Below are 57,420 nucleotides of genomic sequence, written 5' to 3' on the forward strand. Positions count from 1 at the left end.
GCTACATCGAGGCACAGCTGACCCGCGCTTTGCGCGAGGGCAGGGACCGCAAGGTCCTGGTCTCGCTCGCCAACGGCCAGTGCCTGGAGTTCTCGGCCCGCGAAGGCAGCCAGGAGCTTGGCGTCATCACCTTCGAGGACGTGACAGCTCGTGTCGCCGCCGAAGAGAAGATCCGTTTCATGGCCCGCTACGATGGCCTGACCGGGCTGCCCAACCGCGCCTATTTCCATGAAGTGGCGGCTGAATGCGTACTCTCCGGCGACCGCGAACGGCTGTGCGCGCTCGCCGTGCTCGACCTTGACGACTTCAAGAGCGTCAATGACACGCTTGGTCATCCTGTCGGCGACGGGCTGATCTACGCCGTCGCCGAGCGGCTGGCAGCGTTTGCCTCCGATGCCGTCAAGGTCAGCCGCTTCGGCGGCGACGAGTTCATGATCTATTTCGACAAGGTCGATGACGAGAGCCATCTCAAGCTGATGCTCGACCGCATGTTCGCCGAATTGCAGGGCGAGGTCGATGTCGCCGGCCATGTGCTGCGCATCCAGGCCAGCGGCGGCGCCGTGCTCGGCAAGGTGCGTGAATCCGATGTCGATGCGATGATCGTCAAGGCCGACCTCGCGCTCTACAAGGCCAAGGAATCCGGCAAGAACAGCTGGCAGCTGTTCGAGGCGGTGATGGACGCCGCCTTCCGCAATCGCCAGCTGATGAAGGCCGATCTGCGCAATGCGGTTGAAGCGCGCGCGCTCCGCGTGGTCTACCAGCCGATCGTTTCGATGAGCACGATGCGTATCGCCAGCTGCGAGGCGTTGTGCCGTTGGGACCATCCAGAGCTTGGCCCGGTCTCGCCGGCAACCTTCATTCCGCTCGCCGAGGAGATGGGCATCATCTCCGACATCAGCACCTTCGTGCTGCAGGCAGCCTGCGCCGAATGCGCCAAGTGGCCGGCGCCGATCGGCGTGTCGGTCAACCTGTCCGCCAAGGACTTCCGCGACCGCGATGTCGTCGAGAAGGTCCGCGGCGCGCTTGTGGCTTCAGGCCTCGCGCCGCATCGTCTCGAAATCGAAGTCACCGAGACGGCGCTGCTCGACGACAAGTCGTCGACGCGCAGCTACATCGAGGAACTCAAGGCACTGGGCGTGCGCATTGCGCTCGACGACTTCGGTACCGGCTATTCCAGCTTGAGCTATCTGCACAAGCTGCCGCTCGACAAGGTCAAGATCGACCGCAGCTTCCTTGCCGATGTCGCGCAGAACCCGCGCTCGCTGAAGCTGCTGAAAGGCATCGTCGACCTGTCACGGCCGCTCGGCCTGTCGGTCACCGTCGAGGGCGTCGAGACCTTCGAACAGCTCAAGATCCTCGCTGTCGAGGTCCACCCCGACCTCGTCCAGGGCTTCCTGTTCGGTTCGGCGCTGTCGTCGTCCGGCATTGAAACCATGTCCAACACCGTCTGGCCCTTTGCCAAGGACATCGGTCTCGCACGCATTTCAGCCCGTCGATAAAGTAAGCGAAAGGGCAGGTCGCGCAACTGGCAAAAACGCTTGTTTTTCCATTAATTGTTAACCTTAATGGAAGGTAAATAGGAACATTTTGAATTTTATCTTTACATCAAACCGGCCTCCGCTACCCTTCGATTGGGCGGAAGTACGGGGAATACCATGACGATCCATCAAGCGACGTCCGGCGGCGACGCCGACGTCAAGAGTGGCAGTGTGTCCGGTGAAGGCTCGAGTTTCGCGAGCCATGTTTCAAGTCTGCTCGAGCGGGCCGAATACCGGCGCTGCGACAAGGGCGAAGACCTCGAAGACATCTATCGCCTCCGCTACAAGTCGTACCGTCTGAGCGACATGGTGTCGGAAAATCCCGACCACACCATCCATGATGATCTCGACGATGCCGAGAACTGCTACAAATTCGGCATCTACATCGATGGTCAACTGGTCAGCACGCTGCGCATCCATCATGCCTGTCGCGACACGCCGGCGTCGCCGTCGACGACCGTCTATGGCGATATCCTGCGCCCCCAGCTGGCGGCCGGCGCCAACTTCGTCGATCCCAGCCGCTTCGCTGCAGATCCGGACTGGTCGCGTGTCTATCCTCAGATACCTTATCTCACGCTGCGCCTGGCCGGCATGGCCTGCTTCTATTTCGACGCGCCTTACTGCCTGTCGACCATTCGTCCCGAGCATGCCGGCTTCTACCGCCGCATCTACAAGTCGGAGCAGATCGGCGAGTTGCGCGATTATCCCGGCCTCAACTACCAGGTCGTGCTCTATCGCGCCGACGTCAACAGCATCCGCGAGCGCTCGTTCCAGCGTTTCCCATTCTTCAAGTCGACGCCGATGGAACAAAGGTTGATGTTCAGCAGGCAGCCGATGGGCGAGCTCGCGCCGCTGACCATCCTGCCGACGGCAAAATATTTTCGCGAAGCCGCCTGAGCTTCGCGTAAGGTCGGCGGCAATGTGATCCGGAATCCGCGGGAACAATGACGACGCCGACCACAAAACACCTGTTGCGGGCCGCATTGCTGCTCGGGATGATCCTGCCCGCTCCGGTGCTGGCTGCTGGAGACACGCTCACCGTCGCCAATATGACCTTTCGCACCGGCCCTTTCGCCGATGCCGGTACTCCGCTGATGGACGGCCAGCGCGACTACATGCTGATGCTCAACGAGCGCGACGGCGGTATCAACGGCATCAGGCTGAACTACGACGAGTGCGAGACCGGCTTCAGCGTCGACAAGGCTCTGGAGTGCTACGACAAGGCCAAGGCGTCGAGCCTTGTCACCCAGCCCTGGTCGCCCGCGATCACTCTTGAGTTGCTGCCCAAGGCCAGCGTCGACAAGGCACCTGTGCTCGCGCCGGGATACGGCTTTTCGGCCATGGCAGACGGCAAGCGTTTTCCCTGGGCCTTCAATCCTCCGGTCAGCTACTGGGACGGCGCCTCGATGATGCTCAAGGGCATATCGGGCGACGACCTCGACAATCTGCGTGGCAAGAAGATCGCGCTTTTGCATCTCGACGGTCCTTATGGCGAGGAGCCGATCCCGCTGTTGCAGGCATATGCCGACAGTTTTGACTTCACGCTGCTGCCCGTGCCTGTGGCGGCCAAGGAGATGCAGAGCCAGTCGGCGCAATGGGCGAAGATCAAGGCCGAGCGCCCGGATTTTGTGCTCTTGTGGGGCTGGGGCGCGATGAATGCGGGTGCCTTGGCCGAGGCGGTTAGATCGGGCTTTGCGATGGACAGGCTCGTCGGCATCTGGTGGTCGGCGCATGACGACGACCTGAAGGCTGTGGGCGAGGCGGCCAAGGGCTATCGCGCCCTGTCGTGGAACCTGCCCGCGCCGGATGCCGAGGTGATCAAGGACATCCGCAAATATGTCATCGATGCCGGCAAGTCGCAGACGCCTGCCGAGGCGCCCGACAAGCTGTTCTACCAGCGCGGCGTCATGATCTCGATGCTGTCGGCCGAGGCGATAAAGGCGGCCCAGGAGCACTTCGACAAAAGGCTGATCAGCGGCGAACAGATGCGCTGGGGGCTGGAGAACCTCAAGATCGACGATGCCAGGCTGGCAGCCCTCGGCATGTCAGGCATGATCGGCCCGTTCGCGACGACTTGCGCCAACCATGCCGGCAATGGCAGCGCCTGGTTTTTGCAGTGGGACGGCAACCGCTTCGTCAAGGCATCGCACCCGCTGACCGCCGATGCCAAGATGATCGCCCCGCTGGTCGATCAGGAAGCCAACAAGTTCGCCACGTCGCATGCGCCATGGTCGCTCAACGAGGCTTGCAAGAACTAGCATCATTGTCCCCCTTGGCCAGTAATCGGCGCGGCTCTCGCTGTGGCGGCGTGCCCTTGCCTGATCATGCTGAACTCATTCTCGCCCTCATCCACCGCCAGTGCGGAGCCCGGCGCACCCAGGTAGTCGGAAGGCTTCCGGTCTGAACCGCCGCAACCTGAACCCGCCCCAGCCTGACCAGTCGCGAACCAGGTCCGCTAGGCTTTCATTCGCATCTGGACGGCACCTCCGCACTGCCAGCCACCCTGCTTTTCAAAACCCGCCACCATTCCGGCATCGCAATATCAGTCATCGCTTTCGCAACAAACGCTTGCGTTTGATCAAATGAGCATTTATTTCCCCGTTGGGGATTGATAATCTTGTCGCAGCCAAAGGGGCAATCTTTCCATTGCCCTGCAGCGCGCATTTAGGTATGTGCCCTTGAACTCGTTTTCCGGAGGGGACTCTCATGGCTGATACCACGCCGACCGGCCCGATCGAACTTGGCGCGCAGATGGATTACGCCGAGCACGAGAAAACCTATTCGATGTTCATTATGCTGTCCAAATACGGCACGCTGTTCTGCGTGGCGCTGATGATCGCCATGGCCTTCGGCTTCTTTACGCCGGCCGGCTTCTTCTCCAGCCTCGTGCTGTTTCTGATCATCTGCGGCGTCGGCGGCTATCTGCTGCGCGACGTGCCGACCCATATCCGCTGATTGATTTCCGGCAGCCGCCGGGTTCCCGCGCCGGTTCCTGTCACGGCCAATTTCCGGTCGAAGCTGAACCGACGATCTTCCTGCGAAGGGCGTGGACCAAAAGCGGCTGCACGCAATAACCTTGCCGGCGAAGCGCCCGGCAGGGCATGGTCCTGATAAGTTTTTGGTGCGGGTGCGTCGGCGGTCTTTTCGTCACTAGCCCAGTCGATTTCGTTGGTAAGGCGCCGACGCGTCTGTGTGCGTCCGGCACTTTACGTTTGGTAAGGTTCCAGCCGAAAGGACGTCACGGTGGGCCAGACGATATTCATACCCAGAGAGTTGGATGCGATTGAGAGCCGTGTGGGGGCTTCACCGGATACGGTGAAACGCCTGGTGGGTCTTGGCTTCGAGGTTGTTGTCGAGACGGGTGCAGGCACCTTGTCGCGCATTCCCGATGCCGATTATGCGGCGGTCGGGGCTGTCATCGGCAAGGCCGGTGATGCCGCCAAGGCCGATGTGGTGCTCAAGGTGCGCCGTCCCTCGGAGGCCGAGGTCAAGGGCTACAAGCCGGGCGCTGCCGTGCTTGCCACCATGGATCCTTATGGCAACGAGGCCGGTGTGGCGGCGATGGCCAAGGCGGGGGTGACGGCGTTTGCCATGGAGTTCATGCCGCGCATCACCCGAGCCCAGGTGATGGACGTGTTGTCGTCGCAGGCAAATCTCGCCGGCTATCAGGCGGTCATCGACGGTGCTGCCGAATATGACCGGGCGCTGCCGATGATGATGACGGCAGCCGGCACGGTTCCTGCTGCCAAGGTGTTCATCATGGGCGTCGGCGTTGCCGGCCTGCAGGCGATCGCCACCGCACGCCGCATGGGCGCGATCGTGACGGCCACCGACGTGCGTCCGGCTGTCAAGGAGCAGGTCGCCTCGCTCGGCGCCAAGTTCCTCGCCGTCGAGGACGAGGAGTTCAAGGCAGCGGAGACCGCCGGCGGCTACGCCAAGGAGATGTCCAAGGAGTATCAGGCCAAGCAGGCGGCCTTGACCGCCGAGCACATCGCCAAGCAGGACATCGTCATCACCACCGCCCTGATCCCGGGCCGTCCGGCGCCGAAGCTGGTGTCGGCCCAGATGGTCGCCTCGATGAAGCCGGGTTCGGTGCTTGTCGACCTCGCCGTCGAGCGCGGCGGCAATGTCGAGGGTGCGGTGCCGGGCAAGGTCGTCACGTCAGCCAATGGGGCAAAGATCGTCGGCCATCTCAACGTGCCGGGCCGGGTCGCTGCCTCCGCCTCGCTGCTTTACGCCAAGAACCTGTTCGCCTTCCTCGAGACCATGGTCGACAAGACCACCAAGCAGATCGCCATCAACCGCGACGACGAGCTGGTCAAGGCAACCATGCTGACCGATGGCGGCAAGGTGGTGCATCCGAACTTCGCCAATGCGGCAGCGGCTGCGGCTGCGGACAAGCCCAAGCCGATCGTGGCCGGCCAGAACCGCGGTGACGACCCGGCGAGCGACGGTGCAGCACCTGCCAAGGCAACGGCGAAGAAGCCGGCCGCCGCCAAAGCAGACAAACCGGCGGCTGCGAAAAAGCCCGCTGCCCAAAAAGCCACTGCCAAGAAGTCGGCGCCAAGCGCCGGCACGAAGACATCATCTGAGGGAGACGCGTGATGGAAGGTCTTCAGAAAGCCCTCGACCAGCTCGACCAGGCGGTTGCCGCCGTCCGGCTCGGCGTCCAGGATCTCGCCACATCTGAAGGTGCGGCCGAAGCTGCCGGCAATGCGGCACATGCCGTCACCGGCGGGGCGGTCGACCCGTTCGTGTTCCGCTTCGCCATCTTCGTTTTGGCGATCTTCGTCGGCTACTACGTCGTCTGGTCGGTGACGCCGGCGCTGCACACGCCGCTGATGGCCGTCACCAACGCCATCTCCTCGGTCATCGTCGTCGGTGCGCTGCTGGCCGTCGGCATCGCCGCTTCCGGCCTTGCCACCGGCTTCGGCTTCGTCGCCCTGGTGCTGGCCTCGGTCAACATCTTCGGCGGCTTCCTCGTCACCCAGCGCATGCTGGCGATGTACAAGAAGAAGGACAAGTGACGTGACCCTGAACCTTGCTTCCTTCCTCTATCTCGTCTCCGGCATCCTGTTCATCCTGGCGCTGCGCGGCCTGTCGCATCCGACCACCAGCCGCAAGGGCAACACCTACGGCATGATCGGCATGGGCATCGCCATCGTGACCACGCTGGCGCTGGCCAAGCCCTCTGCCGGCGGCCTCGGGCTGATCGTGCTCGGCCTCGTCATCGGCGGCGGTGTCGGTGCGGTCACCGCCCGGCGCATCGCCATGACCTCGATGCCGCAGCTGGTCGCTGCCTTCCACAGCCTCGTCGGTCTGGCCGCCGTGATGGTCGCCGCTGCCGCGATCTATGCGCCGGAAAGCTTCGGCATCGGTGCCGTCGGCGCCATCCACGGCCAGGCGCTTGTCGAGATGAGCCTTGGCGTTGCCATCGGCGCCATCACGTTTACCGGCTCGGTCATCGCCTTCCTCAAGCTCGACGGCCGCATGTCGGGCAAACCGATCATGCTGCCGGCCCGCCACCTGATCAACGCTGCCCTCGGCATCGGCCTGGTCGTGCTGATCGTGCTGTTGGTCACCACCCAGTCGACGACCATCTTCTGGCTGATCGTGGCACTGTCGCTTGTGCTCGGCGTGCTCCTGATCATCCCGATCGGCGGCGCCGACATGCCTGTCGTGGTGTCGATGCTGAACTCCTATTCGGGCTGGGCAGCAGCGGCACTCGGCTTCACGCTGGGCAATCTCGCGCTGATCATCACCGGTGCGCTGGTCGGCTCGTCCGGTGCGATCCTGTCCTACATCATGTGCAAGGGCATGAACCGCTCGTTCATCTCGGTCATTCTTGGCGGCTTCGGCGGCGAGACGGCGGCAGCTGTCGACGACGGCATCCAGCGCACGGTCAAGACAGGTGCCGCTGACGACGCCGCCTATCTGATGATGAACGCCCAGAAGGTCATCATCGTGCCGGGCTACGGCATGGCCGTGGCCCAGGCCCAGCATGCGCTGCGCGAGATGGCCGACAAGCTCAAGGCCAATGGCGTGGAAGTCAAATACGCCATCCACCCGGTCGCCGGCCGCATGCCCGGTCACATGAACGTGCTGCTTGCCGAGGCCAACGTGCCCTATGACGAGGTCTTCGAGCTCGAAGACATCAACTCGGAGTTCTCGCAGGCCGACGTCGCTTATGTCATCGGCGCCAACGACGTCACCAACCCGTCGGCACGTGACGACAAGAGCTCGCCGATCTATGGCATGCCGATCCTCGACGTCGACAAGGCCCGCACCTGCCTGTTCGTCAAGCGCAGCCTCGGCTCCGGCTATGCCGGCATCGACAACACGCTGTTCTACAAGGACGGCACCATGATGCTGCTCGGCGACGCCAAGAAGATGACCGAAGAAATCGTCAAGGCCATGGATCACTGAGACAACACATCAGCCCATCCACACCCTGACAAACAAAAGCCCGGCAACGCCCGGGCTTCTTTGTTGCCTTGAACTGGCATAGGCTGCCCCTGTTTCTGAACAGTCTGCTTGCTGAATAGTCTTCGCTCTTGTCAGGGGGGATTTGCGATGAATGTCAGCCCCGCACCAATACGGCCTGCGGCCAAGGACAATGCGCGCCAGGCCGTGGTCATCGTCCACGGCATGGGCGAGCAGCGGCCGATGGATACAATCCGCAGCTTCGTCAGTGCTGTCTGGAGTTCCGATCTCAGTCGGACGGAAGGCAAGTTCGGTGCGCGCAAGCCGGATCCCGACGGTGATGGCCTGATCAACAAGAGCTGGGTCCACCCTGACCGGCGCGCGCGGTCCTACGAGCTGCGCCGCATCACCACGCCCGATGACGTCGACGGACGGCGGACCGAGTTCTACGAGCTCTACTGGTCCGACATTACTCAGGGCACCACCGTCCAGCGCCTTGTGGCCTGGGTGAAGGGCCTTTTGCTGCGAAAGTGGTCGGATGTGCCCGTCGATGCACGGCGGCTCTACATCGCCGCCTGGGCGGTCACTGCGCTGATCGCTACGCTGCTCATCGTTCCCAACCTGATCGAGTGGTTCGGGCTGGGCAAGGTGCTCTTCCCCGGCTGGGTCTGGAGCATCGCTGCCGTGGCCGTCGGCTGGCTGGTCAGCCAGTTCCTGGTGCCCTATTTCGGCGACGTCGCCATCTATGTCCGGGCCGAGCCCGACACCATCGTCAAGCGAACAGAGGTGCGGGAGAGGGGATTGGCGCTGCTGCGCGGGCTGAACGACGACCCGGCCTATGACCGCATCGTCGTTGTCGCCCACAGCCTGGGCACCATCGTCGCCTACGACATATTGCAGCTGTTGTGGGCCGAACGCGCGCCGAGCGGCCGCAACAGGCGCAGCGAGCCGGAGCTGCTCAAGGCGTTCCGCGCTGTCGGCAAGAAGGCGCTGCCCATCGACAGCGCCGGGCGCGCCAAGGTCACGATGGATGCCGCAGAGCTGGCTGAGTTTCGCGGCCTGCAATGGCAGCTCTATCGGCAGCTGAGCACCGCACCGTCCGACAAGCTCGACAGCTGGAAGGTCAGCGATTTCGTCACCTTCGGCAGCCCGCTCACCCATGCCGAGTTCCTCGTTACGCACAATGCGGCCGACTTCGCCAAGGCGGTCGACGAGCGGCTGCTGTCGACATGCCCGCCAGTGTCGGAGGGCAAGAACCCCAACATCCTCTACCCCTCGCGGTCGCCTAGATACCCACACCACGCTGCGGTCTTTTCCGCGACGCGCTGGACCAACATCCACGACAAGGGCAATGGCTGGCTGACCGGCGATCCGATCTCCGGACCGCTGGTCGAAAATTTCGGCCCCGGCATCCTCAACATCCAGGTCAGCCTGACCTGGGCGCTCGGCCGTATCTTCACCCACACCAATTACTGGTCGACGGCGGCCGAGGGCTGGGAGGTGCTGCCTTCTGGTGAGCGCGGCCCGCGTAGCCATCTCGACGTGCTGCGCGACGCCGTCGATCTCGGCCGCAAGGCGGACCCCGATCCGCCTGCGCCGAAGCCCGCCGCGCGCCGACGCATCAAGCCGGCTGGTCCGGCAGTCTAGAGCGTTTCCGCTATTCTTCGAATCGCGGATCTCTTTTTTGTTGGCGCAATTCCGGACGGAGAACCGCCACACACTTTTCCTGGAGTTGCTCTAGCGCTGGGCTTCGGTTGCCATCTTCACGGCCATACCGGCCAGCACCGTGCCCATCAGCCAGCGTTGCACTGCGACCCAGCCGGGGTTGCTGGCGAGGAAGGTGGAGATCGAGCCGGCGGAGATGGCGATGAGTGCGTTGACCGTAATGCTGATCGAGATCTGGATCGTGCCGAGTACCAGAAGCTGGGTCAGCACGCTGCCGTCGGCCGGATCGATGAACTGCGGCAGCAGCGACAGATAGAGCACGGCGACCTTGGGGTTCAGCAGATTGGTGAGAAAGCCCATGGCAAACAGCTTGCGCGGCGTGTCCTTGGGCAGCTGCCGCACCTGGAAGGGCGAACGTCCACCCGGGCGAAGGGCCTGCCAGGCGAGCCAGAGCAGGTAGGCGGCGCCGGCGAAGCGGATGGCGTCATAGGCGTAAGGAACGGCGAATATCAGCGCCGTGATGCCGAAGGCCGCGCACAGCATGTAGACGATGAAACCGAGCGCCACCCCGCCGAGCGAGATCAGGCCGGCCCTGGGGCCCTGGCTCAGCGAACGCGACACCAGGTAGATCATGTTGGGGCCCGGTGTCAGCACCATGCCAAGGGCAATGGCAGCAAATGCGATCAGGCTGGCTGTCTCGGGCATGCTCATTCCCTCCGCGCTGGATCTCCAGTTGGGCGCAGAAATGCCCGGAAATCTCGAACCGGGAAAGAGGGCAAGTGCGACCGAACGATTGCGGCAGATGCCGCGTCATCGGCACAAAAATGCCGGAGCGCTGTTTGCACCCCGGCACTTTGAAACGGTGACTGCAGCTTACTTGAGAGGTGCGGTCAGCTGCAGCGCGCCGATCGCCACGGCGGCGTTGAGGCCGGTCTGGTTGGTCAGGCTGACCGGCTGCAGCGCGATCGAGCGGCCCGAGCCGCCGACGAGCACGTTGGCGCCGAGGCCGACGGCGACCGTCGCTTCGGCTGTCGCGCCGAGATAGTTGCCGGCGAGGCCGCCCGGGTCATAGACGTCGCGACTCGGCGCCAGTACCAACCATTCCAGCGCGCCGCCGGTAGTAGTGCCGATGTCGACGCCGTATTTGTTGATGCGGCCGGAATAGATCTCCTGGGCGCGGTTGCCGAAGGCTGGCGTAAACGTGCACTGCATGTCCTTGCTCGAGCCGATGACAAAGCCGGTGCCGCCGTTGACGGTGCAGCTGAGCATGCCGAGCTTGGCGCCGAACTGCGCGTGTGCGGGTGCCGCAAAGGGCACCAGGGCAAGGGCAAGGATGGCGAGCTTTTTCATTGGGGGAATCCTTTCAGGCATGAAGCGATATCAACCGCATAGCCGCCGAAAGGTTCCCTCAGGCGCGGCTAGCCGATCTCACGCAATCGCCGGCGAATCTCGCCAGCGAATCGCATCACGCGCTCCGGCTGCGGCTTTTCTGCGGCATAAAACGACAGCATAGCGAAGCGGGCCTTCGGCGCACAAGCCTTGAATACACCCCATTTCAGGATGCGGCGCACCGGACGGCGCATGAGCAGCCGGTCAATCCACCACGGGCTGCCGAGTGTGGTGATGACAATGACATGGCGGAGCTCGCCGAGCAGCGGCTTGATCGGGCCGAAATCGCTGCCGTGATCAAAGGCGATGCCAGGGGCGAACACCCGGTCGACCCAGCCCTTCAGCATCGCCGGCAGGCCGAACCACCAGGTCGGGAACACCAGCACCAGCACCTCGGCCTCGCGCAGGGTTTTTGGGTGGGCGTCGAGTGCCGATGCGTCGAAGCGCTCGCCATAATAGGAGCTACGCTCGGCGGGTGTCAGGCGCGGATCGTAAGCTGTGCGGTAGAGGTCGAGCAGCTCGACCTGATGGCCGGCGCCGGTGAGCTCGGCGATTGCCGTCTCTGCGAAATGTCGGTTCAGGCTGTCGGGCAGCGGATGCGACAGCACGACGAGGCAGTTCACGGCAATGCCTCGTCGCGAAGGTCAGGCGCCGCCGCGCGTGCGGGCGAGGCCGTCGACAGCAGGCTTGTAGTTGGGATCGAGGCGCACTGCCTCGGCATAAGCCTTGGCGGCCTTGGCCTTGTCGCCACGACGCTCGTAGATCAGCGCCTGGTTGGCCCAGCTTTCAGCGATCTTGCCGTCGAGCTTGATTGCCATATTGAAGTCGGCGAAGGCGTTGTCGTCGTCGCCGGTGGCGAGATAGGACAGGCCGCGGCCGTTATACGGCTCGGCTGCGTCAGGCGACAGTGAGATCGCTTTGGAGAAATCCTCGAGCGCAAAGGCGTGCTGGCCCTGCTGCTGATAGATCAGGCCGCGATTGTGGTAGGCGCGCGGGTCGGTGGTGTCGAGCTCGATCGCCTTCTGGAAATCGTTGAAGGCGTCCTGGGTGCGGCCCGCCTTGCGGTAGAGATTGCCGCGGCCGATATAGGCAGCGTCATAGGAGGCGTTGAGCTGGATCGCCTTGTTGTAGTCGGCCAGCGCCGAGGCCTGGTTGCCCATGAAGCGGTAGATCAGCGCCCTGTTCGAGTAGGCCTGGTAGAAGTTCGGGTTGAGCTGCAGTGCCCGGTCGAAATCCTGCAGTGCCTCGCGGTATTTGCCGCCGCGGCCATAAGCCGAGCCGCGCACATTGTAGGCTTCGGGGTCGTTGGGATTGCTGGAGATGACGGCACTCAGCGACGAGATGTTCTCGCTCGAACCCTGCATCGTGTCGATGCGGGTCAGCTCGCCGGCCGGGCCGGACGACTGGCAGCCGGCAACGGCCATGGATACCAGCACCAAAGCTGTCATGGCGCCGCCGCGCAGCAGGGAGTTGCGGTTGCTCATGACTGCATTCATCGCTGCGTGTCCCTCGCTTGCGCCTCTACGGCTTGAGCGCCGCGTCCGGTGACGTCCGGACAAAACAAAAAGGTGGCGGCGATTTTTGGTCGCCCCACCTTGTCGTTATCCTTCGAAAAGGACCAAAGATTGGCAGATCAACGTGCCGGACGTGCGCCAGCGCCTGCACCAGCGGCAGCAGCCGGGCGCGGCGTGCTGGGCAGCAGGCCTTCGCGCTGGGCGCGCTTGCGGGCCAGCTTGCGGGCGCGGCGAACGGCTTCAGCCTTTTCGCGAGCACGCTTTTCAGAAGGCTTCTCGTAGTGACCGCGCATCTTCATTTCACGGAAGATGCCTTCGCGCTGCATTTTCTTCTTCAGCGCGCGAAGCGCCTGGTCAACATTGTTATCGCGGACGAGTACCTGCACGTGTGATCCTGTCTTTCGGGTTCGTAATCTGGAGGCTACGGCAATAGCCACAACGCCTCCACGATGGGTTCCACCGGGAATTGTTGGCGGCAGATAGCAGAATCAGCCCTGCTTGTCCACTGCAAAGGCCGCACTTCCTGCGGTCTGTGCGAAAAGTGGCGCTGCACTGTGCCCACTTCCGCCGCATTCCTTGTCAAGGAAGCCACTCTCATTTCCAGTTCCCATAGGCAAGCCCCTCCATGCGTTCACTGATTTTCGCCCTGGCGCTCACTGCCGCCATTCCGGAGGCGCACGCGGCCGATCTCATCGGCTTCTGGGACAAGCCGCAGCATGGCGGCAACAGCTTCAACCGCCTGCCGCCGGATCAGGCCTATTTCGATGCGCTGCGCGGCTATGGCGCCACCTGGGTGCGCCTGTCCTATGACAAGTGGAAGCCGGAGAAGCGCGACTTCCTGATCGGCACCGCCGACAAGTATGACGGCCTTGTCGCCTCCGACGTGAAGACGCTGAAGCGAGTGCTCGACCGCGCCGACAAGGCCGGCCTCAAGGTTGTCATCGCACCGCTATCGCTTCCCGGCATGCGCTGGGCCCAGAACAACGACAGGAAGTTCGACGGCCGCCTGTGGGCCGACAAGGATTACTGGACCCAGGCCGCCGCCTTCTGGCGCGACGTGGCGCGCGAACTCAAGGACCATCCGGCCGTCGCTGCCTACAACATCGTCAACGAGCCGACGCCGGAAAAGGAAGGGGGGCTCGCCGAGCACGCCAACATCGCCGAGATGCGCGCCTGGTACACCAACAATGCCGGCAGCTCGCGTGATCTCAGGGCCTTCTACGACACGGTCATCGCGGCGATCCGCGAAGTCGATCCTGCGACCCCCATCATGGTCGACGCCGGCTGGTATGCCGCGGCCGACGCCTTCTCTTATTGGCCGGCGGGCCTCGCCGATCAGCGCGTCCTTTACTCTTTCCACATGTACGAGCCTTATGCCGCGACCAGCGCGCCCAACATGAAGCGCGACAAGCCCTACGCCTATCCGGGCAAGGTGCCTTACGGCAACGGCGAGGAGAGATGGGATGCCGAGCGCGTCCGCGCCTATCTCGACCAGCCGGTCGAGTGGGCGGACAGCCGCGGCATCGCGCGCAACCGCGTCGTCGCCGGCGAGTTCGGCTGCATGCGCCGCCTGCCGTTCTGCAAGCAGTATCTCGAGGACGTGCTGACCAACCTCGACGAGGACAAGCTGCACTGGGCCTTCTACAGCTTCCGCGAAGACGCCTGGGACGGCATGGACTACGAGCTTGGCTCGGGCAAGGTGAACTGGAAATATTGGGAAGCGCAGGAGAATAACGAGCCCGATCCGGTCAAGCGCAAGTCGACGTCTGAGTTCGAACCGATCTCCAAGCGCTTGGCGGCGGGCAAGTAATCGTTATTGGCGCAATTCCGGACGGACCACACTTTCCCCGGAACTGCGCTACGCCAAAAACTTCAGTCCGTTGACGATCTTGTCGACGAGCTTGCGGTCGCCATGCAGGCCGAGCCCGACGATGTCGAGCCCGGCGGCAGGCGTTGCCGCCACCGAGGCGCGGTTGTCGGCGTCGTTGTTCGTTACGAACAGCGGCCGCGTGTAGATCGAAAACGCCATGCCGCGCGAACGGGCCCGCTCGAAGGTTCGCCGTATCGTCTGGCTGTCCGCGCCATAGACGAAGACCGGTTCGCGGATCATCGCGAGATAAAAATTGTCGTCATTGTCCTTATAGGGCTCGCCTGCCATTTCGGGATAACCGTGCATCAGCCCGCCGGTCAGGAATGCCGAGACATTCACCTTCTGCCAGGGCGCGAGTTCGTCGAGGAGGATGAGAGCGGTCTTGGTCGGGTACATCATGACCCAAGGCTAGCCGCGTCCGGCGTAAGGGTCTTGAACGTTTGTGCGAGCGCCACGACATTGCGGATTCAGCCAGCGCGGACCCCGCATGATGTCTCCCGCATCAATGACCGAAGACTTCATCGCCACCGACGAGCCGGTCCACGGGCTGCAGCGTCTGGTCGCGCGCTTCGGTGGCCACGCCTACGATCCGCATCGCCACGAAACCTATGCCGTCGGCCACACGCTTTGGGGCGCGCAGGCCTTCCGTTATCGTGGCAGCGACCGGATCAGCGTCCGGGACGAATGCATAGTCATCCATCCCGATGAGGTGCATGACGGCCATGCCGGTGTGCCCGAGGGCTTTTCCTACCGCATGCTCTACATCGAGCCGTGGCTCGTCTGTCGGGCGCTGGGCCGCGACCGCCTGTTGCCCTTCGTGCCCGAAGTGGTCGAGCGCGATGCCGCACTTGCCGCTCTGATCGACGATGCCTTCGCCGATTTCCCCTATCCGATGGAGCCGCTGCAGGCTGATGCCTTCATATCCGATGTCGCAGCACACCTCGCCCGGCGCAGCGATGACGCCGGGCTGCAGCGCGTGGCGGCACTGCCCGTCGACGAGGTCGCCGTAGCACGCTCGTTCCTGACCGAAGAGTTCGACCGGCAGGTGACGTCTTGCGATCTCGAACGCATCACCGGCCTTGACCGTTTCGAACTTTCCCGCGCCTTCCGCCGCTTGATCGGCACCTCACCGCACCGCTATCTCGTCGGGCGCAGGCTGGCGCACGCCCGCTCCCGCATGGCCGCGGGCGAGGGGTTGGCCGAGGCTGCGGCGGCCTCGGGTTTTGCCGACCAGAGCCACATGACGCGTCATTTCCGCGCCCGTTTCGGCATCACGCCGGGGCGTTTTGCTACGCTGGCCAGTGCATCCCAAGCGTGACAACTGGCCCCCACAGTACCGCATCGTGCACCATGAAAGCTCGGCCGGGCAGGTCTATTGCAACCTGTCCCTTGAAATGCGCCCGGAGTTAATGCCGTGACCGATACCGCCATATCAGCCCGCTCGTCGTCCGCCGATGGTACGGTGATGGCAATTCTTCTCGCGGTCAGCTTCAGCCATTTCCTCAACGACGTCATGCAGTCGCTGATCTCGTCGCTCTATCCGATGCTGAAGGACGACTATAAGCTCGACTTCTGGCAGATCGGCCTTCTGACCACGACCTTCCAGGTCACCGCGTCGCTGCTGCAGCCGGTCATCGGCATGTACACCGACAAGAAGCCGCTGCCATTCTCGCTGCCCATTGGCATGTGCCTGACGCTGATCGGCCTGGTGACGCTGGCTTTCGCGCACAGTTATTCGATGCTGCTCGTCGGCTCGGCCTTCGTCGGACTGGGCTCGGCGATCTTCCATCCCGAATCGTCACGCGTCGCGCGTCTCGCCTCCGGCGGCCGCTTCGGCCTCGCCCAGTCGCTCTTCCAGGTCGGCGGCAATTTCGGTTCGGCGCTCGGGCCGTTGCTGGCCGCCTTTATTGTCGTGCCCCTGGGGCAGGGCGGCATTGCCTGGTTCTCGATCGCTGCCATGGTCGGCATCGTCGTGCTCATCCGTGTCAGCGTCTGGTACAGCCGCCACATCGTCAGTTCCGCCAAGCGCGCGGCGCCGACCTTATTCAACCCGCTGCCGCGCAAGAAAGTCATCTCGGCGCTCGTCGTGCTGGCCATCCTGGTCTGCTCCAAGCAGGCCTACACGGCCAGCCTGTCGAGCTACTACACCTTTTATGTCATCGAGCGCTTCGGCGTGTCGGTGCAGGAATCGCAGTATCTGCTGTTTCTGTTCCTCGGCGCGGCGGCACTCGGCACCTTCCTCGGCGGCCCGATCGGCGATCGCTTCGGCGCCAAGACGGTGATCTGGTTCTCGATTCTCGGCGTTTTGCCGTTCACGCTGATGCTGCCTTATGCCGACCTGTTCTGGACCAAGGTGCTGACCGTGCTGATCGGCCTGATCCTGGCCTCGGCCTTCTCGGCCATCGTTGTCTTCGCCCAGGAGCTGGTGCCCGGCCGCGTCGGTCTCATCGCCGGCATCTTCTTCGGCTTCGCCTTCGGCATCGGCGGCATCGCCGCCGCGGTCCTCGGCGTGATCGCCGATTCACACGGCATCGAGTATGTCTTCAAGCTCTGCTCGTTCCTGCCGATGCTGGGCCTGCTGACGATCTTCCTGCCCAACATGAAGGCGGCGCGTCTCGGCGCGGCCTGAGCCTCGTCGCCAGGAGCGTGATATCAGGTCACGCTCCGCCGATCGCCGGAACGTTGCGCAGCTTGTCGGGATTGCGCGTCACGTAGATCGCAATCACCTTTCCGTCCCCGATGTTGAGCGCCGTCGTCTGGACCGTCGTTTCCTCTTCCAGGGTGACGAACCCCGGCAAACCATCGATGATCGCATAACGGATCAGCCGTGACGGACGCAGGGCAAACAGGCGTGCAAGGCTGGCGTGGCGTGCCATGACGGCAGCGATCCCGACCAACGGCTGGGACGGGGCCGCAACCCGGCCACCACCATCGGCATAGGTAACGACATCCTCGGCGAGCATCGAACGCAAGGCTGCGAGATCGCCCGTCCTCGATGCATCGAAAAAGGCTGCGGCAAAGCGCAGGCCTTCCTCTTTCGGAACGGCAAAACGCGGCCTGGCGTCATGGATATGCGCCCGCGCCCGACTGGCGAGCTTGCGGCATGTCGTGGCTTCGCGGCCGATGGCTTCCGCTACCGCCTCGAATTTCAGCCCGAACACGTCGTGCAGCAGAAACGCCGCCCGCTCCAAAGGCGACAGGCGCTCCAGCGCGATCATCAGGGGCAGCGTTATGTCGTCGGCAGCCTCGCCGTCCTCGGGGTCGAAGATCGGGTCCGGCAACCAGGGGCCGACATAGGTCTCACGCAGCCTTCGGCTCGATTTGAGTTCGTTGAGGCACAGGCGCGTAACGATGGTGCGCAGATAGGCAGCCGGCGCCTCCACCATGCTGCGGTCGGCGGCGAGCCAACGCAGCCAGGCGTCGTGGACGACGTCCTCCGCATCGGCTGTCGATCCCAGCATGCGATAGGCAAGCCGGACTAGGCCCGGCCGCTGCTCGGTGAAGGTCGAGGTCAACGAAATCTCGTTCATCGCACGCCAGACTAGGCCGGCAGCAAGGCGGCGTCACGCCCGCGCGCAAACTGAAGTGCTGCCTCGGCGACGCGCTTGCCGAGGTGACGGGCAGTGGCGAGATCGGATTCGGGCGGCGCCGTGTCGGGCCCCTCGTCGGTGTTCGACTGGGCTGCGGCTCCAAGCCAGAACCCGAGCCGATTGAGGTCGGCTTCCGAGCCCTGAGCAGAGCTGTTGGCCGGCGGCAGGTCGAGATTGATCCAGTGCATGCCGTGCTGCGCCGCAAACAGCGTGAGTTGGATCAGCGTGGCGAGCTTGTCGCCGGACCGGGCGCCCGAGTTTGTAAATCCGGCCGCGAGCTTGTCCTTCCACAGATAGCCCTTTGCCATCACCGACCGTGAGCTTGCCTCGGCAAAGCTTTTGAACGCCGCCGAGGCAGCGCCCATGTAGGTCGGCGTGCCGAAGATGATCGCTTGCGCCGCCTCGAGGTCGTCCCAGTGCCGATCGACTTCTTCAACCGGCAGCAGCAGCGCCTCCACGCCCTCGACTTTACGCACGCCGGCCTCAATTGCTTCTGCCTGACGCCGCGTGTGGCCGAAGCCGCTGTGAAAGACGATCGCGATGCTAGTCGAGGTTCGGGTGGTGGTCACATTGTCCATGGTCATATCCTCTGCCGGAGCTGTTACTGAAGACATGACAAGGCACGGTCGCAGAACGTGACATGCCGGGAGCTTTTGCGCTCCCGGCGTCATCGCTGTGAGTGCCCAGGCCTCGCCTGGGCACAGCCCGGGCGGGCCTGATCAGAGCCGGTTGATCGACACCCCGCCGTCGGCGAGCAGGGCTGCGCCCGTGGTGAAGCTCGAGGCTTCCGAAGCGAGATAGAGCGCTGAGCGGGCGATCTCTTCGGGCTGTGCGATGCGCTTCAGTGCGTGTAGGCCCTCGACGAAGGCGCGCTCGTCGGCGGTCTTGAACGTCGCCATTGGCGTGTCAGTGCCGCCCGGCAAAAGTGCGTTGACTCGGATGCCCTGCGAGCCGTACTCCGCCGCCAGCACCTGCGTCAGGCCGATAAGCCCTGCCTTGCTCGCGGCATAGGCCGCCATGCCCGGCATGCCGGCGGTGTAGCCGACGAAGGTCGAGGTGAAGATCAGCGAGCCGCCACCGCGCTCCAGCATCGCCGGGATCTGGTACTTGGCGCCGAGATAGGCACTGGTCAGGTTGGTCTCCATCACCTCTGTCCAGCTTGCCAGTTCCAGCCCGGTGATCGGACCCATCTCGCCGACGAGGCCGACATTGTTGAAGGCGATGTCGAGGCCGCCGAACTGCGCCTCTGCCTTCTCGACCAGGGCGCGGGCAAAGGCCTCGTCCCTGACGTCGCCGGCAAGTGCTACCGCCTGGCCGCCGTCGGCGCAGATTTCCCTGGCGAGCGCTTCCAAGGCGGCGGCGCCACGCGCTGCAAGCACCACACGCGCGCCTTGCCGCGCAAACAGCGTCGCCGTCGCGCGGCCGATGCCCGAGCTTGCTCCGGTGACGATTGCGGTTTTTCCATTCAGATCGAACATGTCTGCTCCTGTGGGCGTTTCGGCCGGAGGCATCCGGCTCTGACCCACAGGTCGCAATTCGGTGCTCGACGGGCCACCCGATACGTGCGGCGTGAAGCGGCGGTGAAACCGCTGTCGCCAACAGAGGCGCGAACGGTAGGCGCCGTCGCACGCGGCTGTCGGCCTGGTGATGGCGTTGAACACTCTGACGGAAGCTTGGCCGACACGACTTCGGCACTGTTTCTCCAACGCTTGACCTGATGAAGGGCGGTCTCTACGTTCCGATCGTCAAGACTTTGCGGGTGGATGCGCCACCCATTCAAATATGACCCCCCAAGAAATGATTGAGATTTTGCTCGACGCCGAGTCGCGGGACCCGAACATATTGGGCGAGTTGCTCTGGGACGCCTACGGCCAGTTCGACAAAGGCTTCCCGATCGATAATCTGCGCCCACTGCTGAGCTCACCGTCCGAGAAGGTGCTTGGCCTCGGCGCATTTCTGGCGAACGAGCTTGGATGGCGCGCGAGGGCGATGATACCGGAGCTTGCGGAACTCATGGGTTCTTCGAACGCGGGTATCCGCTTCAATGCGATTGGCGCCTTGACTGACTGTACGACGGAAGAGCACGGCGAGATTTTGGGCAAACTTCTTCAGTGCTTGGAGGATCCTGACAGCGGTGTGCGCTGGCGTGTGATTGAGTTCATTCGTCTGTCTGGTTCAGGGCAATTTGCCATGGCAATCAGAAACGCTGCATCGCAGCGGCCAAACTCGATCTACACCGAGCTCGATCTGTCGTTCCGCTATTCGAGGGCGGTGACCGAAACAATGGTGCGGCAACTGGCGAGCCATTCCCATCCTGGGTTACGTCTGTTCGCGGCGGGGCTGGCCTTGAGGCCGCGCAAGATCATAGATGAGAATCTTGCCAAGATCGTCCTGGAAGCCGGCGAGCCGGAGCCATGCGGTCTGATCTCCCGAGCTTTTCAATTGCACGCTGTGCCCACCAGTGCCGAGTTCGGGCGAGTGGAGAATTCGCAAATGAAAGACTCCAGCACCTCCGGAGTTTTTCGGGGTGATGGGCATTTGAAGAAGCGTGGCGCAAAACGGCAGGCCCCGTCGCAAACAGTCTAAGGCTGGTCGTCGGATTTCGCTAGTGCTACACCTCGCGCTCCCAAGCTTCCGGCATCAGCGAGGCCCTGAAAAATGCGGAAATATTCGGTTTTTGCCATAGCCCGTGAGGCGATGCGGGGACACAAGGGCTGGGAGGAACAGTGGTCCTCGCCTGAGCCGAAAAGCGAATACGACGTCATCATCGTCGGTGCCGGTGGCCATGGCCTGGCAACCGCCTATTATCTCGCCAAGGAGCACGGCATCACCAATGTCGCGGTGCTTGAAAAGGGCTGGCTCGGTGGTGGCAACACCGGCCGCAACACCACCATCATCCGCTCGAACTACCTCTATGACGAATCGGCCGGCATCTACGACCATGCGCTGAAGCTGTGGGACGGGCTCAGCCAGGACCTCAACTACAACGTCATGTATTCGGCGCGCGGCGTGATGATGCTGGCGCACAACGTCCATGACGTGCAGGTGCTGAAGCGCCATGTCCACGCCAACCGGCTGAACGGCATCGACAATGAATGGCTGACGCCGGAGCAGGCCAAGGAGTTCTGTCCGCCGCTCAACATCTCGGCCTCGGCGCGTTATCCCGTCGTTGGCGCCGCCTTGCAGCGCCGCGGCGGTACCGCTCGGCACGACGCGGTTGCCTGGGGCTATGCCCGCGGCGCCTCCGATCGCGGCGTCCACATCATCCAGAATTGCGAAGTGACGGGCGTGCGCCGTACGCCCGACGGCCGCGTCTCGGGCGTCGAGACCTCGAAGGGCTTCATCGGCGCCAAGAAGGTCGGCGTCGTTGCCGCAGGGCACACCTCGGTCATCATGAACATGGCCGGCGTGCGCATGCCGCTCGAAAGCTACCCGCTGCAGGCGCTGGTATCGGAGCCGGTCAAGCCGGTATTCCCGTGCGTTGTCATGTCCAACACGGTACATGCCTACATCTCGCAGTCCGACAAGGGCGAGCTGGTCATCGGCGCCGGCACCGACCAGTACATTTCCTATTCGCAGACCGGCGGCCTGCACATCATCAACCACACGCTCGATGCGATCTGCGAGATGTTCCCGATGTTCACGCGCATGAAGATGCTGCGTTCGTGGGGCGGCATCGTCGATGTCACGCCGGACCGTTCGCCGATCCTGGCCAAGACGCCGGTGCCGGGGCTCTACGTCAATTGCGGCTGGGGCACGGGTGGTTTCAAGGCGACGCCGGGCTCGGGCAACGTCTTTGCCCACACCATTGCCCGCGACGAGCCGCACCCGATCAATGCGCCCTTCACCATCGAGCGCTTCCGCACCGGCCGTCTCATCGACGAGGCGGCAGCCGCAGCCGTCGCGCACTGATGACAACGCTCGCCGCCACCATAGCGGCCGTGGCCGCGCCCTTCGTCCTTGCCGACGAAAAGGGCATGCTGCACGTACCTGACGCCAGCGAGGTCCGGCTGCAGACGATCAGCCGCAGCGACAACGAGGCGGAGTGGCCGTTTTCGGTCGCCTCGGGCCTGCTTGCGTGTGTGTGGAGTGGCGGGCGCCGGGTCGTTTCTTTCATCGACACGCCTGACGATCCCGATGATGAGCACGTTGCGCCGCCTGGGCGCCACGTCATCGTCTCGGCCAACCCGTTCGAGCTTACCTTCCTCAACATCTCAAGCCGCGACCTGTTCCTGCCGGCCGACAACGTCGAGACGCTGATCAAGCGCGTCGCTCCGTTCGAGGCCTTGGGGCGGCGGCTCTGCGACCAGCCGCAAGGCACCATTGTCGGCCCCGGCGAACTCTAGGGATCATCAAGATGCTTCTCATTCACTGCCCCTATTGCGAGGAAGAGCGTCCCGAGCTCGAGTTCCGCAATGCCGGCGAAGCGCATATCGCGCGCTCGACCAACATCGCCGCCGAGAGCGACGAGGACTTCGAAAAATTCTTCTTCATCCGCTCCAACCCGAAGGGTGTAATCTTCGAACGCTGGCGCCACATCCATGGCTGCGCGCGCTTCTTCAACGCCGCCCGCGATACCATCACCGACCGCTTCCTTCTGACCTACAAGGCCGGCCAGCCCAAGCCGGACCTCGAGAAGCTCAAGGCAGACGGTGGCCCGGCCGCCTGGGCCAACCGCCCGCCTGACCAGCTCAACGAAAAGCCCAAGGCAAAACGCTCGACCAAGGGAGAGGCATGATGGCCGGGTCCTACCGCATTTCCGGCCAGGGGCGCCTGACGCCGGCCAAGACCGCGCGCTTTACCTTCGACGGCAAGTCGATGACCGGCCTTGCCGGTGACACCGTTGCGTCGGCGCTGCTCGCCAATGGCGTGCATCTCGTCGGCCGCTCGTTCAAGTATCACCGTCCGCGCGGCATCCTCTCCGCTGGCTCCGAGGAGCCGAACGCGCTGGTCACCGTCAGCCGCGACGCCGCGCGCAAGACGCCCAATGTGCGGGCCACCGTGCAGGAGCTCTATGACGGCCTGACCGTCGCCTCGCAGAACCGCTGGCCGTCGCTGTCCTTCGACGTCGGTGCCGTCAACGATATCGCGTCGCCGATGTTCTCGGCCGGCTTCTACTACAAGACCTTCATGTGGCCGAAGGCTGCCTGGCACAAGTTCTACGAGCCCAATATCCGCGCCGCGGCCGGTCTTGGTGTAGCACCGGACCAGCCCGACCCCGATCACTATTCGGCGCTTTATGCCCATTGCGAGGTGCTGGTTCTCGGCGGCGGTGCTGCCGGCCTGGCCGCCGCGCTTGCGGCTGCGGAAACCGGTGTGCGCGTCATCATCTGCGACGAGCAGGCCGAGTTCGGCGGCGCGCTGCGTTATGAGAAGGGTGCAGTCATCGACGGCCAGGACGGCTGGAGCTGGGCGCAAGCTGCTGTGGCGAAGCTCGCCGCCATGGACAATGTGACGGTGCTGTCGCGCACCACAGCCTTCGGCTACTACGCCCAGAACTTCGTCGGCCTCGTCGAGCGTGTCACCGACCATCTTGCGCGCCCCGGCCGCGACGAGCCGCGCGAGCGGTTGTGGCAGGTTCGCGCCAAGCGCGTTGTCATCGCCACCGGCGCCATCGAGCGTCACATGGTGTTTGCCAACAACGACCGCCCGGGTGTCATGCTGGCATCCGCGGCGCGCACCTTCCTCAACCATTACGGCGTCGTCGTCGGCAGACAGATTGGCGTCTATACCGCCAATGACAGCGCCTATGCCGCGGCCATCGACCTCAAGAAGGCCGGCGTCGGCGTCGCCGCCGTCGTCGACCTGCGCGACAACCCGTCTGGCCCGCTTGTCGATGAAGCACGCGCGCTCGGCATCGAGGTCAACCATGGCCGCGCCGTCACCAGCGTCAATGGCAGCCAGCGGATCAAGTCGATGACCGTGCAGGCCAAGGGCGGCGGCGCCGAGCGCACCATCGCCGTCGACGCGCTGCTCATGTCAGCCGGCTGGACGCCATCGGTGCACATGTTCTCGCAGTCGCGCGGCAAGGTTGCTTTCGACGACGCCACCAAGCGCTTCCTGCCCGGTACCTATGCTCAGGATTGCGTCTCGGTCGGCGCCTGCAACGGCTCCGACTCGCTCGAAGACACCGTCGCGCAGGCGCTTGAGGCCGGCGCCAATGCCGCCCGCGATGCTGGGGCCAAGTCAAGCAAGGGTGTCACGCTCAAGGTCGAGGCTTCCGAAGGCTGGACCGGCGGTATGCTCGGTTCCGGCCCGGGCGCCGGTGCCGGTACCACGGTCAAGGCCTTCGTCGACTTCCAGAACGACGTCACCGCCAAGGACATCCGCCAGGCAGTGCACGAGGGCATGCGCTCGATCGAGCACGTCAAGCGCTTCACCACCAACGGCATGGCCACCGACCAGGGCAAGACGTCCAACATGCACGGCCTCGCCATCGCGGCCGAGGCCTTGAACAAGGACATCCCGGCTGTCGGCCTGACCACCTTCCGCGCCCCCTACACGCCCGTCACCTTCGGCGCCATCGTCAACCATGCCCGTCACGGCCTGTTCGATCCGACGCGCAAGACCCCGACCCACAGCTGGGCCGAGAGCCATGGCGCGGTGTTCGAGGATGTCGGCCAGTGGAAGCGTGCCTGGTATTTCCCGCGCGCCGGCGAAGACATGCATAAAGCCGTCGACCGCGAATGCGTCACCGTCCGCAAGTCTGCCGGCCTGTTCGACGCCTCCACCCTCGGCAAGATCGAGGTGGTCGGTCCTGACGCCGCCAGGTTCATGGAGCTGCTCTACACCAACCCGTGGGAAAAGCTCGAAGTGGGCCGCTGCCGCTATGGCATCATGCTGCGCGAGGACGGTTTCATCTATGACGACGGCGTCGTCGGCCGCCTGGCGCAGGACCGCTTCCACGTCACTACGACGACAGGCGGTGCTGCCCGCGTCATGAACCACATGGAAGACTATCTCCAGACCGAGTTCCCCGATCTCGACGTCTGGTTGACCTCGGTCTCCGAGCAGTGGGCCGTGATTGCGGTCCAAGGCCCCAACTCGCGTGACATCATCGCGCCGCTGGTCGAGGGCATCGACATGTCCGACGAGGCCATGCCGCACATGTCGGTGCGAGAGGGCAAGATTTGTGGTGTGCCGACCCGCCTGTTCCGCATGTCCTTCACCGGCGACCGCGGCTTCGAGGTCAACGTGCCGGCCGATTATGGCCGCGCGGTGTGGGAAGCTTTGTGGGCCGAGGGCCAGAAGCACGGCGCCTGCGCCTATGGCACAGAGGCGATGCACGTGCTGCGCGCCGAGAAGGGCTACATCATCGTCGGCCAGGACACTGACGGCACCGTCACGCCCAATGATGCCGGCCTCGACTGGGCTGTCGGCAAGAAGAAGACCGACTTCGTCGGCATTCGCGGCATGACGCGCCCCGACCTTGTCGCCAAGGGCCGCAAGCAACTCGTTGGCCTCAAGACCAAAGATCCGCGCACTGTGCTCGAAGAGGGTGCCCAGATCGTCGAGAACCCCAAGCAGGCGATCCCGATGAAGATGATCGGCCACGTCACCTCGAGCTACTGGTCGGCCAATTGCGACCGCTCGATCGCCATGGGCCTCGTGCTCGGCGGTCGCGACCGGATTGGCGAGACGCTCTACGTGCCGATGCCCCATGGCGTCATCGAGGTGGAAGTCACCGGAACCGTATTCTTCGACGAGAAGGGAGACCGCCTCAATGGCTAAGGTCGCAATCGCAACCCGTCAGCCGGCGCATGCCGGCAAAAGCCTCGGCGGGCATGGCGTTTCGCTCAAGGTTCTGGAACCGGCCAGCCGCATGTCGCTGCGTGCCCGCCCAGCCGCCGTCGCCGCGCTGTCCAAGGCGATCGGCGTGACCCTTCCGGAGAAACCCAAGAGCTCGGCCGTCAAGGCTGGCCGCACCGTGCTCTGGCTCGGCCCTGACGAATGGCTTGTTATCGACGAGGCCGGCGGCGATCCCATCGGCGACTGCGCTTCGGTCAAGGGCATGCACTCGGCGGTCGATGTCTCGCATCGCAATGTCGGCATCGCCGTCATTGGCCCCAATGCGGCTGATACCATCAATGCCGGCTGCCCGCAGGACCTCTCGCTTGCAGCCTTCCCGGTGGGTGCCGCCTCGCGCACCGTGCTCGGCAAGGTCGAGATGGTGCTTCTGCGCACCGGCGAGGATGCCTTCCGTCTGGAATGCTGGCGCTCGTTCTCCGACTATGTCTGGGGCTTCCTGTCCGAGGCGGCCCGCGACGGCTAGTCCGCGCGAGCTTTCTTCAGAAGAGCTGCCTCGCCCCGGAACCTCGGGGCAGGGCAGGCGTTTGTTCTCGACGCTGAAGAGAGGACAAATCCATGCCATCCATGCCCGTGCAAACCACCGGCCGGATGCGGCCGAAGCGCGAAAGGCGCGCCCGCCGCAACGACGAACGGCCGAAGGATCAGCACGTCCTGCAGCAGGAACTCGACGAGGCCCTGGAAGACAGCTTTCCTGCCAGCGACCCGGTGTCGGTCACCTCGACGACGATTTCCGGTTCGCCGACAGGCGACGCCAAGGGCGGGAAGCACTAGGCTCTCGCGCCATGACATGCGGCGCGCTACCGGGGCCGCCCGGGTGGTGGCGAGGTCACGGCCTGGATCCTAGGATTCAGGCCGTGACCTACGAAACGTGACGCCGGGCAAAGCGCGCAACCCTCAGCGACGACCACACCTGCTACGGACCGGACGAGCGAGCCCCCAGAAACGAAAAAGCCGCCCTGGGACGGGCGGCTTTTCTGGAGGTACTGAGAAACCGCTCAGTTGAAGCTCGGTACGATCCAGGGATTGACGTCGATGCCGATGCGCGGTTTCTCTGCGCCGATTGCGTCGGTGGTCTGCGGGCCCTTGTCGTCCTTGATCGAGCCGGTCGAACCACAGTCGAGCTTCTGGCCCGAGATGGTTTGGGTGCACACAGTGGGCTGGTGCGTCGTCTTGTGGGTGTCGTTTGCCATTGCAAAGCCGCTCGTCGCGGCGAGAGCCGCGAGCGCCAGAATAGTCCGTCGCATTGTCATCTCCGTAAATTTTTGCCGTACGTGTACGGTGTGACTTACAGATACGGCCGCACCCTGCGTTTTGCAAGGGGTAAACCGTACGCGTACGAAATTATTATGGATGCACTGACTGCACTGCTACCCAGGGCACTTGCCGGGTTCGTCGGTGAGCGGCGGCGTCTCGCTGGCGGCAAGACCCGCCATGGCCAGGTCGCCCATCCGCATCACATAAGCCTTCGGATCGCCGAAGGGGTAGAAGGGGAAGGTGATCAGCAGTGAAACCGAGCCGTGTGCTACGGTCCACAGCGCCGTGGCGATGGCACGGGCGTCGCCTTTCAGCACGCCGGCGGCAAGGCAGGCATGCACCCGCTCGATGATGATCTGGAAAGCCGGGTTCTCCCGTTCCATCTCGTCGAACGTCTCTTCGGGCGGATGCTTCAGCTTCTCGGTCATGAACACGGTGCGGTATTCGTTCGGATTGCCGAGGCCGAATTCCGCATATTCGCTGAGTGCTGCCCGCATCGCCTCGACGGGATCCGCGGGTTGGTTCTGCCGCATCCGCCGCGCCAGGTCGGCGAAGGCATCCTCGGCCAGTGCCATCAGGATTTCCTGCTTGTCGGCAAAGTAAGAATAGACCGACATCGGGGCATAGCCGACCCTGGTGGCGAGCTTGCGAATGGTCAGGCCGTCATAACCTTCTTCCCTGACCAGAGCGTGGGCTGCCGCCACCAATTCGGCCCTCAATTCGGCCTTCTGGAGTTCGCGTCGCTGTGCTGCACTGCTGGACAAGAACCCGCCCTACTGCTTCCCGTGATCTGTTCGTCTGAGTCTATACGCCAGGCCATGATGCGGCAAGGCGATCAACGACGTAGCTCATCGGGACTAAGGCCGGCTGAGGGGCGGCCAGGGGTCAGGCGGTTTCGCGCTTGGGCTCGACGAACGTCATGGTCAGCCAGCGCGCCGTCAATGCCGGCTTCTTCTGGTCCTCGATCTCGATCGTCACATCATGCGTCGCCTGGATCCAGCCGGACGGGCGGATCTTCAGGCCAGAAAGGACGAAGCGGGTGCGGATGCGCGAGCCGGTTTTCACAGGGGCGACGAATTTCAGCTCCTCGAAACCCTGGTTGATGCCCATGCTGCCGCCTTCGACCGAAGGCAGCGTGTCGAAGGTCATCGCCGAAAGCAGGGACAAGGTCAGGAAGCCGTGCGCGATGGTGCCGCCGAAAGGCGTTTCGGCCGCAGCACGGTCGGGGTCGCAATGGATGAACTGGTGATCGTCGGTGGCGTCGGCGAACTGGTCGATCATCAGCTGGGTGACAGTGCGCCATGGCGAGACGCCAACCTCCTTGCCGAGATTGGCCTGAAGTTCGTCGAGGGTGATCGATTTCAGGCTCATTGCATCCTGTCCTGCATAAGAAAAAGTCATGCGGCGCTGTAACTGCGAGGACTGATACAGAATCAGACACGCCATGTCATCGCTTGTGGCGGCAAATCCGTCGCAGATTGGCCAGTACAAGCAGATGATTTTGCTATTCGGCCGGCTCGACGCCGGTGTAGGCGGCTTCCTCGAGCTCGCGCTTGAGGCGGCTCTCCTCGGCGACTTTGGGCGTGATGAAGCGTCCGAGCAGCAGATAGGCCACTGGCGTCAGGAACAGCGTCGAGATCGTGGCGAGTCCGAGGCCACCGACGATCACCCAGCCGAGCGCGATGCGCGCCTCGGCGCCGGCGCCCTGGGCCAGCACAAGCGGCAGGCCGCCGAGCACGGTGCAGATCATCGTCATCATGACAGGCCGCAACCGGATCGTTGCCGCTTCCTCGATCGCCTGGCGCACGCCCATGCCGCGGTCGCGCAACTGGTTGGCAAACTCGACCACCAGAATGCCGTTCTTGGCCATCACGCCGACAAGCAGCACGAGCCCGATCTGGCTGTAGGCGTTGAGCGACGTGCCGGTCAGGATCAGGGCGAAAACGGCGCAGGCGAGGCCCAAGGGCACCGTCGCCATGATGATGACAGCCGAAACGAAGCTCTCGAACTGGGCCGCCAGCACCAAGAGGATGATGACGATGGCAAAGCCGAAGATCGTCAGCATGCTGCCGCTGGTCTCGTTCAGCGTCGCCGCCTCGGCGAGCGGCAGCAGGCGGCTGCCCGCCGGCAGGACCGGTGCCGCGATCTGCTCGACTTCCTTCAGTGCATCGCCGAGCGCAAAATCGTCGGCCAGGCCAGCGGTGATGGCGACGGAGCGCTGCTGCTGTTCGCGTGACAGCGACGGCGGCACGGCGCGTTCGCTGAGCGTGGCGATCGTCGACACCGGCACGAAGCGGCCGTCGGTCGTCCTGATGAAGATGTTCTCGAGGTCGGTCGAATCGTTGATCGGATTGGTGGTCGAGACCAGCTTCACGTCGTAGCTGCGGTCCTCGATGAAGACGCTGGTGATCTTGCGGCCGTCGAGCATCGCCTGCAGGGCAGGGGACAGGCCCTTGATGTCGATGCCGAGGTCGGAGGCGCGCTCGCGGTCGACGGTGACGAACAACTGCGGCTGGTTGGCGTCGGTCGAAAGCCGCGGCTGGCGGAAGCGCGGATCCTTCTCCATCTCGGCCAGCACCTTGGCGGCGGCGGTGCCGAGATCGGCATAGCTGTTGCCGATCAGCGCGAATTGCAGGCCGTTGCCGGCGCCGCGAATGCCCAGGCTGTTGGGCTGTCCGACCGTGGTGCGCACGCCGGGCACCTGGCTGGTGCGGGCCAGGATGTCGGCGGCGATCTCTTGCTGGGTGCGGCTGCGCTCGCTCCACGGCGCCAGCGACAGCACCATGAAACCGCTATTGTTGTTGTTGCCCATGCCGGCGCTGACGAAGGTGCTCTCGATCTCGCCCGACTTGCGCAGCGGCTCGATCAGCCCCTCGATGCGGCGCAATTGCGAGGCGGTGTAGTCGAGGCTGACGCCTTGCGGGGCCGAGACGCGCAGCATCACCAGCGAGCGGTCCTCGGTCGGCGTCAGCTCCTGGCGCACGCTGCCGAAGGCGACATATGCCGCGCCCGCGAACAGCAGCGACACGAGGATGATGATAGCGGGCGCATTGAGGCAGGCATGCAAGCAGCGTTTGTAGAGCGCGGCGAGCTTCGTGCCGATCTTGCCGAGCACGCCGCCATGGCTGTGCTCGATGCTCTTTTCGGTCAGCATGCGCGAGGCCAGCATCGGACACAGCGACAGAGCCACGATCGACGACAGAAGCACCGAGATCGCCAGCACGAAGCCGAACTCGCGAAACAGGCCGCCGGTCTGGCCGGGCAGGAACGAGATCGGGATGAACACTGCGGCAAGTGTCGCCGTCGTTGCCACCACCGCGAAAAACACCTCCTGCGTGCCAAGCACTGCAGCCGCCCGCGGGCCCATGCCCTCATTGCGGCGGCGGACGATGTTTTCGAGCACGACGATGGCGTCGTCGACGACGAGGCCTGTCGCCAGCACCAGCGCCAGCAGCGTCAGGATATTGACCGAGAAGCCTGCAAGATAGATGCCGGCGATCGTGCCGATCATTGCCACCGGCATGGCAAAGCCGGGGATCAGCGTCGCGCGCCAGTCCTGCAGAAAGGCATAGATGACGATCAGAACGATCGTCACCGACAGGATCAGCGCGATCTCGACCTCGTGGATGGCGCCCTGGACAAATGTTGCGTCATCCGAGGTCACCCGGATGGTCATGCCGGGGGGCAGCGTGGTCTGGATCTTCTCTGCTGCCGCGCGCACGCCCTTGGAGATGTCGAGCGTGCTCGACTGAGCCTGGCGCACGATGCCGATGCCGATGCCGGTCTTGCCGTCGGAGCGCAAGGAGGTCGAGCCCGGGTCGCCGCCGAGCGTGACGGTGGCGACGTCGCCGAGCTTGGTCTTGCCGTTGATGATGATGCTCTCGAAGGCCTCGGGCGTCGTCACAGCCGCACTTGCGCGGACGATCAGGTCCTGGTTGCCGACGGTCAGAGACCCAGCGGGTGCGTCGAATGACACGCTCGCCAGCGCGTTCGAGATGTCGGCCAGCGTCAGCCCGAGGCTCGCCACCTTGGCCTGGTCGATGTCGACGCGGAAGATCTTGGCGCGGTCGCCATAGGTCTGCACGTCGGCGACGCCGTCGACGGCGGCCAGCGTGTCGACGATCTGGTCCTCGACCAGGATCGTCATGTCCTCGACCGGCATGGTGTCGGAGGTCACCGCCAGCCGCATCACAGCGTCGGCATTGGCGTCGGCCTTGACGATGCGCGGCGCATCGGCGTCGTCGGGCAGCGAGTTGGTCACCCGGCCGACAGCGTCGCGCATGTCGGAGGCGGCAACGTTGAGGTCGACGCCGTCATTGAATTCGACTGTTACCCGGCTGTTGCCGTAGGACGAGCTCGACGAGATCGATTTGACGCCGGTGACACGCGCCACAGCCCCTTCGACCACCGCCGTCACCTCGCGGTCGACGATTTCGGCCGCGGCATCGGAATAGGTCGTCGACACGGTGATGACAGGCCGGTCGACGTCGGGCAGCTCACGCACCTCGACGCCGTAGAAGGCGGCGAGGCCGGCGACCACGATCAGCGTGTTGATGACGAAGGCCAGCACCGGTCGACGCACGAACAGTGCGGTGATGCCTTTTTCGGCGTTCTCGTTCTGCATGGTGCTCATGCCGGCGCTCCCGCTCAGGAGCCGCTGCCGCCGGCCTCGCGGCCGGCAATCAGCAACTCGGCGCCTTCGCGCACCGTGTGGATGCCCTCGGTCACCACCTTGTCGCCTGATGTCAGCGCCGCTTGCACCAGCACGCTGTCGGTGTTGCGCTGGATGATACGCACCGGCACACGCTTGGCCTTGCCGCTGTCGAGCGCCCAGACGAAGGCGCCGTCGCCGCCCCACTGGATCGCCAATGGGTCGACCGAGGGATAGGTGTCGCCGGGAAACTGCATCGCGACCTGGAACGACATGCCGGCGCGCAGCGCGTCGTCGTCATTGTCGATCCGCGCCTGGATGCGCAGCGTGCGGCTTTGTTCATCGAGGCGATTGTCGACGGCACTGACCTCGCCTTCGAACACCCGGCCGGGGCGCGCGACCGAGCTTGCGCTCAACGGCGCGCCGACCGAAATCAGCCCGGTGAAGCGCTCCGGCACCCAGATGTCGACGATGATCCTGGAACGGTCGTCGATGGTGGCGATGGTGGTCTGGCTGGTAACGTAGTTGCCGGCCTCGACAGGCAGGATGCCGACGATGCCGGCAATGGGCGCGGTGATGGTGCGGCGGTTGAGCGCCAACGCTGCGTCGCGCACGGCCAGACGCGCATTCTCGACGGCGAGTTCGGCTTCCTTGAGCTGCACGGTGGTTGCCGTGTTGGTGGCGCGCAGCGCCTTGATGCGTTCCAGCGATGCCTCGGCGTCGCCCTGGGCGATGCGGGCGCGTTCGAGCGCGATCTCTTCCGAATCGGAATCGAGCCGGGCAATCACCGTGCCCGCTGTGACTTTCTCGCCGGCTGCGACCGAGATTTCAGTCAGCCGCCCCGATGCGTAAGGGTTGATGACAACCGAGTTGAGGGCCCGCCCGGTGCCGATCGCCGACAGGCGGTCGTTGATCGTGCCTGACGCCACCGTCTGCGTCACGACAGGTGTCTGCGGCTGGCCGCCACGATTGCCGCCCTGGCGGTTGCCGCCGCTGCCGTTGCGCGCTGCCGCCTGTGGCTGTTCGGTCTTGGCCTGGGCCCAGTCGATGCCCCAGCTGGCAAGGGCCGTGCGCGAACTCGGCACCAGCAGCACCCATCCGGCGGCTGCCGCAAGTACAATGACAAGTGCCAAGACAATCTGCTTCCAGGCGGCCATGCGTACTCCGGTCTGCTGCGTATTCGTTCCACTCGGGAACACGTGGCGTCTCATCGCTGGCAAAGCACTGCACTGTTGCCGCACCTTGCCAAGGGATCGTTCGTCGGCAACCGGGCGCAAGCCCATCGGGGCGCGCTAGTATAGCCTAGTTCGTCAGCCGAGGCTTAGGGCAAATCTGGCTGTCTGGCACATTAAATCTGCGTAATATTTGCAGGATTTACCGCGCGCTCAGCGCAAGTCCTCGATCGCGCGGATGCGTCTTGCCGCTTCCGTTTCGAGCTTGCTGGTCAGCGCGCCGATAACCGTTTCGGCGGCGACGAACAGCGCCGATGACGAATCCCACGCCGACGGCACCGCCGTGCGCCCTGCGATCACGTGGCGAGCGAAGCGCGCGATCGGCGACAGCCACTGGTCGGTGAACAGGATGATGGTGGCGCCCCTGGCATGGGCCTTCTCGGCAAAGCGGATCAGGCTGTCCTGATAGCGCCTGATATCGAAGATCAGCAGCGTGTCGCGCTTGCCCATGTCGATCAGCTTGTCGCGCCACAGGCTTTCCTGTCCGACGAGATGGGTGACGTCAGGCCGAATCAGGTTGAGGTGGGCCGCCATGTAGCGCGCCAGCGGGTCGGTGAAGCGGCCGCCGACGAGATAGACATGCCCCTTCGGCCCGGCCAACTGGGCGACGATGTCGGCGAGCTGCCTGTCGGAAATGTGCCGGAAGGTCTCGCGGATGTTTTCGAGCACCGCTTCGAGTATGGGCGCTGTCGAGGCGGGTAGCAGCGACGGCGTGGTTGTCGTTCGCGAGGCGGGCGACTGCAATTGGGCTGCCAGCTCGTCCTGAAGCGCCGACTGGAACTCGGGGTAGTTCTGGAAACCGAGTCTCGCCACGAAGCGCAGGATGGTGGGCGAGGACACACCGGCCTGCTGCGAGAATTCGGCCACCGTCTTCAACCCGATCAGCGGATAGGAGGCGATCAGCGTCTGCGCCGCCCGGCGCTCACCCGCCGGCATGGCATCGATCCTTTCGGTGATCAGTTCGGCAACGCTCGAAACCATCCTCATCCCCTGCTGCATCCACTGCCGTCCTGGCCCAGCGCACAGTCCGGCTCAGGCCCGAAATGACATTTGACAAACTCTCTCAATGTGTATGAAATCATCCACCGGGGCGCAATGAACAAAAATACGTAACATACGATACGGCCCCGGGGATGACTGAATGGGAACGGGCCAGGCCGCTGCGCGTGCAATGTCGAATGCCGTCCGGGTGACGAACCGGGCCGGGCGCAGTCCTTTTGTCATATTGTGCGACCACGCCTCCAATCACCTGCCCGCAAACTACGGCACGCTCGGTCTGGACGCGTCCGAGATGCTGCGCCACATCGCCTGGGATCCGGGCGCCTTACCGGTGTCGCAACGCATGGCCGAGGGCCTTGATGCGACGCTTGTCGAATCCTGCGTGTCGCGCCTTGCCATCGACTGCAACCGGCCGCTCGCCGCCCACGACCTGATCCCGGAGATCAGCGAGACGACAGCCATTCCCGGCAATGCCGCTCTCACCGCCTCTCAGCGCGAGGCGCGAATCGCGCTATCGTGGCGCCCGTTCCACGATGCGATCGACGAGGTCGTTGCGGAGCGGCTCCGCGAAGGGCGGGAGACGAGACTGGTGTCTGTCCATTCCTTCACTCCGGTCTACAAGGGGGGTTCGCGCCCCTGGCATATCGGCATCATTCATGACGAGGACTCCCGGCTAGCGGCTCCGCTGATCGCGGCGCTGCAGGGGCTCGACGGCATCACCGTCGGCGTCAACGAGCCCTACTCCCCGGCCGACCGGGTCTATTTCACACTGGAACACCACGGCAGGTCGCGCGGCCTGCCGTGCGCGATGATCGAAATCCGCAACGACGAAATCTCGGCGCAGACCGGGCAGCGGAAATGGGCGGATCTGCTCACGGGCATCTTTGAAGGGCTCGAACCGGAGGCGTGCGAGGCGCCCGGCTTCCAGTCGGGCAACGGACGCGCAGCTCAATCGAAGGCATAACAATAAGGGGACATTCAAAATGACATCGCCTGGTTATACCGAACACGACAAGAGCGAGGACGTCAAAGTCCTCCACAGCATGGGCTATGCCCAGGAACTCGAACGGAGAATGAGCCAGTTCTCCAACTTCGCCGTCTCGTTCTCCATCATCTGCATCCTGTCGGGCGGCATCAATTCGCTCGCCCAGGCAACGTCTGGCGCCGGCGGTGCGGCCATCGGCATCGGCTGGCCGCTCGGCTGCTTCATCTCTTTGGTCTTCGCCGTCGCCATGGCGCAGATCAGCTCGGCATACCCGACCGCCGGGGGGCTCTATCACTGGGGTTCGATCCTCGGCAACCGCTTCACCGGCTGGCTGACCGCCTGGTTCAACCTGCTCGGCCTCGTCACCGTGCTGGGCGCCATCAATGTCGGCACCTACTACTTCTTCATGGGCGCCTTTGGCGCGTCCTATCTCGGGCTCGAAGACACCACCACCACCCGCATCATCTTCCTGGTGATCGTCACCGGGTTGCAGGCGCTGGTGAACCACATGGGCATCGGCCTCACCGCCAAACTCACGGACTTCTCCGGCTATCTTATCTTTGCAACGGCAATTGCCCTGGCAGTCGTTTGCCTGGCCGCTGCCGACAGCTACGAGATCTCCAGGCTCTTCACCTTTGCCAACTACTCCGGCGAGGCGGGCGGCAACGTCTGGCCGACCAATTCGGCAACCTGGGTGTTCCTGCTCGGCCTTTTGCTGCCGATCTACACCATCACCGGCTACGACGCTTCGGCGCATACCTCTGAAGAGACGCTGAAGGCGGCGCATTCGGTGCCGCGCGCCATGATTTCGTCCGTACTGTGGTCGGCGCTGTTCGGCTACATCATGCTGTGCTCGTTCGTGCTGATGCTGCCGAGCATGGATGCGGCCGCTGCCCAGGGCTGGAACGTGTTCTTCTGGGCCATGACCGAACAGGTCAACCCGGTCGTCAAAGACCTGCTCTACCTTGCCATCTTCGTGGCGCAGTGGCTCTGCGGCCTGGCGACGGTCACCTCGGTCTCACGCATGATCTTCGCCTTCTCGCGTGACGGCGGCCTTCCGGCCTCCAAGGCGCTGGCCAAGGTCAGCCCGACCTACCGCACGCCAGTCGCGGCGATCTGGACCGGCTCGATCCTGGCCGTGCTGTTCGTCTGGGGCTCGTCGCTGGTCTCGATCGGCGAAACGCCCGTTTACACCATCGTCGTCGCCTGCACCGTCATCTTCCTGTTCTTCTCGTTCATTATCCCGATCACCTTGGGTCTGTTCGCCTGGGGCACGTCGAAATGGGACAAGATGGGACCGTTCGACCTCGGCGCAGGCGTCTTCAAGCTGTTCGCCGTGCTCTCGATCATCGCGATGGTGCTGATCTTCGTGATCGGAATCCAGCCGCCGAACGACTGGGCGCTCTACATCACGGTAGGCTTCCTGGTCGTCACCGGCATTGTCTGGTTCGGCTTCGAAGCCAAGCGCTTCCAGGGGCCTCCGATCGGCGACGAGGTGGCCAAGCGTGCCGCCGAGATCGCTGCGGCCGAGCGCGCCGTCGGCGAAACCGGACACTGACAGTCCTCGACATGGCCGTGGCCGGCCATGCGCCGGCCACGTCTTGTTTCAACCCTCAGAACGATCTTCCAAAACCTGAAAGTGGCATTGCCCGGAGCGGAACAAAAATGGCTGGAACTCTCTCATTCGATCAGTTGAAGAAGGCTGTCGCGGCAGGCGAGATCGACACGGTGCTCGCCTGCGCCGTCGATATGCAGGGCCGTCTGGTCGGCAAGCGGTTTCTCGCCAAGTACTTCGTCGAATCCGCCTATGACGAGACCCATGGCTGCAACTACCTGCTCGCCAACGACATCGATATGGAGCCGGTGCCGGGCTACAAGGCGGCGAGCTGGTCGAAAGGCTATGGCGACTTCGTCATGAAGCCCGACCTCGACACCATCCGCAACGTGCCCTGGCTCGAAAAGACGGCGCTGCTGCTCTGTGATCTCAAAGATCACCACACACATGAGGACCTGGCGCATTCGCCGCGCGGCATCCTGCGCAGGCAGGTCAAGCGGCTGCAGGAGCGCGGTTATCTCGCCTATTTCGCGTCCGAGCTCGAATTCTACCTGTTTTCCGAAACCTACGATTCGGCCCGCGCCAAGCACTGGCAGAACCTCGACACGGCATCGCCCTATATCGGCGACTACCTGATCGGCATCACCACCAAGGAAGAAGGCGTCATGCGCCGGCTGCGCAACGAGATGGAAGCTGCCGGCATTCCGATCGAAAACTCCAAGGGCGAGTGGGGCCCGGGTCAGGAAGAGATCAACGTGCGCTACGCCGAAGTTCTCGAAATGGCCGACCGCCATGTCATCCTGAAGAACGGCGCCAAGGAGATTGCCGCTTCCGAAGGCAAGGCGATCTCGTTCATGTCCAAGTACAATTACGGCCTCGCCGGCAACTCCAGCCATATCCATAACTCGCTGTGGAGCGCCGACGGCAAGACGCCGCTGTTCTACGACAAGGGTGCCGAGTGGACCCTGTCCACGCTCGGTCAGCAATGGTCGGCCGGCCAGCTCAAATACGCCAAGGAGTTCACCTGGTTCCTGGCGCCCTACATCAATTCCTACAAGCGCTTCCAGTCGGGCACGTTTGCGCCGACCAAGATCATGTGGAGCGAGGACAACCGCACCGCCGGCTTCCGCCTCTGCGGCGAGGGCACCAAGGGCATCCGCATGGAGTGCCGCATCGGCGGCGCCGACCTCAACCCCTATCTCGCCTTTGCCGCGCTGATCGCCGCCGGCCTCGCCGGCATCGACGAGAAGCTCGAACTGCAGAAGCCGTTCTTCGGTGATGCCTACCAGGCTGCCAGCCTGCCCGAAATTCCGAAGACCCTGCGCGATGCCACCGAGACGCTGGCGTCGTCGAAGATGCTCAGAGAAGCGCTCGGCGAGGAGGTCGTCGACCACTACGTCCACACCGCGCGCTGGGAACAGTTCGAATACGACCGCCGCATCACCGACTGGGAGCTGCACAGAGGCTTCGAGCGGTACTAAAGTCACCATCACTGCGTGACCCTCCTTTGGCCTGCCGGCCAAGGGAGGGTGTTGAACTTGGAAGGACAATAGACATGACCGAGACGGTCAAACTCAAATCCCCCATCGATGGCTCGATCTATGTCGAGCGGCCGGTCGCTTCCGACCAGGCGATCAATGCAGCGGTCGAACGCGCGCGTTCCGCACAGGCCGAATGGGCCCGCGTGCCGGTCGCCGAGCGCGCCGCCTACATGCTCAAGATGCTCGAGGCGCTGGTTGCGATGAGCGACGAGATCGTGCCCGAACTGGCGTGGCAGATGGGTCGGCCGACCCGCTATGGCGGTGAGTTCGGCGGTGTCAAGGAACGCACCCAGTACATGGTCGAGATCGCCGAGCGCGCGCTCGCGCCGGTGCCGGCGTCCAATCCCAAGGACGGCTTCCGCCGCTATGTGAAGAAGGATCCGCTGGGCGTGGTCATGGTGATTGCGCCGTGGAATTATCCGTATCTCACCGCCGTCAACACCATCGTGCCCGCGCTGATCGCCGGTTCGACCGTCATCCTCAAACATGCCGCTCAGACGCTGCTCGTCGGCGAGCGCTTCGCCCGTGCCTTTGAAGCCGCCGGCCTGCCGAAATACGTCTTCCAGAACCTGGTCCTCAACCACGCGCAGACCGAGAAGCTGCTCGGCTCGGGCAAGATCGACCACGTCAACTTCACCGGCTCGGTCGCCGGCGGCCGCGCCATCGAGAAGGCAGCAGCGGGCACCTTCATGACGCTCGGCCTCGAACTCGGCGGCAAAGACCCGGCCTACGTTCTGCCCGACGCCAAGCTCGACCACGCGGTCGCCAACCTCGTCGAGGGCGCGTTCTTCAATTCGGGCCAGTGCTGCTGCGGCATCGAGCGCGTCTACGTCCACGAGAATATCTACGACCAGTTCGTCGAGGGCTTCATCGCCGAGACCAGGAGCTACGTGCTCGGCAACCCGCTGGAGCAGGCGACCACGATGGGCCCGATGGCGCAGGCGCGCTTCGCCGACTTCATCCGCGAGCAGAAGGCCGAAGCCCTGCGCAAGGGTGCTGTCGCGCACATGAACACCAGGAACGCGCAGGACAAGGAGGGCTCGCCCTATTTGCCGGCCGAGGTGCTGACCAATGTCGACCACCAGATGTCGGTCATGCGCGAGGAAAGCTTCGGCCCGATCGTCGGCATCATGAAGGTGCGCAACGACGAGGAGGCGATCGCGCTGATGAACGACAGCCCCTACGGCCTGACCGCTTCGATCTGGACCGCCGACACCGAGCACGCCATTTCGGTCGGTGATCGTGTCGAAACAGGCACCGTGTTCATGAACCGCTGCGACTATCTCGATCCGGCCCTCGTCTGGACCGGCGTCAAGGACACAGGCAAGGGCGCCGCCCTGTCGCAGATCGGCTACGACAACCTGACCCGGCCGAAGTCCTATCACCTGCGCGAGAAGATCTAGGGGAACCGGATGGCTGACACAGCCCTGGACGACAAACGCACTCCGGCTCCGGGGCCCGTCGGCATAGGTGGCTGGTTGTTGCTGCCGATGCTGGGCCTGTTTGCCGCTCCGATTGTCGGTGTGCTGCAGTTCACAGCTTATGCCGAAGTGTTCAGCGGCTGGCAGTATCTCGATACCCGGCTGGCAGTTTTCATTGTTGCGGAGACCGCGGGCAATATCGTTCTGGCGGTTGTCGCTCCGGTTGTTCTGTTGTTTTTCATGTTCAAACGCCTGGAGATGTTCCCAGGTTGGTACATGATCTGGGCAACTGCGGCGCCGGTTTTCCTGCTCGCCGATGCGGCTGTCGCCTACGCGCTCTTTGCAGAGCCAGGCAGCGAAATCTTCGACAAGGAGACTGTTCGGGGAATAGCGCGGTCCTTCTTATCCGCTGCAATCTGGATTCCTTACATGATGCGTTCCGAGCGCGTGGCCAACACCTTCGTCAACTGACGATTTCGAACCAACCTTCAAGAGATCAAGAAAACATGTCCAAACTCGTTTCCAAGTGGAACTACCCGACCACCGTCCGTTTCGGCGCCGGCCGCATCTCCGAACTGCCCGACGTGCTTGCCGCCACCGGCATCAAGAAGCCGCTGTTCGTCACCGATCCCGGGCTCGCCAAGCTGCCGGTCGTGGCATCCACGCTGAAGATCCTCGACGACGCCAAGGTGCCCTATGGCGTCTTCTCCGACGTCAAGCCGAACCCGGTCGAATCGAACCTCACCGCCGGCATCGCCGTGTTCAAGAAGGGCAAGCATGACGGCGTCATTGCCTTCGGCGGCGGTTCGGCGCTCGATCTCGGCAAGCTGATCGCCTTCCAGGCCGGCCAGACGCTGCCAGTGTGGGATTTCGAGGATGTCGGCGACTGGTGGACCCGCGCCAACTCCGACGCCATCGCCCCCATCATCGCCGTGCCGACCACTGCCGGCACCGGCTCCGAGGTCGGCCGCGCCGGCGTCATCACCAACGAAGAGACCCACACCAAGAAGGTCATTTTCCACCCCAAGCTCTTGCCGGCAATCGTCATTGCCGATCCGGAGCTGTCGGTCGGCATGCCCTCCTTCATCACCGCCGGCACCGGCATGGATGCCTTCGCCCACTGCCTCGAGGCCTATTGCGCGCCGGGCTACCATCCGATGGCCGACGGCATCGCCGTCGAGGGCATCCGCCTGGTGTTCGAGAACCTGCCCAAGGCCTTCGCCAACGGCAAGGACCTCACCGCCCGCGCCCACATGATGAGCGCTGCCGCCATGGGAGCCGCAGCCTTCCAGAAGGGCCTCGGCGCGATCCACTCGCTGTCGCATCCGATCGGCGCGCTCTACGACACCCATCACGGCATGACCAACGCCGTCTTCATGCCTTATGTGCTCGCCTTCAATCGCGACGCCATCGAGGAAAAGATCGTCCGCCTGTCGGCCTATTGCGGAATCAAGGGCGGCTTCGACGGTTTTGCCAAGGCGGTGATCAAGCTGCGCAAGGAACTCAAGGTTCCGCATGCGTTGCCGGGCCTGATCAAGGGCCTCGACATGGACAAGAAGCGCAAGACCCTGATCGCCGACATGGCGGTGGTCGACCCGACCGCAGGCGGCAACCCGGTCAAGCTCACCAAGAAGGCCGCGCTCGGCTTGCTTGAAAACGCCATCGAAGGGACGGTTTGAGACTAGTGCTCGGACACGATCCCGAATTGTATAGTCGGCAAAACAAAGGGGGAGGGCTTGGGGGACATCCGGAATTTAATTAGCCGGTAAACAACGGCGACGATTGCGACAACCGATTAAAAGTAGTTAACTTTTTTCCACTGCGGGCGGTGGCTTCATGGAACTTTCATGCGACTGTCACATGAAGCCATTACCGCATCGCAGGCGTCTCATGGCGTCAGTTCAACGGAGAGAACACATGTTCAAGTTTGCAGGGAAAGTGCTTTCCCTAAGCGCGGCGTCGCTGATGGTGACGACGGCTTTTGTGTCGGCCCAGGATATGGCCGCACTCGAAGCCGCCGCGAAGGCGGAGGGCCAGCTGACCACGATCGCGCTGCCGCATGACTGGTGCGGATATGGCGCCGTCATCGAAGGCTTCAAGAAGAAGTACCCCGAGATCACCGTCAACGAGCTGAACCCCGACGCGGGCTCCAGCGACGAGATCGAGGCGATCAAGGCCAACAAGGACAACAAGGGCCCGCAGGCGCCTGACGTCATCGACGTCGGTCTCTCCTACGGTCCGCAGGCGAAGGCCGACGGCCTGATCCAGCCCTACAAGGTCGCGACCTGGGATTCGATCCCCGACACCGCCAAGGACGCCGAAGGCTACTGGTACGGCGACTATTATGGCGTGCTGTCCTTCGAAGTGAACAAGGACCTTGTCAAGAACCCGCCGGCCGACTGGGCCGACCTGCTCAAGGACGAGTATAAGAACTCGGTTGCGCTTGCCGGTGATCCGCGCGCGTCCAATCAGGCGATCCAGGGCGTCTATGCCGCCGGTCTCGGCTCGGGTGCCACCGACGCCGCCTCGGCCGCCGAGAAGGGCCTCGCCTTCTTCAAGGAACTGAACGCCAAGGGCAACTTCGTGCCGGTCATCGGCAAGTCGGCGACGCTCGCCCAGGGCCAGACCCCGATCCTGATCACCTGGGACTACAACGCCCTTTCGGGCCGCGACACGCTGAACGGCAACCCGCCGGTCGATGTCATCGTTCCGGCTTCGGGCGTCGTTGCTGGCGTCTACGTCCAGGCGATCAGCGCTTATGCGCCGCACCCGAACGCTGCCAAGCTGTGGATGGAGTATCTCTATTCCGACGAAGGTCAGCTCGGCTGGCTGAAGGGTTACTGCCACCCGATCCGCTTCAACGATCTCGCAAAGAATGGCAAGATCCCGCAGGAAATGCTCGACAAGCTGCCGCCGGCCGCTGCCTATGAAAAGGCCGTGTTCCCGACGCTTGAAGACCAGGCCAAGGGCAAGGAAGCGATCACCAAGCAGTGGGATGCCGTTGTCGGCGCCAACGTTCAGTAACTGATCTCTGCCATCGCGGGCGGCTTCGCGGCCGCCCGCATTTTCTCTCGAGACGGCGCTCCGATGACCCAAGCCAGCATATCCGACCCGGCCATCGCCGCACGCTCCGCTCCGCCGGATGCGACCCGCGGTTTCCGCTTGCCGACCCATTGGCTCGGCGTCGCGCCGTTCTTCATCTTCGCCTTGATGTTCCTGATCCTGCCGACGCTCTATCTCGTCATCGGCGCCTTCCAGAACGACCAGGGTGAGTACACGCTCGACAATATCCGCCAGCTGTTCCTCGACGCTTCGATCCGCGACGCCTATTGGGTGTCGATCAAGATCAGCTTCTGGTCGGCCACTATCGGCGCCTTCATCGGTCTTGCAATGGCGATCGCCATCGTGCGCGGCGGCCTGCCGAGCTGGGTGCGCTCGTCGACGATGACGTTTTCGGGCGTCGCCTCCAATTTCGCCGGCGTGCCCCTGGCCTTCGCCTTCCTCGCGACGCTTGGCCGCCTCGGCCTGGTCACGGTGCTGCTGCGCGGCATCGGCATCGACATCTACGCGCTGGGCTTCAACGTGCTGACGTCGTGGGGCCTGATCATCGTTTACCTGTTCTTTCAGATCCCGCTGATGATCGTCATCATCACGCCGGCGATCGACGGCCTGAAGCGCGAATGGGGCGAGGCGGCCGCCACGCTCGGCGCCACCACCTGGCAGTACTGGCGCATGGTCGTCATCCCGGTGCTGTGGCCGAGCTTCCTCGGCACGGTCATCCTGCTGTTTGCCAATTCCTTCGGCGCCATCGCCACGGCCTATGCCTTTACCGGGTCATCGCTCAACATCGTGCCGATCAAGCTCTATGCGCAGATCCGCGGCGACGTGCTGCACAACCCACATCTCGGCTATGCGCTGGCCTTCGGCATGATCGTCGTCACCGGCCTCGCCAACATCTTCTACATCTGGTTCCGAACCCGCTCGGAGAGGTGGCTCAAATGAAGACCTCCCGTTTCTGGGCCTGGCTCGTCTTTGCCGTCGGCGCCGCCTATTTCTTCATCCCGCTGATCGCCACCTTCGAGTTCTCGCTGCGCATGCGCCGCGGCGAATATTCCTTCGACGCCTATCGCGTCGTGCTCGGCGACAGCCGTTTCCAGGAAACCTTCGGCTATTCGGTAACGGTTGCAGTCTTCACCATCCTGCTCGGCGTGTTCCTCGTCGTGCCGACGGCCTACTGGATCAGGTTGCGCATGCCGCATCTCCGCCCGATCGTCGAGTTCATCACGCTGCTGCCGCTGGTCATCCCGGCCATCGTCATCGTCTTCGGCTACATCAGGATGTATGGCTCCAACTCGCCGCTGCCGTTCCTCGGCTCGGCGCGTGGCACCGATGCGCTGCTGGTCATCGGCTATGCCACGCTGGCGCTGCCCTACATGTACCGTGCGGTCGACACCGGCCTGCGCACCATCGATGTGCGCACGCTGACCGAAGCCGCGCAGATCCTCGGTGCCGGCTGGGCCACGATCATCGCCCGCGTCATCCTGCCCAACGTGCTGATCGCCGTGCTGTCGGGCGCCTTCCTGACCTTCGCCATCGTCATCGGCGAGTTCACGCTGGCCAGCCTGCTCAACCGTCCGGCCTTCGGTCCGTATCTGCAGAACATCGGCGCCAACCGCGCCTATGAGCCGGCGGCACTTGCGGTCATCGCCTTTGCCATCACCTGGGGCTGCATGTCGGTGATCCAGATCCTCGCCCGTTTCGCGCCGAAGTCGGCAAACCGCCCGAACTGAACAAGAAGAGCACAAGCCAATGGCCGATCCCTTCCTTTCCATCCAGAGCGTCAAGAAATCCTTCGGCAACGTCGCCGTGGTCAAGGACTTCAACCTCGACGTCGGTGCCGGCGAGTTCGTCTCGTTTCTCGGACCATCGGGCTGCGGCAAGACGACCATGCTGCGCATCGTCGCCGGCTTCGAGGAGCCCAGCGCCGGCAAGGTGCTGATCGGCGGCAAGGATGTCACCGGCCTCAAGCCCAACCAGCGTAACATCGGCATGGTGTTTCAGGCCTATGCGCTGTTCCCCAACCTGACCGTCGCCCAGAACATCGGCTTTGGCCTCAAGGTTGCCGGCGTGCCCAAGGCGGAGGCCCAGGCGCGCATCGACGAGATGCTCGGCATCATCAAGCTGCCCGACTTCGGCGACCGCTATCCCTACCAGCTTTCCGGCGGCCAGCAGCAGCGCATAGCACTTGCCCGCGCGCTGGCACCCAAGCCCAAGCTCTTGCTGCTCGACGAGCCGCTGTCGGCGCTCGACGCCAAGGTTCGCATCTCGCTGCGCGAGGAAATCCGCTCGATCCAGAAGAAGCTCGGCATCACCACCATCTTCGTCACCCACGACCAGGAGGAGGCGCTGTCGATGTCCGACCGCATCGTGGTGATGAATGAGGGCCGCGCCGACCAGACCGGCACGCCGTTCGAGATCTACAACCGCCCGTCGACCAAGTTCGTCGCCAATTTCGTCGGCACGCTCAACGTGCTCGAAGGCACGATCAGCGACGCCGCCTCCGGCACTGTCAAGATCAACGCCGAGGAGATCGGCCTCAAGGGCAAGCTCAACGGCTCCAAGTCAGGCGATACGCTGTCGCTGGCGCTGCGTCCCGAGGCGATCTCGCTCGGCCGCAAGGCCGGCAACGATTCGAACCTCACCGGCCAGATCGCCGACGTGCATTTCCTGGGCTCGGTCATCCGCGTCCGCGTCGGCGTCGGCCAGAACGTCGTCTCGCTCGACACCTTCAACAGCCCGAGCAGCCCACCGCCGGTCGTTGGCCAGAAGACCGAAATCAGCTTCTCCTCCGGAGACGTGCTGGTGCTGCACTAGGGGGCCGCTGCCCTTCGCGCGCGGACCATTCGCATTTCAAAGAGGCGGGGATTTCCCGCCTTATTTTTTAGCACGTTTTCCGATTTGAGCGGGAAGAGAACTCCTACGGTCGTGAAGTTCTATTGGCAGGCTGCTCCGAGCGTGTCGGTGCCAATCTCGACTGCCTCATCCCTTCGCCCCCCTCTGGCCTGCCGGCCATCTCCCCCACAAGGAGGGAGATTAGTCGCGTCGCGGTCGGTGCCCATCCTGCTGCGTCGTAAGGATTGGCTTTGCGACGTTGGTGTTTGGCTGGGACGGGGATGAAGGGTGATCTCCCTCCTTGTGGGGGAGATGGCCGGCAGGCCAGAGGGGGGCGAAGGATCGCTATCTGCGCAATTTGGCATCGGACCTTTCGCGCTCTGTCGACTCTGACACGTCATCCCGGGTCTCGCTTCGCTCGCCCGGGATACGATCGATGGTGGCGCGCCTTTCCCCATCGTTACAACAAGCGTGGTTTGGCGAGGGCCTTCCCAAATCCCCCACCGCCCTGTCTACTCCGGCCATGGCCTTCACGCTTCGCCAGCTTCAATTCTTCGTTGCCGTCGCCGAGCAGGGCACGATCTCGCGCGCGGCGCAGAACCTGTCGATCTCGCAGTCGTCGGTGACCGAGGCGATCAAGGAGCTGGAAGCCGACCTCGGCGTCGAGCTGTTCGAGCGTCATCCGCGCGGACTCAACATCACCCATAAGGGCCACCAGTTCCTGCGCCACGCCACCAAGATCCTGGCCGACGTCTCCGACGCCCGGCGCACCTTTTTCGGCGGGCAGGCGACCGCGACCGGACAGCTCAAACTTGGCGTCACTTCGCTGGTTGCGGGTTACGTGCTGTCCGATCTGCTTGCGCGCTACCGCCGCGCCCATCCGGCTGTCGAGATCTCGGCCATCGAGGACAATGGCGACTACCTCGAGCATCTGCTTGTCGGCGGCAAGCTCGATCTCGCCGTCATGGTCACCTCCAACCTGCGTGACCGCATGGCTCTGCAATCGGAAATCCTCGAGGTCTCCGCCTATCGTCTCTGGCTGCCGCTCGGCCATCCGCTCGCCTCGGCAGAAATCATCAGCGTGGGCGACATCGCATCCGAGCCACTGATCATGCTGTCGGTCGACGAGATCGAGGAAAACACCGGCAAACTGCTTTCGGCGATCGGTGCCAAACCGCATGTCGCCTTCCGGACACGTTCGGTCGAGGCGGTGCGTTCACTGGTGGCGACAGGGGCAGGGGTGGCACTGCTGCCCGACCTCGTCTACCGGCCGTGGTCACTGGAAGGCGATCGTATCGAGTCCCGCGACGTCTCGGGTTCGCTGCCGGTGGTGCAGGTCGGCATGGTGTGGCGGCGCGGCTCGTCGTTGCCAGCCGCGGCGCGCGATTTCATCGGCATCGCGCAAGCACAGCGGACTGTTCGCCAGAAGCTTTGACGCATCTGCTCGGTATCGGAAAAACCGATATCACCCTTCTTTCGAATGAATTTGCGAAACCTGCGCTTTCGCAGCACCTTTCGTCTCAGGGCAACACCGCCAATGGGAGAGCGGTTCCTGCACATGGGAGGATCGAGATGAAGACATTTCTGAAATCCTGCACGGCAATCGCCTTGGCCTGCAGCTTTTCCGGCCAGGCGGTGGCGCAGGTCAAGGAAATCGGCAAGGGCGAGGGGCAGGTCAACATCATCGCCTGGCCGGGCTACATCGAGCGTGGCGAGACCGACAAGAATTACGACTGGGTGACGGAGTTCGAAAAGGCGTCGGGCTGCAAGGTCAACGTCAAGACTGCAGCCACGTCTGACGAAATGGTCGCGCTGATGAACGAAGGCGGCTTCGACCTCGTCACTGCCTCGGGCGACGCCTCGCTCCGCCTCGTCGCCGGCAAGCGCGTCCAGCCGATCAATACCGATTTGGTCAAGAGCTGGTCAACCATCGATGAGCGCCTCAAGGATGCGCCGTGGTTCACAGTCGACGGCCAGCATTACGGCGTGCCCTATCAGTGGGGCCCCAACGTGCTGATGTACAACACCAACGTCTTCAAGGAAGCGCCGAAGAGCTGGAACGTCGTGTTCGAGCCGATGGACTTGCCCGACGGCAAGCCCAACAAGGGACGCGTCCAGGCCTATGACGGCGCGATCCACATCGCGGACGCTGCCAACTACCTGATGGCCCACAAGCCCGACCTCGGTATCAAGGATCCCTACGAGCTCAACGAGGACCAGTACAAGGCGGCCCTCGACCTGCTGCGCGTCCAGCGTACGCTTGTCGGCCGCTACTGGCACGACGCCATGATCCAGGTCGACGACTTCAAGAACGAAGGCGTCGTGGCTTCGGGATCGTGGCCATTCCAGGTCAACCTGCTTGGCTCGGAAAAGCAGCCCGTCGGCTCGACGATCCCGGAAGAAGGCGCCACCGGCTGGGCCGACACGACGATGATGCATGTCGATGCCGCCAATCCGAACTGCGCCTATATGTGGCTCGAGCATTCGCTGAACCCCAAGCTGCAGGGCGATCTCGCTGCGTGGTTCGGGTCTAACCCGGTCGTGCCGGCTGCTTGCAAGGGCAACGAACTGCTGACCGATGCGGGCTGCAAGGCCAACGGCTTCGAGGACTTCGCCAAGATCAAGTTCTGGCGGACCCCGGTGTCGAAATGCGCCAGCCAGAACGACCAATGCGTGCCCTATTATCGCTGGGTGTCGGACTATATCGGCGTGATCGGCGGCCGCTGAGGCCGGCAACGAAACGATGCCCCCTCGCCAGGCCGCTTGCGGCCGACCCTCTCCCCGCGGGGAGAGGGGGCGGAGGCACCAACCGACCTGAAACGGCCGCCTGACGGCGGCAGACAAGCATCGGCGGCTGTGGGTCGGCCGGATGCGTTGCCATGGCCAGGCCATCACCCGGGCGCACATGGCCCAGACATCGGAAGCCAAAGACGATGATCCCAGCAGTCGCCTTTCAGAAAACCTCGCGCCATTTCGGCGCGGTGCGCGCGGTCGATGCCGTCGACCTCGAGATCAAGCCTGGTGAGTTCTTCGCCATGCTGGGTCCCTCGGGATCGGGCAAGACCACCTGCCTCAGGCTGATCGCCGGCTTTGAGCAGCCGACCTCGGGCAGCATCTCGATCTTCGGCGAACGCGCCGAGGGCGTGCCGCCATACCGCCGTAACGTCAATACGGTGTTCCAGGACTACGCTCTGTTCCCGCATCTCAACGTTCTCGACAACGTCGCCTACGGGCTGATGGTCAAGGGCATCGGCAAGGAAGAGCGCCACCGTGCTGCCGAAGATGCGCTCAAGCTCGTGCAACTGCCGGGCTATGGCAGCCGCAAGCCGGGCCAGCTGTCCGGCGGCCAGAGGCAGCGCGTCGCACTGGCGCGCGCGCTGGTCAACAAGCCCAAGGTGCTGCTGCTCGACGAACCGCTCGGTGCCCTCGACCTCAAGCTGCGCGAGAGCATGCAGGAAGAACTCAAGCAGTTGCAAAAGGCGCTCGGCATCACCTTCGTCTTCGTCACACACGACCAAGGCGAGGCGCTGTCGATGGCCGACCGTGTCGCTGTCTTCAATGACGGCCGCATCATGCAGGTCGGTGCGCCGGAGGAAATCTACCAGCGCCCGGCCTCCCGCTTCGTCGCCGATTTCGTCGGTTCGTCCAATGTGCTGCCGCCCGATTTTGTCCAGCGTTATGCCGGCCAGCACCGCTGGGGCAGCCTCAGGCCGGAGCAGATCCGTGTCCGCTCCGATACGTCTGGCGACGGCGTCGCCGCGCGCGTCGTCTCGCGCCACTATCTCGGTGCGGCCACCAAGCTGTCGCTCGACGCCAACGGCTTGAGACTGCACGCGACGCTGCCATCAGGTACTGCCGTGCCCGAGGACGGCGCCCATGTCATGCTGACCTTCAACCGCGACCAGCTCCACCTCATGGAGGAGCAGGCATGAGCGTCCAGGCTGTGTCAGGCACATCCAACGTGGCTGCGGCGATCCTGCCCCGGCGCGGCGGACTGGCCGGCTCGTTTTCCGACCTCTTGTGGCGCAGGCCGAGCTTGCTGCTGTTCCTGATGCTGGCGCCGCCGCTGCTCTGGCTCGGCGTCGTCTACATCGGCTCGCTGATCGCACTTCTGGCGCAGAGCTTCTTTTCGATCGACGAGTTCTCCGGGCTGATCAGCCGCGAGCTGACGCTGAAGACCTATGGCGACCTGTTGCAGGCGGCCAATCTCGACATCATCGTCCGGACGGTGACGATGGCCGCAGTGGTGACGCTGGCTTCAGCCATCATCGCCTTCCCCATCGCCTACTACGCGGCACGTTATGCCCGCGGCACCTGGAAGGCGCTGTTCTATCTCGGCGTGATGCTGCCCTTGTGGTCGAGCTATCTGGTCAAGATCTACGCCTGGAAGCTGATCCTCGCCAAGGAAGGCATCCTGACCTGGCTGTTTGCCAAACTGCACCTGTCGTGGTTGCTCGATAGCTGGCTGTCGCTTCCCGTTGTCGGCGGCAATTCGCTCTCGGTGTCGTTCACCGGCACCTTCATCGTCTTCGTTTATGTCTGGCTGCCATTCATGATCCTGCCGATCCAGGCAGCCCTCGAGCGCGTGCCCGGCAATCTCGTCGAGGCTTCGTCTGATCTCGGCGCGTCGCCCGGACAGACGTTCCGCAACGTGCTGTTCCCGCTGGCGCTGCCCGGCATCGTTGCCGGCTCGATCTTCACATTCTCGCTGACGCTGGGCGACTACATCATCCCGCAGATCATCGGCACGTCCAGGCTGTTCATCGGCCAGGCTGTCTATGCCCAGCAGGGAACCGCCGGCAACATCCCGCTCGCCGCCGCCTTCACCGTGGTGCCCGTCGTCATCATGGGCTTCTATCTCTGGGGCGCCAAACGCATGGGAGCCTTCGATGCGCTCTGACCGTTCGCAATCGGCCCCGACCGGCCTCAAGATTGCTGCTGCCGCAGGGCTCGCCTTCCTGCACCTGCCGATCCTGCTCATCTTCGTCTACGCCTTCACCACCGAAGAGAAGAGTTACCAGTGGCCGCCGCCCGGCTTCACCACGCAGTGGTTCGCGGTGACCTGGGGGCGCGCCGACGTCTGGCAGGCACTGGGGCTTTCGGTGCAGGTAGCGGCGATCTCGACTGGCATTGCGCTGGTGCTTGGAACACTCTGCGCAGCGGCGGTCAGCCAGACCCGGTTCTTTGGCCGCGAGGCGATCTCGCTATTGGTCATCCTGCCGATCGCGCTACCCGGCATTATCACCGGCATCGCACTGCGCTCGGCCTTCAGCCTGGCGGAGATCCCGTTCTCGTTCTGGACGATCGTGCTGGGACACGCGACGTTCTGCGTCGTGGTCGTCTACAACAACGCGGTGGCACGGTTCCGCCGGACCTCGGGCTCGCTCATCGAAGCATCGATGGATCTCGGCGCCGACGGCTTCCAGACGTTCAGGCATGTGATCCTGCCCAACATAGGCACGGCACTTCTGGCGGGTGGCATGCTCGCCTTTGCGCTGTCCTTCGACGAAGTCATTGTCACCACCTTCACCGCCGGACAGCAGCAGACGCTGCCGATCTGGATGCTGGAGGAACTGGTCCGGCCGCGCCAGCGCCCGGTCACCAATGTCGTCGCCATGGTCGTCGTGCTCGCGACCCTGCTGCCCATCCTTGCCGCCTATTACCTGACCCGCGAAGGCGACCAGATCGCCGGCGCCGGCAAATAAGCCTCGAAAGGGAGAAATCATGGACACCCAGATGCTCATCGGCTCGAAATTCGAGCGGGGAACAGAGACCGAGGAAGCGATCCTCAACCCGCGCACCGGCGAGACGATTCTCAGCCTGCCGGAGGCCTCGCCGGCGCAGATCGAGGCGGCGGTTACGGCAGCGCAGACGGCGTTCGTGACGTGGTCGAAGACCACGCCGGCGCAGCGCTCGGGCTACCTGCTCAAGATCGCCGACCGCATCGAGGCCGAGGCGGAAGCCTTTGCCAGGCTCGAGGCACTCAACTGCGGCAAGCCGATCAACGCCGTGCTCAATGATGAGATTCCGGCTATCGTCGACTGCTACCGCTTCTTCGCCGGCGCGGTGCGCTCGATGCCGGGTCTGGTGGCGGGCGAGTATCTGCCCGGGCACACCTCCATGATCCGCCGCGACCCCGTGGGCATCGTCGCCTCTATCGCGCCGTGGAACTATCCGCTGATGATGATGGCTTGGAAGCTGGCACCGGCAATCGCCGGCGGCAACACTGTCGTCTTCAAGCCTTCGGAGCAGACGCCGCTGACGGCACTGAAGCTCGCCAGGATTCTCGCTGAGGTCCTGCCGGAAGGCGTGGTCAATGTCGTGCTCGGCCGCGGCGAGAGTGTCGGCAATGCGCTGATCAACCATGCGGCGGTCAGCATGATCTCGATTACCGGCGACGTCGCCACCGGCAAGAAGGTGTTGCAGGCGGCGGCCAAGTCGGTCAAACGCACGCATCTCGAACTCGGCGGCAAGGCGCCGGTCATCGTCTTCGACGATGCCGACATCGACGCCGTGGTCAGCGGCCTGCGCGCTTTCGGCTACTACAATGCCGGCCAGGACTGCACGGCGGCCTGCCGCATCTACGCCGGGAAAAAGGTCTACGACAAGCTCGTCGCCGACCTGTCGTCAGCAGTGTCTACCATACGCTACGGCCAGGCCGACGACACCGAAAACGAGATCGGGCCGCTCATCTCCAGGCGCCAGCGCGACCGCGTTGCCTCCTTCGTCGAACGGGCCTCCGAGCTCAAGCACATCGAGATCACCACAGGCGGCAAGCCGGGCGAGGGCGGCGGCTTCTACTACCAGCCGACGGTCGTCGCCGGCGCGCTGCAGGAGGACGAGATCGTGCGCCGCGAGGTGTTCGGCCCGGTGGTTTCGGTAACGCGTTTCTCCGACGTCGACGAGGCGGTCAACTGGGCCAATGACAGCGACTACGGCCTGGCGTCGTCGGTGTGGACCAAGGACATCTCGCGCGGCATGGCGACCGCGGCGCGGCTGCAATATGGCTGCACCTGGATCAACACGCACTTCATGCTGACCAACGAGATGCCGCATGGCGGTCTCAAACAGTCCGGCTACGGCAAGGACATGTCGGTCTACGCGCTGGAGGACTACACCGCCGTACGCCATGTCATGATCGCGCATGGGTGAGCGGCCGTTTTCGCGCGCAGCGCGAAAGCCATGATGCCGGTGGCATCATGGCAGGCCAGCTAATGCCGGGACGCTGCCGCAGGCTGCGGGATCCGGCTGGACGGGCAGGCAGATGAGGGAGCAGAGCTTGCCGTACCCGCCCCTCATCCGGCCCTTCGGGCCACCTTCTCCCCGTGAACGGGGCAAAGGAAACAAGGGAGGAAAAGACATGCATCGTCGTCAGTTTCTCGCATCCGCAGCCGTTGCTGCATTCCTCGCTACGGCTCCGGCCATCGGCCCGGCGCTGGCGCAGGACACGCCGCAGGCTGTCGTCGACGCCTATCTCGCCGCCTGGAATGACCATGACTCGGCCAAGGCGGCCGAACATTTCGCCGACAACGTCGTCTACTACGACGCTTCGGTCGGCAAGCCCGTCGAGGGCAAGGAGGCTGCCAAGACCGGCGTCATCGACAATTTCCTGAAGGCTGTACCCGATGCCGTCTGGACGATGAAGGGCAAGCCCGTGGTGCAGGACGACCGCGTGTCGTTCGAATGGGAATTCTCCGGCACCAACACCGGCGACTGGGCCGACGGCACCAAGGCGACCGGCAAGAAGTTTGCCTTCACCGGCGCCTCGATGTTCTCGGTCAAGGATGGCAAGATCGCCAGCCAGAGCGACTATTATGACGCGCTCGGTTTCTACAAGCAGCTTGGCCTGATGTAGCCGGTCAGGCGAAGCCGTACTGTGTCATCAGCGCCGTCATGCGCGCTGCAGCGAGGTCCGGCCTGTCCAGCACATTGGCCCGGTCGGCGAGGCGGAAGATGTCGGCGTAGTGCAGTGCACCTCTTGCCGACTGCATGCCGGCGGGCATGGTGAAGTGGCTCTGGTGGCCGTTGAGCCAGGCGAGGAAGACGACGCCGGCCTTGTAATATTGCGTCGGCGCCTCGAAAATCTTGCGCGACAACGGCACTGTCGGCTCGATGGTGCCGCGGAAGGTGGCGAGGTCGCCCTTGGCCAAGGCTGCCAGCGCCTTGGATGCCTGGGGCGCTACCGCATCGAAGATGCCGAGCAGCGCGTGGCTGTGGCGCGTGCCGTCACCTTCTATCAGGGTGGCATAGTTGAAGTCATCGCCGGTGAAGCAGATCACGTCCTGGGGCAGACGCCGGCGCAGCTCGACCTCATAGGCCTGGTCAAGCAGCGAGATCTTGATGCCTTCGACCTTGTCCTGGTGATCGGTGATGATGGACAGCACGGTCAGCAACGTGTCCTCGAAACGGTCGCCGCCCCAATAGCGTGTGAGTTCGGGATCGAACATGTCGCCCAACCAGTGGAGGACCACTTTGTCCTTGGCCTGGCCAAGGATGCGGCCGTAGACCTTGCAGTAGTCGTCGGGGGATTTCGCTACATGGGCGAGCGCCCGGCTCGCCATCAGAATCGCGCGGCCGCCATGCTTCTCGATGAAGCCGAGCTGTTCCTCGTAAGCCGAGATGACGTCGTCGAGCGATTTGGCATCCTGTTTGGGCAACTGGTCGGTGCCCGCGCCGCAAGCGAGGTCGGCACCCGGCACCGTGCGCGCTTCGGCGAGTGAGCGGCTGATCAGTTCCTGCGCGCCGGTCCAGTCCAGCCCCATGCCGCGCTGCGAGGTGTCCATCGCCTCGGCGATCTTGAAGCCCAGCGACCAGAGATGATGGCGGAAGGCCATGGTCGCATCCCAGTCGATTACAGGGCTGTTCCAGGGCAGCGTGTCGGCCCACGGGTCGGAGACGACATGCGCAGCCGCGTAGGCGATACGATTGAAAACGGGGGCGGCTTCAGGTCGTTCGACCGGTGTGCCGACAAGTGTGTAGGTCTCGATCGAGCGGTCCGTCCGCGGAAGCTTCACTGCCTTGGCCATGGGTTCCTCCCTGATCGGTTGCATCTGGTAATTTAGATCGTTCCAAATTTCAAGCCGGAATTGTGAGGTCTGGCGCAGGTGCGCCGGTCGATCGGGCGGTGCAACGATATGCTGGGATGGTTTCAGCGCAAAATAGCATTACAAATCGTTTGAAAGAGCGAAGTGTGTATAATTCTGGCATTCTGGTGGCCAAGGCCTTTGGGTTCGGCCGATGTGAAAACGATGGTATCGCCGTTCTTCATTGCTTGACAGTTTGGAACGTTCCAATTAATGGACTCGGAAAAGGGGGCCAGAGACGCTCGCCAGGAGGATCGTTTTGAAGCAGCCGAAGGTGACAGTTGTCGATGTTGCGCATGCCGCCGGCGTGTCGAAGTCGACCGTGTCGCTCGTTCTTCAAGGCAGCTCGCTGGTCAATGAAACGACCCGCGCCAAGGTCGGCGCCGTCATCCGCGAGCTCGGCTACGTCTACAACCGCAGCGCCGCCAATTTGCGCCAGTCGAAATCCAAGATCGTCGGCATCGTCGTCAACGACCTGACCAACAGCTTTTTTGCCGAACTGGCGGTGGGCATGGACATGGTGGTGCAGTCGGCCGGCTACATCCAGTTCATGGCCAACTCGGCCGAGAATCCCGACCGCCAGGCCGAGGTGATCGCCTCGATGCGCGAGCATGGCATGGCCGGGCTGATCCTGTCGCCGGCGCGCGGGACGACATCAGCCGATCTCCGGCCGCTGGTCGACAGCGGCATTCCTGTCGTGCTGGTGGCGCGCAACGTGCCGGGGCTCAAGGTCTCCTCCGTGGTGTCGGACGGACATGCCGGGGCTGCGGCTGCCGTGCGCCACCTGATCGAACTCGGTCATCGGCGCATCGCCTTCCTCGGCGGCTTCAACGACACGGCCGTATTCGACGAACGCATGCGCGGTTTTCGCGACGCTCTGGTGGAGGCGGGGCTCGATGCCTCGGACGAGCTGGTGATCAGTTCGGCGCCGTCGCGTGCAGGCGGTGTGGCGGCGGTCGAGCGGCTGTTGTCTATGGCCGACCGGCCGACAGCGGCGCTCTGCTTCAATGATGCGGTGGCCTTCGGCGCCTGCGACGGGCTGCGCAGCGCCCGCATCGAACCGGGCGTCGATTTCGGCGTCATCGGCTTCGACGACGTGATCGAGGCAAAAACTGCGGTGCCGGCGCTGACCACTGTTTCGGTCGATCCGCAGGGCATGGGCCGGAGGGCGGCGCAACTCCTGCTCAAGCAGATCAATTCAGGCGATTTCGAGCCTGAGGCGCTGGTCGCCTCGGTGCGGCTGGTGGTGCGCGAGAGCTGCGGCGCGGCACAGCGGATGAAACGAGAGGCGGTGACCGCATGACACGCTGGGGTCTGATCGGGGCGAGCACCATCGCCAGGGAATGGGTCATCGGCGCTATCCGTGCGACCGGCGGCGAGGTGGTGTCCGTCATGAGCACCAATGCCGAGCGCGGCCGCGACTATGCCCAGGCGAACGGCATCGCGAAGTCGGTGACGTCGCTTGAGGACATTACAGGCGATGCCGGTATCGACGCCGTCTACATCTCGACCACCAACGAATTGCATGTGGAACAGGCGATTGCCGCGGCTAAGGCCGGCAAGCATGTGCTGTGCGAGAAACCATTGGCGCTGACCATTTCTGACGCCCGGGCAATGGTGCATGAGGCGAAGGATGCCGGGGTCGTCCTGGCGACGAACCACCATCTGCGCAATGCGGGAAGCCACCGGGCGATGCGCGACGCAATTGCCGTAGGCCGTATCGGCAAGCCGCTGGCGGCGCGCGTGTTTCATGCCGTCTATCTTCCGCCGCATCTGCAGGGCTGGCGGCTCGACAAGCCGCAGGCCGGCGGCGGCGTGATCCTCGATATCACGGTGCATGACGCCGACACTTTGCGCTTCGTGCTCAATGACGATCCAGTCGAGGCCGTCGCCTTCAGCCAGGCGGGCGGCATGGGGCAGGCGGGCCTCGAAGACGCAGTGATGGGCGTGCTGCGCTTCAGGTCAGGCGTGATCGCGCAGTTCCATGACGCGTTCACCACCAAGTTCGCCGAGACCGGTTTCGAGGTGCACGGCACCGAGGGTTCGCTGATCGCGCGCAATGTCATGACGCAGAAGCCGGTCGGCTCGGTCGTGCTGCGCAATGCCGAGGGCGAACACGAGCTCGATCTCGAACAGCGCAATCTCTACGAAGCGGGCCTGCAGGCGTTCCATGATGCTGTCGCCGGCAAGGGCAGACCGTCTGCCACGGGCGAGGACGGCGTATGGTCGCTGGCGACGGGTCTTGCCGTGGTCAAGTCGGCGGCGACGGGCAAGGCAGTGGCCATCGAGGCGGGGCTCTGACATGAGCAAGCACATCACTCCCGCCCAGGCCGCTGCTTTGATACCCGATGGTGCGGTGGTCTCGGTGTCGTCGTCGAGCGGGCTAGGCTGTCCCGACCTGACGCTGAAGGCGATCGGCGAACGCTTCGAGGCTACAGGCCATCCGCGCGACCTGACGACGCTGCACCCCATCGCCGCCGGCGACATGAGCGGCATCAAGGGTGTCGACCATATCGCCAAAAAGGGCCTGCTGAAGACGATCATCGGCGGCTCCTATCCGTCGGGGCCGTCGAGCGCCGAGCCGCCGCTGATCTGGCAGATGATCGGCGATGAGGAGGTGGCTGCCTACAACGTGCCGTCCGGCATCATGTTCGACATGCATCGCGAGGCTGCCGCCAAGCGGCCGGGCGTCATGACCAAGGTCGGGCTCGACACCTTCGTCGATCCCGAGCGGCAGGGCTGCGCCATGAATGCGCGTGCTGCGGCCGAACCGCTGGTCAAGAAGGTCAGCTTCGAGGGCGAGGACTGGCTGTTCTTCCCAGCTATCAAGCCTGAAGTGGCGATCATTCGGGCGACGACATCAGACGAGCGCGGCAACCTGACCTACGAACATGAAGGCGCCTATCTCGGCGGGCTCGACCAGGCACTCGCCGCGCGCAACAATGGCGGCATCGTCATTGCCCAGGTCAAGCGTATCACCAAGGACGGCTCGCTGCGCCCGCACGATGT

Annotated in this window: 54 protein-coding genes (2 of these 54 running past the window's edge); 38 read left to right on the forward strand and 16 right to left on the reverse strand. The window is 63.8% G+C overall.

The annotated features are described in order from the left end of the window. From IG197_RS20600 to IG197_RS20635, 8 genes are all read left to right on the forward strand, one after another. Positions 1-1,499: the 3' portion of a bifunctional diguanylate cyclase/phosphodiesterase gene (locus IG197_RS20600; RefSeq protein WP_067958125.1), read on the forward strand. It extends 811 nt beyond the left edge of the window; 1,499 of the gene's 2,310 nt are visible here — the last part of the coding sequence; the start codon falls outside the window, past its left edge; the stop codon is at positions 1,497-1,499. A 156-nt stretch (positions 1,500-1,655) separates the two neighbouring features. Beyond that, positions 1,656-2,435: a hypothetical protein gene (locus IG197_RS20605; RefSeq protein WP_067958128.1), complete on the forward strand. Its 780-nt coding sequence runs from the start codon at positions 1,656-1,658 to the stop codon at positions 2,433-2,435. A 47-nt stretch (positions 2,436-2,482) separates the two neighbouring features. Next, the gene (locus IG197_RS20610) at positions 2,483-3,796 is read left to right on the forward strand and encodes an ABC transporter substrate-binding protein (protein WP_192314657.1); all 1,314 of its coding nucleotides are present in this window, start codon (positions 2,483-2,485) and stop codon (positions 3,794-3,796) included. A 448-nt stretch (positions 3,797-4,244) separates the two neighbouring features. After that, positions 4,245-4,493 carry an aa3-type cytochrome c oxidase subunit IV gene (locus tag IG197_RS20615; protein ID WP_067958134.1) on the forward strand — a complete coding sequence of 83 codons (249 nt, stop codon included), beginning with the start codon at positions 4,245-4,247 and terminating at the stop codon, positions 4,491-4,493. Positions 4,494-4,781: 288 nt separating this feature from the next. Then, a complete protein-coding gene (locus IG197_RS20620; RefSeq protein ID WP_192314660.1) occupies positions 4,782-6,143 on the forward strand; it encodes a Re/Si-specific NAD(P)(+) transhydrogenase subunit alpha in 1,362 nt (453 codons plus the stop codon). Beyond that, positions 6,143-6,565 carry a proton-translocating transhydrogenase family protein gene (locus tag IG197_RS20625; RefSeq protein WP_067958142.1) on the forward strand — a complete coding sequence of 141 codons (423 nt, stop codon included), beginning with the start codon at positions 6,143-6,145 and terminating at the stop codon, positions 6,563-6,565. The genes IG197_RS20620 and IG197_RS20625 overlap by 1 nt, the downstream gene beginning before the upstream one ends. Before the next feature lies 1 nt (position 6,566). Next, on the forward strand, positions 6,567-7,964 hold the full coding sequence (locus IG197_RS20630) for an NAD(P)(+) transhydrogenase (Re/Si-specific) subunit beta (protein WP_192314663.1): 1,398 nt from the start codon (positions 6,567-6,569) through the stop codon (positions 7,962-7,964). Between the two features lie 147 nt (positions 7,965-8,111). Then, positions 8,112-9,608, forward strand: a complete 1,497-nt coding sequence (locus tag IG197_RS20635) for a hypothetical protein (protein WP_192314665.1) — start codon at positions 8,112-8,114, stop codon at positions 9,606-9,608. A 90-nt stretch (positions 9,609-9,698) separates the two neighbouring features. Here the strand turns inward: IG197_RS20635 and IG197_RS20640 are convergent, their stop codons facing one another. The 5 genes from IG197_RS20640 to rpsU all read right to left on the reverse strand — a co-directional run bounded on the left by IG197_RS20640 (position 9,699) and on the right by rpsU (position 12,915). Further along, a complete protein-coding gene (locus IG197_RS20640; protein WP_192314668.1) occupies positions 9,699-10,331 on the reverse strand; it encodes a LysE family translocator in 633 nt (210 codons plus the stop codon). A gap of 168 nt (positions 10,332-10,499) precedes the next feature. Then, positions 10,500-10,976: a DUF992 domain-containing protein gene (locus tag IG197_RS20645; protein WP_067958149.1), complete on the reverse strand. Its 477-nt coding sequence runs from the start codon at positions 10,974-10,976 to the stop codon at positions 10,500-10,502. A gap of 68 nt (positions 10,977-11,044) precedes the next feature. Continuing rightward, on the reverse strand, positions 11,045-11,638 hold the full coding sequence (locus IG197_RS20650; protein WP_192314671.1) for an NAD(P)H-dependent oxidoreductase: 594 nt from the start codon (positions 11,636-11,638) through the stop codon (positions 11,045-11,047). 21 nt (positions 11,639-11,659) lie between these two features. Beyond that, complete coding sequence (locus tag IG197_RS20655) at positions 11,660-12,499, reverse strand: tetratricopeptide repeat protein (protein WP_371746472.1); 840 nt, start codon at positions 12,497-12,499, stop codon at positions 11,660-11,662. 149 nt (positions 12,500-12,648) lie between these two features. Beyond that, a complete protein-coding gene (gene rpsU, locus IG197_RS20660) occupies positions 12,649-12,915 on the reverse strand; it encodes a 30S ribosomal protein S21 (RefSeq protein WP_067958156.1) in 267 nt (88 codons plus the stop codon). A 239-nt stretch (positions 12,916-13,154) separates the two neighbouring features. Between rpsU and IG197_RS20665 the strand changes: the two genes are divergently transcribed. Beyond that, on the forward strand, positions 13,155-14,339 hold the full coding sequence (locus IG197_RS20665) for a glycoside hydrolase family 5 protein (protein ID WP_192314673.1): 1,185 nt from the start codon (positions 13,155-13,157) through the stop codon (positions 14,337-14,339). 48 nt (positions 14,340-14,387) lie between these two features. On the opposite strand, the gene IG197_RS20670 is transcribed toward IG197_RS20665, so the two are convergent. Continuing rightward, complete coding sequence (locus tag IG197_RS20670; RefSeq protein ID WP_246765206.1) at positions 14,388-14,798, reverse strand: DUF2000 domain-containing protein; 411 nt, start codon at positions 14,796-14,798, stop codon at positions 14,388-14,390. 91 nt (positions 14,799-14,889) lie between these two features. On the opposite strand from IG197_RS20670, the gene IG197_RS20675 reads away from it, so the two are divergent. Then, positions 14,890-15,717 (forward strand): AraC family transcriptional regulator, encoded by an 828-nt coding sequence (locus IG197_RS20675; RefSeq protein WP_210346879.1) that lies wholly within the window; start codon positions 14,890-14,892, stop codon positions 15,715-15,717. 147 nt (positions 15,718-15,864) lie between these two features. Next, complete coding sequence (locus IG197_RS20680; protein WP_192319894.1) at positions 15,865-17,028, forward strand: MFS transporter; 1,164 nt, start codon at positions 15,865-15,867, stop codon at positions 17,026-17,028. Between the two features lie 28 nt (positions 17,029-17,056). Here the strand turns inward: IG197_RS20680 and IG197_RS20685 are convergent, their stop codons facing one another. From IG197_RS20685 to IG197_RS20695, 3 genes are all read right to left on the reverse strand, one after another. Next, on the reverse strand, positions 17,057-17,929 hold the full coding sequence (locus IG197_RS20685) for a sigma-70 family RNA polymerase sigma factor (RefSeq protein ID WP_192314675.1): 873 nt from the start codon (positions 17,927-17,929) through the stop codon (positions 17,057-17,059). A gap of 11 nt (positions 17,930-17,940) precedes the next feature. After that, entirely contained in the window at positions 17,941-18,567 is a 627-nt protein-coding gene (locus IG197_RS20690; protein WP_192314677.1) for a flavodoxin family protein, read from the reverse strand. A gap of 141 nt (positions 18,568-18,708) precedes the next feature. Further along, positions 18,709-19,467: an SDR family oxidoreductase gene (locus IG197_RS20695; protein WP_192314679.1), complete on the reverse strand. Its 759-nt coding sequence runs from the start codon at positions 19,465-19,467 to the stop codon at positions 18,709-18,711. A gap of 319 nt (positions 19,468-19,786) precedes the next feature. On the opposite strand from IG197_RS20695, the gene IG197_RS20700 reads away from it, so the two are divergent. The 7 genes from IG197_RS20700 (at position 19,787) to IG197_RS20730 (ending at position 26,569) form a co-directional block, all read left to right on the forward strand. Beyond that, a complete protein-coding gene (locus tag IG197_RS20700) occupies positions 19,787-20,575 on the forward strand; it encodes a HEAT repeat domain-containing protein (RefSeq protein WP_192314680.1) in 789 nt (262 codons plus the stop codon). A 72-nt stretch (positions 20,576-20,647) separates the two neighbouring features. Then, the gene (locus tag IG197_RS20705) at positions 20,648-21,901 is read left to right on the forward strand and encodes a sarcosine oxidase subunit beta (RefSeq protein ID WP_192314681.1); all 1,254 of its coding nucleotides are present in this window, start codon (positions 20,648-20,650) and stop codon (positions 21,899-21,901) included. Next, on the forward strand, positions 21,901-22,335 hold the full coding sequence (locus tag IG197_RS20710) for a hypothetical protein (RefSeq protein ID WP_192314684.1): 435 nt from the start codon (positions 21,901-21,903) through the stop codon (positions 22,333-22,335). The genes IG197_RS20705 and IG197_RS20710 overlap by 1 nt, the downstream gene beginning before the upstream one ends. Positions 22,336-22,346: 11 nt before the next feature. Continuing rightward, positions 22,347-22,727: a sarcosine oxidase subunit delta gene (locus tag IG197_RS20715; RefSeq protein ID WP_192314687.1), complete on the forward strand. Its 381-nt coding sequence runs from the start codon at positions 22,347-22,349 to the stop codon at positions 22,725-22,727. Then, positions 22,727-25,720, forward strand: a complete 2,994-nt coding sequence (locus IG197_RS20720) for a sarcosine oxidase subunit alpha (protein ID WP_192314690.1) — start codon at positions 22,727-22,729, stop codon at positions 25,718-25,720. The genes IG197_RS20715 and IG197_RS20720 overlap by 1 nt, the downstream gene beginning before the upstream one ends. Further along, the gene (locus IG197_RS20725; RefSeq protein WP_192314693.1) at positions 25,713-26,261 is read left to right on the forward strand and encodes a sarcosine oxidase subunit gamma; all 549 of its coding nucleotides are present in this window, start codon (positions 25,713-25,715) and stop codon (positions 26,259-26,261) included. The genes IG197_RS20720 and IG197_RS20725 overlap by 8 nt, the downstream gene beginning before the upstream one ends. A 92-nt stretch (positions 26,262-26,353) precedes the next feature. After that, entirely contained in the window at positions 26,354-26,569 is a 216-nt protein-coding gene (locus IG197_RS20730; RefSeq protein ID WP_371746473.1) for a hypothetical protein, read from the forward strand. 224 nt (positions 26,570-26,793) lie between these two features. Here IG197_RS20730 and IG197_RS20735 read toward each other — a convergent pair whose 3' ends face one another. The 6 genes from IG197_RS20735 to IG197_RS20760 form a co-directional block, all read right to left on the reverse strand. Further along, entirely contained in the window at positions 26,794-27,042 is a 249-nt protein-coding gene (locus IG197_RS20735; protein ID WP_192314696.1) for a DUF680 domain-containing protein, read from the reverse strand. Between the two features lie 123 nt (positions 27,043-27,165). Next, a complete protein-coding gene (locus tag IG197_RS20740; protein ID WP_192314699.1) occupies positions 27,166-27,816 on the reverse strand; it encodes a TetR/AcrR family transcriptional regulator in 651 nt (216 codons plus the stop codon). A gap of 121 nt (positions 27,817-27,937) precedes the next feature. After that, positions 27,938-28,423 (reverse strand): MaoC family dehydratase, encoded by a 486-nt coding sequence (locus tag IG197_RS20745; protein ID WP_275945181.1) that lies wholly within the window; start codon positions 28,421-28,423, stop codon positions 27,938-27,940. Between the two features lie 133 nt (positions 28,424-28,556). Further along, entirely contained in the window at positions 28,557-31,685 is a 3,129-nt protein-coding gene (locus IG197_RS20750; RefSeq protein ID WP_371746474.1) for an efflux RND transporter permease subunit, read from the reverse strand. A gap of 14 nt (positions 31,686-31,699) precedes the next feature. Next, positions 31,700-32,860 carry an efflux RND transporter periplasmic adaptor subunit gene (locus IG197_RS20755; RefSeq protein WP_192314702.1) on the reverse strand — a complete coding sequence of 387 codons (1,161 nt, stop codon included), beginning with the start codon at positions 32,858-32,860 and terminating at the stop codon, positions 31,700-31,702. Between the two features lie 228 nt (positions 32,861-33,088). Then, complete coding sequence (locus IG197_RS20760) at positions 33,089-33,934, reverse strand: MurR/RpiR family transcriptional regulator (RefSeq protein WP_371746475.1); 846 nt, start codon at positions 33,932-33,934, stop codon at positions 33,089-33,091. 142 nt (positions 33,935-34,076) lie between these two features. Here IG197_RS20760 and IG197_RS20765 point away from each other — a divergent pair, with 142 nt between their 5' ends. The 17 genes from IG197_RS20765 (at position 34,077) to IG197_RS20845 (ending at position 53,183) form a co-directional block, all read left to right on the forward strand. Then, positions 34,077-34,898 (forward strand): N-formylglutamate amidohydrolase, encoded by an 822-nt coding sequence (locus IG197_RS20765; RefSeq protein WP_192314708.1) that lies wholly within the window; start codon positions 34,077-34,079, stop codon positions 34,896-34,898. Positions 34,899-34,917: 19 nt separating this feature from the next. Next, on the forward strand, positions 34,918-36,477 hold the full coding sequence (locus tag IG197_RS20770) for an amino acid permease (RefSeq protein WP_192314711.1): 1,560 nt from the start codon (positions 34,918-34,920) through the stop codon (positions 36,475-36,477). Between the two features lie 107 nt (positions 36,478-36,584). Next, a complete protein-coding gene (locus tag IG197_RS20775) occupies positions 36,585-37,955 on the forward strand; it encodes a glutamine synthetase family protein (protein ID WP_192314714.1) in 1,371 nt (456 codons plus the stop codon). A 74-nt stretch (positions 37,956-38,029) separates the two neighbouring features. Continuing rightward, positions 38,030-39,418, forward strand: coding sequence for an aldehyde dehydrogenase family protein (locus IG197_RS20780; protein ID WP_192314717.1), 1,389 nt, complete (start codon positions 38,030-38,032; stop codon positions 39,416-39,418). Between the two features lie 9 nt (positions 39,419-39,427). After that, entirely contained in the window at positions 39,428-39,907 is a 480-nt protein-coding gene (locus tag IG197_RS20785) for a DUF2569 domain-containing protein (protein WP_192314720.1), read from the forward strand. Positions 39,908-39,942: 35 nt separating this feature from the next. Beyond that, entirely contained in the window at positions 39,943-41,115 is a 1,173-nt protein-coding gene (locus IG197_RS20790) for an iron-containing alcohol dehydrogenase (RefSeq protein ID WP_067958223.1), read from the forward strand. A gap of 238 nt (positions 41,116-41,353) precedes the next feature. Continuing rightward, positions 41,354-42,460 carry an ABC transporter substrate-binding protein gene (locus IG197_RS20795; RefSeq protein WP_192314723.1) on the forward strand — a complete coding sequence of 369 codons (1,107 nt, stop codon included), beginning with the start codon at positions 41,354-41,356 and terminating at the stop codon, positions 42,458-42,460. 63 nt (positions 42,461-42,523) lie between these two features. Then, entirely contained in the window at positions 42,524-43,438 is a 915-nt protein-coding gene (locus IG197_RS20800; protein WP_371746476.1) for an ABC transporter permease, read from the forward strand. Then, complete coding sequence (locus tag IG197_RS20805; protein ID WP_067958235.1) at positions 43,435-44,226, forward strand: ABC transporter permease; 792 nt, start codon at positions 43,435-43,437, stop codon at positions 44,224-44,226. The genes IG197_RS20800 and IG197_RS20805 overlap by 4 nt, the downstream gene beginning before the upstream one ends. Positions 44,227-44,245: 19 nt before the next feature. Further along, positions 44,246-45,310 (forward strand): ABC transporter ATP-binding protein, encoded by a 1,065-nt coding sequence (locus IG197_RS20810; protein WP_067958237.1) that lies wholly within the window; start codon positions 44,246-44,248, stop codon positions 45,308-45,310. Between the two features lie 541 nt (positions 45,311-45,851). Then, positions 45,852-46,763: a LysR family transcriptional regulator gene (locus tag IG197_RS20815; RefSeq protein WP_067958240.1), complete on the forward strand. Its 912-nt coding sequence runs from the start codon at positions 45,852-45,854 to the stop codon at positions 46,761-46,763. Positions 46,764-46,900: 137 nt separating this feature from the next. Further along, complete coding sequence (locus IG197_RS20820) at positions 46,901-48,055, forward strand: ABC transporter substrate-binding protein (protein ID WP_192314739.1); 1,155 nt, start codon at positions 46,901-46,903, stop codon at positions 48,053-48,055. 206 nt (positions 48,056-48,261) lie between these two features. Beyond that, entirely contained in the window at positions 48,262-49,260 is a 999-nt protein-coding gene (locus IG197_RS20825) for an ABC transporter ATP-binding protein (RefSeq protein WP_192314742.1), read from the forward strand. Then, entirely contained in the window at positions 49,257-50,228 is a 972-nt protein-coding gene (locus IG197_RS20830; protein WP_192314745.1) for an ABC transporter permease, read from the forward strand. Before IG197_RS20825 ends, IG197_RS20830 begins: the two co-directional genes overlap by 4 nt. Next, positions 50,218-51,033: an ABC transporter permease gene (locus IG197_RS20835; protein WP_182575398.1), complete on the forward strand. Its 816-nt coding sequence runs from the start codon at positions 50,218-50,220 to the stop codon at positions 51,031-51,033. The genes IG197_RS20830 and IG197_RS20835 overlap by 11 nt, the downstream gene beginning before the upstream one ends. A 19-nt stretch (positions 51,034-51,052) precedes the next feature. Continuing rightward, a complete protein-coding gene (locus IG197_RS20840; RefSeq protein WP_067958254.1) occupies positions 51,053-52,480 on the forward strand; it encodes a gamma-aminobutyraldehyde dehydrogenase in 1,428 nt (475 codons plus the stop codon). 208 nt (positions 52,481-52,688) lie between these two features. Beyond that, positions 52,689-53,183: an ester cyclase gene (locus IG197_RS20845; RefSeq protein ID WP_192314748.1), complete on the forward strand. Its 495-nt coding sequence runs from the start codon at positions 52,689-52,691 to the stop codon at positions 53,181-53,183. A 4-nt stretch (positions 53,184-53,187) separates the two neighbouring features. Here IG197_RS20845 and IG197_RS20850 read toward each other — a convergent pair whose 3' ends face one another. Then, positions 53,188-54,354: a dihydrodipicolinate synthase family protein gene (locus tag IG197_RS20850; protein ID WP_192314751.1), complete on the reverse strand. Its 1,167-nt coding sequence runs from the start codon at positions 54,352-54,354 to the stop codon at positions 53,188-53,190. 316 nt (positions 54,355-54,670) lie between these two features. On the opposite strand from IG197_RS20850, the gene IG197_RS20855 reads away from it, so the two are divergent. The 3 genes in view from IG197_RS20855 to IG197_RS20865 are tightly spaced (at most 1 nt apart) and all read left to right on the forward strand, a layout consistent with a single transcriptional unit that may run on beyond the window. Next, positions 54,671-55,714, forward strand: a complete 1,044-nt coding sequence (locus tag IG197_RS20855) for a LacI family DNA-binding transcriptional regulator (protein WP_182575400.1) — start codon at positions 54,671-54,673, stop codon at positions 55,712-55,714. Beyond that, on the forward strand, positions 55,711-56,712 hold the full coding sequence (locus tag IG197_RS20860) for a Gfo/Idh/MocA family protein (RefSeq protein ID WP_192314753.1): 1,002 nt from the start codon (positions 55,711-55,713) through the stop codon (positions 56,710-56,712). The genes IG197_RS20855 and IG197_RS20860 overlap by 4 nt, the downstream gene beginning before the upstream one ends. Before the next feature lies 1 nt (position 56,713). Further along, positions 56,714-57,420, forward strand: partial view of an acyl CoA:acetate/3-ketoacid CoA transferase gene (locus IG197_RS20865; protein WP_192314756.1) — the 5' portion only. 904 nt of this gene lie beyond the right edge of the window; the window shows 707 of its 1,611 coding nt (coding positions 1-707); its start codon is at positions 56,714-56,716; its stop codon lies beyond the right edge, outside the window.

The organism is Aminobacter sp. SR38 (assembly GCF_014843375.1).
GTDB lineage: Bacteria > Pseudomonadota > Alphaproteobacteria > Rhizobiales > Rhizobiaceae > Aminobacter > Aminobacter ciceronei.

Bases quoted from the DNA above. Each gene is read 5' to 3' on its own strand.
- IG197_RS20605 (WP_067958128.1), top strand. From the start codon at position 1,656: ATGACGATCCATCAAGCGACGTCCGGCGGCGACGCCGACGTCAAGAGT.
- IG197_RS20610 (WP_192314657.1), top strand. From the start codon at position 2,483: ATGACGACGCCGACCACAAAACACCTGTTGCGGGCCGCATTGCTGCTC.
- IG197_RS20615 (WP_067958134.1), top strand. From the start codon at position 4,245: ATGGCTGATACCACGCCGACCGGCCCGATCGAACTTGGCGCGCAGATG.
- IG197_RS20625 (WP_067958142.1), top strand. From the start codon at position 6,143: ATGGAAGGTCTTCAGAAAGCCCTCGACCAGCTCGACCAGGCGGTTGCC.
- IG197_RS20635 (WP_192314665.1), top strand. From the start codon at position 8,112: ATGAATGTCAGCCCCGCACCAATACGGCCTGCGGCCAAGGACAATGCG.
- IG197_RS20640 (WP_192314668.1), bottom strand. From the start codon at position 10,331: ATGCCCGAGACAGCCAGCCTGATCGCATTTGCTGCCATTGCCCTTGGC.
- IG197_RS20645 (WP_067958149.1), bottom strand. From the start codon at position 10,976: ATGAAAAAGCTCGCCATCCTTGCCCTTGCCCTGGTGCCCTTTGCGGCA.
- IG197_RS20655 (WP_371746472.1), bottom strand. From the start codon at position 12,499: ATGAGCAACCGCAACTCCCTGCTGCGCGGCGGCGCCATGACAGCTTTG.
- IG197_RS20665 (WP_192314673.1), top strand. From the start codon at position 13,155: ATGCGTTCACTGATTTTCGCCCTGGCGCTCACTGCCGCCATTCCGGAG.
- IG197_RS20670 (WP_246765206.1), bottom strand. From the start codon at position 14,798: ATGATGTACCCGACCAAGACCGCTCTCATCCTCCTCGACGAACTCGCG.
- IG197_RS20675 (WP_210346879.1), top strand. From the start codon at position 14,890: ATGTCTCCCGCATCAATGACCGAAGACTTCATCGCCACCGACGAGCCG.
- IG197_RS20680 (WP_192319894.1), top strand. From the start codon at position 15,865: ATGGCAATTCTTCTCGCGGTCAGCTTCAGCCATTTCCTCAACGACGTC.
- IG197_RS20685 (WP_192314675.1), bottom strand. From the start codon at position 17,929: ATGAACGAGATTTCGTTGACCTCGACCTTCACCGAGCAGCGGCCGGGC.
- IG197_RS20690 (WP_192314677.1), bottom strand. From the start codon at position 18,567: ATGGACAATGTGACCACCACCCGAACCTCGACTAGCATCGCGATCGTC.
- IG197_RS20695 (WP_192314679.1), bottom strand. From the start codon at position 19,467: ATGTTCGATCTGAATGGAAAAACCGCAATCGTCACCGGAGCAAGCTCG.
- IG197_RS20700 (WP_192314680.1), top strand. From the start codon at position 19,787: ATGATTGAGATTTTGCTCGACGCCGAGTCGCGGGACCCGAACATATTG.
- IG197_RS20705 (WP_192314681.1), top strand. From the start codon at position 20,648: ATGCGGAAATATTCGGTTTTTGCCATAGCCCGTGAGGCGATGCGGGGA.
- IG197_RS20710 (WP_192314684.1), top strand. From the start codon at position 21,901: ATGACAACGCTCGCCGCCACCATAGCGGCCGTGGCCGCGCCCTTCGTC.
- IG197_RS20715 (WP_192314687.1), top strand. From the start codon at position 22,347: ATGCTTCTCATTCACTGCCCCTATTGCGAGGAAGAGCGTCCCGAGCTC.
- IG197_RS20720 (WP_192314690.1), top strand. From the start codon at position 22,727: ATGGCCGGGTCCTACCGCATTTCCGGCCAGGGGCGCCTGACGCCGGCC.
- IG197_RS20725 (WP_192314693.1), top strand. From the start codon at position 25,713: ATGGCTAAGGTCGCAATCGCAACCCGTCAGCCGGCGCATGCCGGCAAA.
- IG197_RS20730 (WP_371746473.1), top strand. From the start codon at position 26,354: ATGCCATCCATGCCCGTGCAAACCACCGGCCGGATGCGGCCGAAGCGC.
- IG197_RS20735 (WP_192314696.1), bottom strand. From the start codon at position 27,042: ATGCGACGGACTATTCTGGCGCTCGCGGCTCTCGCCGCGACGAGCGGC.
- IG197_RS20745 (WP_275945181.1), bottom strand. From the start codon at position 28,423: ATGAGCCTGAAATCGATCACCCTCGACGAACTTCAGGCCAATCTCGGC.
- IG197_RS20750 (WP_371746474.1), bottom strand. From the start codon at position 31,685: ATGAGCACCATGCAGAACGAGAACGCCGAAAAAGGCATCACCGCACTG.
- IG197_RS20755 (WP_192314702.1), bottom strand. From the start codon at position 32,860: ATGGCCGCCTGGAAGCAGATTGTCTTGGCACTTGTCATTGTACTTGCG.
- IG197_RS20760 (WP_371746475.1), bottom strand. From the start codon at position 33,934: ATGCAGCAGGGGATGAGGATGGTTTCGAGCGTTGCCGAACTGATCACC.
- IG197_RS20765 (WP_192314708.1), top strand. From the start codon at position 34,077: ATGGGAACGGGCCAGGCCGCTGCGCGTGCAATGTCGAATGCCGTCCGG.
- IG197_RS20770 (WP_192314711.1), top strand. From the start codon at position 34,918: ATGACATCGCCTGGTTATACCGAACACGACAAGAGCGAGGACGTCAAA.
- IG197_RS20775 (WP_192314714.1), top strand. From the start codon at position 36,585: ATGGCTGGAACTCTCTCATTCGATCAGTTGAAGAAGGCTGTCGCGGCA.
- IG197_RS20780 (WP_192314717.1), top strand. From the start codon at position 38,030: ATGACCGAGACGGTCAAACTCAAATCCCCCATCGATGGCTCGATCTAT.
- IG197_RS20785 (WP_192314720.1), top strand. From the start codon at position 39,428: ATGGCTGACACAGCCCTGGACGACAAACGCACTCCGGCTCCGGGGCCC.
- IG197_RS20790 (WP_067958223.1), top strand. From the start codon at position 39,943: ATGTCCAAACTCGTTTCCAAGTGGAACTACCCGACCACCGTCCGTTTC.
- IG197_RS20795 (WP_192314723.1), top strand. From the start codon at position 41,354: ATGTTCAAGTTTGCAGGGAAAGTGCTTTCCCTAAGCGCGGCGTCGCTG.
- IG197_RS20800 (WP_371746476.1), top strand. From the start codon at position 42,524: ATGACCCAAGCCAGCATATCCGACCCGGCCATCGCCGCACGCTCCGCT.
- IG197_RS20805 (WP_067958235.1), top strand. From the start codon at position 43,435: ATGAAGACCTCCCGTTTCTGGGCCTGGCTCGTCTTTGCCGTCGGCGCC.
- IG197_RS20810 (WP_067958237.1), top strand. From the start codon at position 44,246: ATGGCCGATCCCTTCCTTTCCATCCAGAGCGTCAAGAAATCCTTCGGC.
- IG197_RS20815 (WP_067958240.1), top strand. From the start codon at position 45,852: ATGGCCTTCACGCTTCGCCAGCTTCAATTCTTCGTTGCCGTCGCCGAG.
- IG197_RS20820 (WP_192314739.1), top strand. From the start codon at position 46,901: ATGAAGACATTTCTGAAATCCTGCACGGCAATCGCCTTGGCCTGCAGC.
- IG197_RS20825 (WP_192314742.1), top strand. From the start codon at position 48,262: ATGATCCCAGCAGTCGCCTTTCAGAAAACCTCGCGCCATTTCGGCGCG.
- IG197_RS20830 (WP_192314745.1), top strand. From the start codon at position 49,257: ATGAGCGTCCAGGCTGTGTCAGGCACATCCAACGTGGCTGCGGCGATC.
- IG197_RS20835 (WP_182575398.1), top strand. From the start codon at position 50,218: ATGCGCTCTGACCGTTCGCAATCGGCCCCGACCGGCCTCAAGATTGCT.
- IG197_RS20840 (WP_067958254.1), top strand. From the start codon at position 51,053: ATGGACACCCAGATGCTCATCGGCTCGAAATTCGAGCGGGGAACAGAG.
- IG197_RS20845 (WP_192314748.1), top strand. From the start codon at position 52,689: ATGCATCGTCGTCAGTTTCTCGCATCCGCAGCCGTTGCTGCATTCCTC.
- IG197_RS20850 (WP_192314751.1), bottom strand. From the start codon at position 54,354: ATGGCCAAGGCAGTGAAGCTTCCGCGGACGGACCGCTCGATCGAGACC.
- IG197_RS20860 (WP_192314753.1), top strand. From the start codon at position 55,711: ATGACACGCTGGGGTCTGATCGGGGCGAGCACCATCGCCAGGGAATGG.